This window comes from Paracraurococcus lichenis (assembly GCF_030657435.1).
GTDB lineage: Bacteria > Pseudomonadota > Alphaproteobacteria > Acetobacterales > Acetobacteraceae > Paracraurococcus > Paracraurococcus lichenis.
Genome location: NZ_JAUTWS010000015.1, coordinates 107,117 through 161,459, shown reverse-complemented (window position 1 = coordinate 161,459; position 54,343 = coordinate 107,117). Strand labels below are relative to the sequence as shown.

Annotated in this window: 45 protein-coding genes, 1 pseudogene and 1 riboswitch; of the genes and pseudogenes, 22 read left to right on the top strand and 24 right to left on the bottom strand. The window is 71.7% G+C overall.

What is annotated here, in order from left to right:
• Window positions 1-519 precede the first annotated feature (519 nt).
• Window positions 520-2,400: a sulfatase-like hydrolase/transferase gene (locus Q7A36_RS17410; RefSeq protein WP_305104995.1), complete on the top strand. Its 1,881-nt coding sequence runs from the start codon at window positions 520-522 to the stop codon at window positions 2,398-2,400.
• An 18-nt stretch (window positions 2,401-2,418) separates the two neighbouring features.
• On the opposite strand, the gene Q7A36_RS17405 is transcribed toward Q7A36_RS17410, so the two are convergent.
• A complete protein-coding gene (locus tag Q7A36_RS17405; protein ID WP_305104994.1) occupies window positions 2,419-3,939 on the bottom strand; it encodes a DHA2 family efflux MFS transporter permease subunit in 1,521 nt (506 codons plus the stop codon).
• A gap of 106 nt (window positions 3,940-4,045) precedes the next feature.
• Here Q7A36_RS17405 and Q7A36_RS17400 point away from each other — a divergent pair, with 106 nt between their 5' ends.
• Both Q7A36_RS17400 and Q7A36_RS17395 read left to right on the top strand, forming a co-directional pair.
• Window positions 4,046-4,528: a MarR family winged helix-turn-helix transcriptional regulator gene (locus Q7A36_RS17400; protein WP_305104993.1), complete on the top strand. Its 483-nt coding sequence runs from the start codon at window positions 4,046-4,048 to the stop codon at window positions 4,526-4,528.
• On the top strand, window positions 4,525-5,640 hold the full coding sequence (locus Q7A36_RS17395; protein ID WP_305104992.1) for an HlyD family secretion protein: 1,116 nt from the start codon (window positions 4,525-4,527) through the stop codon (window positions 5,638-5,640). The genes Q7A36_RS17400 and Q7A36_RS17395 overlap by 4 nt, the downstream gene beginning before the upstream one ends.
• 274 nt (window positions 5,641-5,914) lie before the next feature.
• Here the strand turns inward: Q7A36_RS17395 and Q7A36_RS17390 are convergent, their stop codons facing one another.
• Window positions 5,915-6,733 carry a DUF3466 family protein gene (locus Q7A36_RS17390; protein ID WP_305104991.1) on the bottom strand — a complete coding sequence of 273 codons (819 nt, stop codon included), beginning with the start codon at window positions 6,731-6,733 and terminating at the stop codon, window positions 5,915-5,917.
• A gap of 325 nt (window positions 6,734-7,058) precedes the next feature.
• Here Q7A36_RS17390 and Q7A36_RS17385 point away from each other — a divergent pair, with 325 nt between their 5' ends.
• From Q7A36_RS17385 to Q7A36_RS17360, 6 genes are all read left to right on the top strand, one after another.
• Window positions 7,059-8,126 carry a zinc-binding metallopeptidase family protein gene (locus tag Q7A36_RS17385; protein ID WP_305104990.1) on the top strand — a complete coding sequence of 356 codons (1,068 nt, stop codon included), beginning with the start codon at window positions 7,059-7,061 and terminating at the stop codon, window positions 8,124-8,126.
• Window positions 8,127-8,203: 77 nt separating this feature from the next.
• Window positions 8,204-10,321 (top strand): peptidase domain-containing ABC transporter, encoded by a 2,118-nt coding sequence (locus Q7A36_RS17380; protein ID WP_305104989.1) that lies wholly within the window; start codon window positions 8,204-8,206, stop codon window positions 10,319-10,321.
• A gap of 68 nt (window positions 10,322-10,389) precedes the next feature.
• The gene (locus Q7A36_RS17375) at window positions 10,390-11,685 is read left to right on the top strand and encodes an HlyD family type I secretion periplasmic adaptor subunit (protein WP_305104988.1); all 1,296 of its coding nucleotides are present in this window, start codon (window positions 10,390-10,392) and stop codon (window positions 11,683-11,685) included.
• A 140-nt stretch (window positions 11,686-11,825) separates the two neighbouring features.
• The gene (locus tag Q7A36_RS17370) at window positions 11,826-14,285 is read left to right on the top strand and encodes a beta strand repeat-containing protein (RefSeq protein WP_305104987.1); all 2,460 of its coding nucleotides are present in this window, start codon (window positions 11,826-11,828) and stop codon (window positions 14,283-14,285) included.
• 22 nt (window positions 14,286-14,307) lie between these two features.
• Window positions 14,308-16,281, top strand: a complete 1,974-nt coding sequence (locus Q7A36_RS17365) for an O-linked N-acetylglucosamine transferase, SPINDLY family protein (protein ID WP_305104986.1) — start codon at window positions 14,308-14,310, stop codon at window positions 16,279-16,281.
• Entirely contained in the window at window positions 16,281-18,035 is a 1,755-nt protein-coding gene (locus Q7A36_RS17360; protein WP_305104985.1) for an O-linked N-acetylglucosamine transferase, SPINDLY family protein, read from the top strand. The genes Q7A36_RS17365 and Q7A36_RS17360 overlap by 1 nt, the downstream gene beginning before the upstream one ends.
• A gap of 138 nt (window positions 18,036-18,173) precedes the next feature.
• On the opposite strand, the gene Q7A36_RS17355 is transcribed toward Q7A36_RS17360, so the two are convergent.
• The 9 genes from Q7A36_RS17355 to pdxH all read right to left on the bottom strand — a co-directional run bounded on the left by Q7A36_RS17355 (window position 18,174) and on the right by pdxH (window position 26,406).
• A complete protein-coding gene (locus Q7A36_RS17355) occupies window positions 18,174-18,749 on the bottom strand; it encodes a class I SAM-dependent methyltransferase (protein ID WP_305104984.1) in 576 nt (191 codons plus the stop codon).
• The gene (locus Q7A36_RS17350; RefSeq protein ID WP_305104983.1) at window positions 18,749-19,603 is read right to left on the bottom strand and encodes an FkbM family methyltransferase; all 855 of its coding nucleotides are present in this window, start codon (window positions 19,601-19,603) and stop codon (window positions 18,749-18,751) included. Before Q7A36_RS17350 ends, Q7A36_RS17355 begins: the two co-directional genes overlap by 1 nt.
• Entirely contained in the window at window positions 19,600-20,583 is a 984-nt protein-coding gene (locus Q7A36_RS17345; protein ID WP_305104982.1) for a UDP-glucuronic acid decarboxylase family protein, read from the bottom strand. The genes Q7A36_RS17350 and Q7A36_RS17345 overlap by 4 nt, the downstream gene beginning before the upstream one ends.
• Before the next feature lie 222 nt (window positions 20,584-20,805).
• Window positions 20,806-21,858, bottom strand: coding sequence for an Ldh family oxidoreductase (locus tag Q7A36_RS17340; protein WP_305104981.1), 1,053 nt, complete (start codon window positions 21,856-21,858; stop codon window positions 20,806-20,808).
• 93 nt (window positions 21,859-21,951) lie between these two features.
• Window positions 21,952-22,662 (bottom strand): pirin family protein, encoded by a 711-nt coding sequence (locus tag Q7A36_RS17335; RefSeq protein WP_305104980.1) that lies wholly within the window; start codon window positions 22,660-22,662, stop codon window positions 21,952-21,954.
• A 104-nt stretch (window positions 22,663-22,766) separates the two neighbouring features.
• Window positions 22,767-23,351 carry a GNAT family N-acetyltransferase gene (locus tag Q7A36_RS17330; RefSeq protein WP_305104979.1) on the bottom strand — a complete coding sequence of 195 codons (585 nt, stop codon included), beginning with the start codon at window positions 23,349-23,351 and terminating at the stop codon, window positions 22,767-22,769.
• Window positions 23,352-23,415: 64 nt separating this feature from the next.
• Window positions 23,416-24,294 carry a universal stress protein gene (locus Q7A36_RS17325; RefSeq protein WP_305104978.1) on the bottom strand — a complete coding sequence of 293 codons (879 nt, stop codon included), beginning with the start codon at window positions 24,292-24,294 and terminating at the stop codon, window positions 23,416-23,418.
• Window positions 24,295-24,328: 34 nt separating this feature from the next.
• Window positions 24,329-25,810, bottom strand: coding sequence for a bifunctional aminoglycoside phosphotransferase/ATP-binding protein (locus Q7A36_RS17320; RefSeq protein WP_305104977.1), 1,482 nt, complete (start codon window positions 25,808-25,810; stop codon window positions 24,329-24,331).
• Entirely contained in the window at window positions 25,807-26,406 is a 600-nt protein-coding gene (gene pdxH / locus Q7A36_RS17315; RefSeq protein ID WP_305104976.1) for a pyridoxamine 5'-phosphate oxidase, read from the bottom strand. Before pdxH ends, Q7A36_RS17320 begins: the two co-directional genes overlap by 4 nt.
• 105 nt (window positions 26,407-26,511) lie before the next feature.
• On the opposite strand from pdxH, the gene fabI reads away from it, so the two are divergent.
• The 3 genes from fabI to Q7A36_RS17300 all read left to right on the top strand — a co-directional run bounded on the left by fabI (window position 26,512) and on the right by Q7A36_RS17300 (window position 28,954).
• Complete coding sequence (gene fabI / locus Q7A36_RS17310) at window positions 26,512-27,345, top strand: enoyl-ACP reductase FabI (RefSeq protein ID WP_305104975.1); 834 nt, start codon at window positions 26,512-26,514, stop codon at window positions 27,343-27,345.
• A gap of 25 nt (window positions 27,346-27,370) precedes the next feature.
• Window positions 27,371-28,474: a chorismate synthase gene (gene aroC, locus Q7A36_RS17305; RefSeq protein ID WP_305104974.1), complete on the top strand. Its 1,104-nt coding sequence runs from the start codon at window positions 27,371-27,373 to the stop codon at window positions 28,472-28,474.
• A gap of 63 nt (window positions 28,475-28,537) precedes the next feature.
• Entirely contained in the window at window positions 28,538-28,954 is a 417-nt protein-coding gene (locus Q7A36_RS17300) for a VOC family protein (protein WP_305104973.1), read from the top strand.
• 230 nt (window positions 28,955-29,184) lie between these two features.
• Here the strand turns inward: Q7A36_RS17300 and Q7A36_RS17295 are convergent, their stop codons facing one another.
• Window positions 29,185-29,796, bottom strand: a complete 612-nt coding sequence (locus Q7A36_RS17295; protein ID WP_305104972.1) for a hypothetical protein — start codon at window positions 29,794-29,796, stop codon at window positions 29,185-29,187.
• 62 nt (window positions 29,797-29,858) lie between these two features.
• Entirely contained in the window at window positions 29,859-31,127 is a 1,269-nt protein-coding gene (locus Q7A36_RS17290) for a M10 family metallopeptidase C-terminal domain-containing protein (protein WP_305104971.1), read from the bottom strand.
• Window positions 31,128-31,302: 175 nt separating this feature from the next.
• Here Q7A36_RS17290 and Q7A36_RS17285 point away from each other — a divergent pair, with 175 nt between their 5' ends.
• Both Q7A36_RS17285 and Q7A36_RS17280 read left to right on the top strand, forming a co-directional pair.
• The gene (locus Q7A36_RS17285) at window positions 31,303-32,508 is read left to right on the top strand and encodes a hypothetical protein (protein WP_305104970.1); all 1,206 of its coding nucleotides are present in this window, start codon (window positions 31,303-31,305) and stop codon (window positions 32,506-32,508) included.
• 110 nt (window positions 32,509-32,618) lie between these two features.
• Complete coding sequence (locus Q7A36_RS17280) at window positions 32,619-32,762, top strand: peptide chain release factor 1 (protein WP_305104969.1); 144 nt, start codon at window positions 32,619-32,621, stop codon at window positions 32,760-32,762.
• Window positions 32,763-32,828: 66 nt separating this feature from the next.
• Here Q7A36_RS17280 and Q7A36_RS17275 read toward each other — a convergent pair whose 3' ends face one another.
• The 3 genes from Q7A36_RS17275 to Q7A36_RS17265 form a co-directional block, all read right to left on the bottom strand.
• Window positions 32,829-34,031 (bottom strand): acetyl-CoA C-acyltransferase, encoded by a 1,203-nt coding sequence (locus Q7A36_RS17275; RefSeq protein ID WP_305104968.1) that lies wholly within the window; start codon window positions 34,029-34,031, stop codon window positions 32,829-32,831.
• A 140-nt stretch (window positions 34,032-34,171) separates the two neighbouring features.
• Complete coding sequence (locus Q7A36_RS17270; RefSeq protein WP_305104967.1) at window positions 34,172-34,639, bottom strand: PaaI family thioesterase; 468 nt, start codon at window positions 34,637-34,639, stop codon at window positions 34,172-34,174.
• A gap of 31 nt (window positions 34,640-34,670) precedes the next feature.
• Window positions 34,671-35,429, bottom strand: coding sequence for a TlyA family RNA methyltransferase (locus Q7A36_RS17265; RefSeq protein WP_305104999.1), 759 nt, complete (start codon window positions 35,427-35,429; stop codon window positions 34,671-34,673).
• Window positions 35,430-35,503: 74 nt separating this feature from the next.
• Window positions 35,504-35,720, top strand: a riboswitch (cobalamin riboswitch).
• A 57-nt stretch (window positions 35,721-35,777) separates the two neighbouring features.
• Here Q7A36_RS17265 and metE point away from each other — a divergent pair.
• Entirely contained in the window at window positions 35,778-38,069 is a 2,292-nt protein-coding gene (gene metE, locus Q7A36_RS17260; protein WP_305104966.1) for a 5-methyltetrahydropteroyltriglutamate--homocysteine S-methyltransferase, read from the top strand.
• Window positions 38,070-38,179: 110 nt separating this feature from the next.
• Here metE and dxs read toward each other — a convergent pair whose 3' ends face one another.
• The 5 genes from dxs to Q7A36_RS17235 form a co-directional block, all read right to left on the bottom strand.
• Window positions 38,180-40,102: a 1-deoxy-D-xylulose-5-phosphate synthase gene (dxs, locus tag Q7A36_RS17255; RefSeq protein WP_305104965.1), complete on the bottom strand. Its 1,923-nt coding sequence runs from the start codon at window positions 40,100-40,102 to the stop codon at window positions 38,180-38,182.
• Window positions 40,102-41,019, bottom strand: a complete 918-nt coding sequence (locus Q7A36_RS17250; protein ID WP_305104964.1) for a polyprenyl synthetase family protein — start codon at window positions 41,017-41,019, stop codon at window positions 40,102-40,104. Before Q7A36_RS17250 ends, dxs begins: the two co-directional genes overlap by 1 nt.
• Before the next feature lie 13 nt (window positions 41,020-41,032).
• A complete protein-coding gene (locus tag Q7A36_RS17245) occupies window positions 41,033-41,266 on the bottom strand; it encodes an exodeoxyribonuclease VII small subunit (protein ID WP_305104963.1) in 234 nt (77 codons plus the stop codon).
• 463 nt (window positions 41,267-41,729) lie between these two features.
• Window positions 41,730-42,206: a CYTH domain-containing protein gene (locus tag Q7A36_RS17240; protein WP_305104962.1), complete on the bottom strand. Its 477-nt coding sequence runs from the start codon at window positions 42,204-42,206 to the stop codon at window positions 41,730-41,732.
• A 4-nt stretch (window positions 42,207-42,210) separates the two neighbouring features.
• The gene (locus Q7A36_RS17235) at window positions 42,211-43,071 is read right to left on the bottom strand and encodes an alpha/beta fold hydrolase (protein ID WP_305104961.1); all 861 of its coding nucleotides are present in this window, start codon (window positions 43,069-43,071) and stop codon (window positions 42,211-42,213) included.
• Window positions 43,072-43,184: 113 nt separating this feature from the next.
• On the opposite strand from Q7A36_RS17235, the gene Q7A36_RS17230 reads away from it, so the two are divergent.
• From Q7A36_RS17230 to Q7A36_RS17220, 3 genes are read left to right on the top strand one after another with little or no spacing between them, the layout of a single operon-like run.
• Complete coding sequence (locus Q7A36_RS17230; protein WP_305104960.1) at window positions 43,185-44,747, top strand: ABC transporter substrate-binding protein; 1,563 nt, start codon at window positions 43,185-43,187, stop codon at window positions 44,745-44,747.
• Between the two features lie 27 nt (window positions 44,748-44,774).
• On the top strand, window positions 44,775-45,740 hold the full coding sequence (locus Q7A36_RS17225) for an NAD(P)-dependent oxidoreductase (RefSeq protein WP_305104998.1): 966 nt from the start codon (window positions 44,775-44,777) through the stop codon (window positions 45,738-45,740).
• A 4-nt stretch (window positions 45,741-45,744) separates the two neighbouring features.
• Complete coding sequence (locus tag Q7A36_RS17220) at window positions 45,745-46,812, top strand: amidohydrolase family protein (RefSeq protein WP_305104959.1); 1,068 nt, start codon at window positions 45,745-45,747, stop codon at window positions 46,810-46,812.
• Between the two features lie 91 nt (window positions 46,813-46,903).
• On the opposite strand, the gene Q7A36_RS17215 is transcribed toward Q7A36_RS17220, so the two are convergent.
• The gene (locus tag Q7A36_RS17215) at window positions 46,904-48,325 is read right to left on the bottom strand and encodes an MFS transporter (RefSeq protein WP_305104958.1); all 1,422 of its coding nucleotides are present in this window, start codon (window positions 48,323-48,325) and stop codon (window positions 46,904-46,906) included.
• A 268-nt stretch (window positions 48,326-48,593) separates the two neighbouring features.
• Here Q7A36_RS17215 and Q7A36_RS17210 point away from each other — a divergent pair, with 268 nt between their 5' ends.
• From Q7A36_RS17210 to Q7A36_RS17200, 3 genes and pseudogenes are all read left to right on the top strand, one after another.
• A complete protein-coding gene (locus Q7A36_RS17210) occupies window positions 48,594-48,902 on the top strand; it encodes an Orn/Lys/Arg decarboxylase N-terminal domain-containing protein (RefSeq protein ID WP_305104957.1) in 309 nt (102 codons plus the stop codon).
• Window positions 48,899-49,435, top strand: a complete 537-nt coding sequence (locus tag Q7A36_RS17205) for a hypothetical protein (protein WP_305104956.1) — start codon at window positions 48,899-48,901, stop codon at window positions 49,433-49,435. Before Q7A36_RS17210 ends, Q7A36_RS17205 begins: the two co-directional genes overlap by 4 nt.
• A pseudogene (locus Q7A36_RS17200) lies at window positions 49,432-49,880 on the top strand (Orn/Lys/Arg family decarboxylase). The gene Q7A36_RS17205 and the pseudogene Q7A36_RS17200 overlap by 4 nt, the downstream one beginning before the upstream one ends.
• A 133-nt stretch (window positions 49,881-50,013) precedes the next feature.
• Here the strand turns inward: Q7A36_RS17200 and Q7A36_RS17195 are convergent.
• Window positions 50,014-51,261 carry an LLM class flavin-dependent oxidoreductase gene (locus Q7A36_RS17195; RefSeq protein WP_305104954.1) on the bottom strand — a complete coding sequence of 416 codons (1,248 nt, stop codon included), beginning with the start codon at window positions 51,259-51,261 and terminating at the stop codon, window positions 50,014-50,016.
• 156 nt (window positions 51,262-51,417) lie between these two features.
• Window positions 51,418-53,193 carry an ABC transporter transmembrane domain-containing protein gene (locus Q7A36_RS17190; RefSeq protein ID WP_305104953.1) on the bottom strand — a complete coding sequence of 592 codons (1,776 nt, stop codon included), beginning with the start codon at window positions 53,191-53,193 and terminating at the stop codon, window positions 51,418-51,420.
• A 128-nt stretch (window positions 53,194-53,321) separates the two neighbouring features.
• Here Q7A36_RS17190 and Q7A36_RS17185 point away from each other — a divergent pair, with 128 nt between their 5' ends.
• Window positions 53,322-54,320, top strand: a complete 999-nt coding sequence (locus Q7A36_RS17185; RefSeq protein ID WP_305104952.1) for an isopenicillin N synthase family dioxygenase — start codon at window positions 53,322-53,324, stop codon at window positions 54,318-54,320.
• The last annotated feature ends 23 nt before the right edge of the window (window positions 54,321-54,343 follow it).

The window sequence follows — 54,343 nt, the reverse complement described above, 5'->3', positions numbered from 1 at the left end:
CAGCCTCGCCGACCTTCGGGCGCGCGGGTTTCCCCTCGGGCCCGCTCGCTCCGATCCGGGACCGGGCGGCGTCGGACCGAGGGTGATGCCAGGTGCAGGCCAGGACTGACCGGCAGAGGCAGGCTTTCATGCCGTCTCGAACAGCGGTGCCCCGGATCCGTCCGGCTCGTCTCCGGGCTTGCTGTCCTGCCGTCCTCCCGGACAGCTACCGGGGCCGAGGCATCGCTGAATCGTGAGTTATTCGAACAAAGAATATTCTCGGCGAACCGACGCCAAAGCGTAAGGTTCGCCCCGAACCAGCCCTGTTCCATTCCAGCCCCTGCCGCCTTCCATCGGTGCGCTTCGCCGGGCATGGCCATGCCTCGGGCACCCGGGCGTCACCGCGCCCCGGGGCGGATGCGGACCTACCGGGATGGTTCGACGTCAGCCTTCGCCGTGGACGGCGCGGGGTGGGTTCGCGCCGCGCGGCCGCCGATCCCGACGCATGCCCGGCCCATGCCATATTTGGGAGGATCGGATATGGACCGCAGGAAATTCCTGAAATCGGCCGGCGTCGCGGCCGGCGGCGCGCTGGCCGCGGAAGGGCTGGCGCCGCATCCTGCCGCCGCCACCGAAGGCGGGCCGGTGCCGGGGCCGCAGCCCAATATCCTGTTCATCCTGGTGGACGAGCTGCGCTACCCCTGCGTCTTCCCCGAAGGCGTCACCGACGCCGGGCAGTTCCTCGCCCGCTTCATGCCCAATGTCTACAGGCTCTGGCAGAAGGGGGTGAAGTTCGGCAGCCATTACACCGCCGCCTCGGCCTGCTCGCCGGCGCGCGGCGTGCTGATCTCGGGCCTCTACAGCCAGCAGTCCTGGCTGCTGCAGACCATCAAGAACAGCTTCATCGGCAATGCCTCCCCCACCCCGCCGCTGAACCCGGCCTATCCGACCTATGGCAAGCTCCTGCGCCGCGCCGGCTACAGCACGCCCTATATCGGCAAGTGGCATGCCTCGATCCCGACGAAGCGGCCGACGCGATTGGAGATCTACGGCTTCGAGGGGCTGACCTATCCGGACCCCGATGGCTCCAACCTGCAGGGCACGGTGGGCGACCCGCCGAACGGCTACCTCAATGACCAGAACATCACGGATCAGGCGGTGGAGTACCTGTCGGCGCGGCGCCCGGGGGAGCAGCCCTGGTGCCTGACGGTCGGGCTGGTGAACCCGCACGACCAGCAATTCTTCTGGGCCGGCACGGAATTCCAGACCTACAACGCCATGTTCCCGGATGGCACCTCGCCGCAGCCGATCCTGAAATACTCGACGCCGGACGATCCGCCTGATGTGCCCTGGGACGCCAACCCGCTGAAGACGGTGCCGCCGACCGGCATGCCGGTGCTGCCGCGGAACTGGGAATCCGGCGGGCAGCTCCAGGCCAACAAGCCCAGCCTGCAGTATTTCGCCCGCACCTTCTCCGCCGCCGTCTGGGGCGGCGTGGCGGACGAGCCGCGGCAGACCGGCTTCTCCATGCAGAACTATCCCGGGCTGGCCGGCACCGCGATCGGCCTCGCGCCCTTCCGTTACTGGCAGCGCGCCCTCGACAGCTACAACCAGGTCATGTCGATCGTCGACCAGCGGATCGGCGAGATCCTCGCCGCCCTGCCGCATGACGTCGCCGAGAACACGGTGATCATCTTCGGCTCCGACCACGGCGAATATGCCGGCGCGCATGGCTTCGTCGCCGGCAAAGTGGGCAGCGGCTACGAGGAGCCCTTCCACATCCCGCTCATCGTGGTCGACCCGAGCCACCGCTTCACCGGCGAGGTGGAGACGATCCGCACCGGCCTCACCTCCTCCGTCGACATGCTGACCTTCCTGGTCGGCCTCGGCAATCTCGGCAGCCGGGACTGGATGACCGGACAGCTCCAGCAGATCTATGGCGGCCGGCACGACATGCTGGCGATGCTCCGCTCGACCCGGGCGCCGGGGCGGGACCATGTGCTGATCGCCACCGACGAGCTCGTGCCCGGCTTCTACAATTTCAACGACGCACCGCTGCATGTGCTGGGCATCCGCACGCCGGACAGCAAGCTGGTGACCTATGCCAAGTGGAACCCGGTGACCGGCGCCATCAGGCCGGAGACGCTGCAGACCGAGTTCTACGACTACGGCACGCCGGACGGGCTGCTGGAGCTGACCAGCACGCCGGACGACCCGCGCGCCGCGGCCCTGCAGAGCCTGCTGTTCGACCGGCTCTACGAGGAGGAATTCCGCGCGCCGCTGCCGGGGGCGCTCGGCGCGGCGCAGACCGTCTCGAAGGATCTCTACCTGCTGCTGCAGGCGGCGCTGATGAACCTGCCGGCCGATGGCTTCACCGGGGCCGACCTGCGCCGGCTGCTCAGCTTCGGCGGGGCGTTCTGAACCGGGCGCGGGTGGCGGTCAGCCCGCCGCCGCCCGCGGCCTGCCCTTCGCCAGCAGCACGAAGAGGATGGCGACCGCCGAGGCCGCCATGCTGAGCCCGAAGGCATTGAGGTAGCCGATCATCGCGGCCTGCCGGTCGATCTCCCGCGACAGCCGCGCCAGGCCCTGCAGCGTCTCCGTGCTCCAGCCGCCCATGACCTGCGGCAGCGAGAGCGGCTCGGCATAGGGCGTCACCTGCTCCGTCATCCGCGCGTAGTTCCGGGTCTGCGACCGCACGATCTCCGTCACGCTGAGGGAGATGAAGAGGCTCGAGCCGAGGTTGCGCAGGAGGTGGAAGACCGACATCGCCTCCGCCGTCGCGCCCGGGTCGAGCGTGCGGAAGGTCAGCACCGTCAGCGGCACCCAGATGATGCCGACCGCGACGCCCTGCAGCACGGCGTTCAGCAGCAGCGTGTCCACGTCCACGTTGAGGTCGAGGCGCATCAGCCAGAGGCCGGAGACGACCAGCAGGCCGAAGCCGGCCGACATGCCGACCCTGGGGTCGAAGCGGCCGATCAGCAGGGTGCTGCCGAAGCCGAGCACGCCGCCGATGCCGCGATAGCCGACGATCTGGCCGATGATGCTGTCGGGATAGCCGGCATGGGATTGCAGCAGGGTCGGCAGCAGGACGATGGGGGTGAAGTTCACCATGCCGTAGATCGTCACCAGCACCAGGCCGAGGGCGTAGTTGCGGTCGAGCAGCAGGCGGAGGTTCAGGAATGGCCGCGCCGTGGTCAGCGAATGCGCGAGGAAGACCCAGAAGGCGAGCGCCGCGACGAGGCACTCCGCGACGATCTCCGGGCTCTCCAGCCAGTCCAGCCGCTGGCCGCGGGAAAAGACGAGTTGCAGGCAGGCGATGCAGGTGGCGAGCGCGAGGAAGCCGGTCCAGTCCATCGGCACCCGCGCCCCCTTCCGGTCCGGCGGCAGCACCGCCCAGAGCGCGAGGGCGGCCAGCGCCCCGGCCGGGACGATCATGAAGAAGGCCCAGCGCCAGTTGTAGGCCTCGGCCAGCATGCCGCCGAAGACCGGGCCGATCACCGGGCCCAGCACCACCGTCATGCCGAAGATGGAGCTGACCATGCCGCGCTGCCGGACGGGGAAGCTGTCCAGCACCGTGGCATTGGCCAGGGGTATCATCGGCGCACCGATGCCGCCCTGCAGGACGCGCCAGAGGACCAGCGCCTCCAGGCTCTCCGCCTGGCCGCAGAGCCAGGTGGCGAGGGTCGAGCCGATGACGCTGGCCAGCATCACCCGCCGCCGGCCGAAGCGGGCCGCGAGGAAGCCGCTGGTCGGCGTGGCGATGGCGGTCGCCAGGATGTTGAAGGTGGTGGTCCAGGCGATCTCGTCCGGCGTCGCCGCCATGCTGCCCTGCATCTGCGGCAGCAGGGTGGAGGCGACCAGCAGGGTGGTGGCGTAGAGGGTCGAGCCCATGACCACCGCCGCCAGGATCAGGATCCGGCGGAGGACGGGCTGTTCGAAGCTCTCCGGCGGCTCGGCCATCGCGCGCGGGCGGTCCCGTCCTTGTAACCTTGACGAAAGTGTGCCGGATGATGATGACTTGAGCAACAAACGAGGCGAAGCCCCGTGCCGCGTCCAGGAAGCGCCCGTGCCGAGCACCGATGACCGCCGCCATATCGGCTTCCTGATCGCCGATGTGGCGCGGCTGATGCGCGCCTCCTTCGACCGGCGGGTGCGGCGGATCGGGCTGACCCGGTCGCAATGGCTGGTGCTCAGCCGGCTGCACCGGCACCCCGGTATCAGCCAGTCCGAGCTCGCCGAGATGCTGGAGGTGGAGCGGGCGACCGCCGGCCGGATGGTCGACCGGATGGAGCGCCGCGGCTGGCTGGTCCGCCGCCCCGACCCGGCGGACCGGCGCGTCAACCGGCTCCACCTGACGGAGGAGGCCGAGCGGGTCCAGACCGAGATGGGCCTGATCGCCGAGCGGTTCCTCGACGACGCCCTGGCCGAGCTGGAGGAGGCCGAGCGCGCCGCGCTGACCGGGATGCTGGAGCGGGTGAAGGCGACGGTGCTGGCGATGGGCGCGCGTCGGCCGGCGGAGGCGGAGCGGCGTCCGGGGGCGGCGCCATGAGCGGGCCGCGCCCCCTCCCCCGCCGGCTGCTGCGCCTGGTCCTGCTGGCCGGCGTGCCGCTGCTGGCGCTGGCCGCCGCGGCGGTGGTCTGGCAGCGCGGCGGCCGCTACGTCACCGCCGAGAATGCCTATGTGAAGGCCGATATCGTCCAGGTCGCGCCGGAGGTCGCCGGGCGGGTGCTGGAGGTGGCGGTGCGCGACCATGCCCGGGTGCAGGCGGGCGAGGTGCTGATCCGCCTCGACCCCGAACCCTATCGCCTGGTCCTGCAGAAGGCCGAGGCGGAGCTGGCCGCCGCCCGCAGCGCGGTGGAGACTGCCCGCGCCACCTACCGCGAGACCGAGAGCGAGCTGGGCGAGCTGCAGAGCCGCGCAGAATTCCTCGCCCGCCAGGCGCGGCGGCAGCAGGACCTGGCGCAGCGCGGCGTGGCCCCGGCCGCGAAGCTGGAGGAGGCGCTGAGCGATGCCGAGGTGGCGAAGGAGCGGATCAACGTGGTCCGCCAGCGCCTGACCCGGCTGCTGGCGACCCTGCAGGGCGACCCGGGCCTGCCGGTGGAGGAGCACCCGACGGTGCGGCAGCGGATCGCCGAGCGCGACCAAGCGCTGCTCGACCTGCGGCGGACGGTGGTGGCGGCGCCGGTCGGCGGCACCATCGTCAACATGCGGCTGCAGCGCGGCGAGCAGGTGAAGGCGGCGACGCCGGTCTTCGCCCTGGTCTCGGAGCGCCGCCCCTGGGTGGAGGCGAACCTGAAGGAGACGACGCTGACCCATGTCGGCGTCGGGCAGCGGGTGGATGTGGTGCTGGACCTCTACCCGGACGTGACCTGGACCGGCGTGGTGGAGAGCATCAGCCCGGCGACGGGGGCGGAGTTCGCCATCCTCCCGCCGCAGAATGCCTCGGGCAATTGGGTGAAGGTGGTGCAGCGGCTGCCGGTGCGGATCCGGTTGCAGCCCTTCCCGGGGGAGCCGCCGCTGCGGGCGGGGATCACGGCGACGGTGGCGATCGACACGGGGCGGCAGCGGCGCCTCGAGGATGTGGCGGCGGCGGTCGCGGGGTGGCTGCGCGGCAGCGCGAGTGCGGCGGCGGGCCGGGAGACGCTGGAGGCGAACCGGTAGGGCCTGGCCGGCGGCCGGGCATGCGGGGCCGCCGGGGCAAGGCCGGAGAGGAGCTTCGGACCTGGAACGGGCCGGGAAGGCCGCCTCGCCGCGACCTGTTCCGTCATCGCGCCGCCCCGAGGAGACCAGCCCGCTCGAGGGCGGACCGCAGCCGCCGCCGCCCCGGGCGGCGCCGGCACCGTCCGCCCGCATCCGTCCGGTGCCGGGCGATCCGGAACGCAGGCCGGGCCCGATGCGGCGACACCACCGGTCAGCGCGTCACGCCATCCGGCGGTCAGGTCCACAGAAACTCCCCATGTGCGGGGCTCGCGACATAGGGGACGAGGGCACTGAGTTCGGCCGTGCCGACGATCTGGCCCCGGTCATTGATGCCGTTCGCGCCGTTGAGCGTGAGATCCGCCGAGGTCACCTGGCTGAATCGGCCGGGCTCGTAGACATACACATCGAACCCCGCGCCGTCGGATGCATCGATGACGACCTGGCCCCGGTCGTTGATCCCCGTGGCGACGGCATAGGTGGAGCCGGGAGGATCGATCGTGACGAAGTTGCCGTGGTCGTCGATGAAGGCATGGCTCGTGAAGTCGCCCGCGATATAGGTTCCGGCCATCTCGCCCCGGTTGTTGATGCCGAAGACCTGGGTCTGCCGGGCGCCGGGGTAGTCCACGGCGACGAAGTCGCCGTTCCTCTCGACGAAGCCATGCGTCGAGCCGTCGTCGCTCGACACGCTCCATCCGGCAATCTGGTGCCTGTCGTTGATCGATGCCGGGAAGGTCAGGCGGGCCCCCGGCGCATCGAGGGTGCTGAACACGCCCGCATGGTCGATGTAGCCATGCTCCTCGTTGTCGGGGGTCGTGTAGGTTCCGACGATGATGCCACGGTCATTGATCGCATAGGCAGTCGTGGCTTTCGCGCCGTCGACATCGAAGCTGTCGACCTGGCCCGCGCGGTCGACGAAGCCATGCTCGCCGTTCGGATCGAAATAGAAGCCGACCACGGTGCCGAGGTTGTTGATCCCCCGCGCGAGGACGCCGCGTGCACCCTCCACGGCGATGGTTTCGACGGAATAGCTGCAGGAGTCATTGCCCGACGACATAGCGCCATTACTCCCAGGTATCGGCACCGTATTGAGGCGGTGCCGGAGCACGCAGGATGTCCGGGACGGCTGGCGGCATGATGCACCGGTTTCGGGCTGCACGATCATGAAATCCGGGCGCGGATGTCACCGGGGGTCGCTGCCCCCTGGGCGCGGCCTCCGAGGGGCCTGAGGTGCCTGAGGGCCGTGCCGCCCTGCCCGGTGCGAGGACCGCGTTCCGGCCGACAGTCGCCCTCCCACGTCTCGCACCTGCGAAACTTCCCCCTGCCCCGCGCGTCCTGCGCAGGACGGCGCCGCTGGCGCCTGCCGTCCTCCGGGGGCACCGATGCGACTCTTCCGCTGCCAGGCCTGCGACCAGGTCCTCTATTTCGAGAACACCCGCTGCGAGAAGTCCGGCAACGTCCTCGGCTTCCTGCCGGAGATCGGGCTGCTCTCGGCGCTCGAACCCGCGCAGGGCGATCTCTGGCAGCCGCTGGTGCGGCCGGACCGGCAGCAGGCCTTCTGCGCCAATGCCGCTTGGCAGGCCTGCAACTGGATGGTCCCGTCGGAGGAGGAGGGCGGCTTCTGCCTGGCCTGCCGGCACAACCGCACCATCCCGGACCTCAACATCGCCGCCAACCTGCCGCCCTGGCGCAAGTGGCAGGATGCGATCCACCGGCTGATCTACACGCTGCGCCGGCTCCGCCTGCCGCTGAAGACGCGGGCCGAGGACCCGGAGCATGGCCTGACCTTCGACGTCATGGCCGATCCGGTCGATGGCGGGCCGAAGGTCATGACCGGGCATGACAACGGCGTCATCACCTTCGCCCTGGCCGAGGCCGACGATGCCGAGCGCGAGGCCCGCCGCGCCGCCATGGGCGAGCCCTTCCGCACCCTGCTCGGCCATGTCCGGCACGAGACGGGGCATCATTTCTGGGACCTGCTGGTGCGCGACGGCGGCAAGCTGGAGGCCTGCCGCGCCGTCTTCGGCGACGACAGCCAGGACTACGGCGCGGCGCTGCAGCGCCACTACAACGAGGGCCCGCCGCCCGACTGGCAGAACGCCTATGTCAGCACCTATGCCACCGCCCATCCCTGGGAGGATTTCGCCGAGACCTGGGCGCATTACCTCCATATCGTGGACACGCTGGAGATGGCGGCCTCCTTCGGGCTGAAGGTCGCGCCCAAGGTGGCACGCACCGACGACCTCGATGCCGAGATCGACTTCGACCCCTACAAAGTCGAGAGCATCCAGACCCTGGTGGAGGCTTGGCTGCCGCTGACCTTCGCGGTGAACAGCCTGAACCGCTGCATGGGCTCGGCCGACCTCTACCCCTTCGTCCTCTCGCCGCCGGCCATCAGGAAGCTCGGCTTCGTGCACGACCTGATCCGCGGGGTGCGCGCCGCGGCTTAACCGCGCCGCAAGCAGGGCGCGGCTAGCGTCCCGGCGGATCCCGGGGCGGAGAGACTTTGGCGCCTGAACTGACAGCCTTGCGGTGCCTCTTCCTGGTCGCCATGCACCACGGGCTGCAGATGGCGCCGGAGGAGCTGCCGGCCGTGGAAGGCCCGGACATGCTGCCCCCCGTGCTGGGCGCCATGCGCCGGCTCGGGCTGCGGACCCGCGTGCTGCGCGGCTGCGGCTGGGACCAGGCGGCCGGCCTCGGCAGCGCCTATCCGGCGCTGGCGCTGCGGCGGGACGGCGCCTGGGTGATCCTGGTGCATGTCGTCCCCGGCCCGGACGGGTCGCAGATGGCCGCGGTGCTCGACCCGGCGCAGGAGATGGCGGGGGTCCAGCTCCTCCCGCGGGAGCAATTCCTGGCGGGCTGGGACGGCACGCTGGTGCTCTGCCGCCGCCGCGCCCCCTCCTGGGCGGAGGAGGACCAGCCCTTCGGCTTCCGCTGGTTCCTGCCGGAGATCGCGCGGCACCGCCGCTTCCTCGCAGGCGTCGCCGTCGCGGCCGTGCTGTCCAACCTGATCGGCTTCGCCATCCCCCTGCTCTTCCAGGTGCTGATCGACAAGGTGGTGGCGCACCACTCCTACCAGACCCTCGTGGTGGTGGTGCTGGTCTTCGCCCTGCTGGTGCTGTTCGACGGCGTCTTCGCCTATGCCCGGCAGAGGCTGATGCTGCTGGCCTGCAACCGGATGGATGCAAGGCTCGGCTCCCGCACCTTCCGCCACCTGCTGGCCCTGCCGCTCGCCTTCTTCGAAGGCAATGCCGCCGGCGTGCTGGCGCGGCACATGCAGCAGACGGAGAAGCTGCGCCATTTCCTGACGGGCCGGCTGTTCCAGACCCTGCTGGACGCCGCGCTGCTGCCGGTGCTGCTGGTGCTGCTGGCCCTCTACAGCGGCGTGCTGACGCTGGTGGTGCTGGGCTTCTCGGCGGCGATTGCCGCGGTCATCGGCGGGCTGGTGCCGGCCTTCCGGCGGCGGCTGAACCTGCTCTATGCGGCGGAGGGCGCGCGCCAGGCCTATCTGGTCGAGACGCTGCACAACATGCGCGCGGTGAAGTCCCTGGTGCTGGAGCCGGCGCGGCAGCGCGCCTGGGACGGCCAGGTGGCGGCTGCCGTGCGCGGCCATGCCGAGGTCGGGCGGATCGGCGCCGCGGGCACGGTGGCGACGGGGATGCTGGAGCGGCTGATGCAGATCGCCGTGCTCGGCATCGGCGCGGTGGAGGTCTTCGAGGGGCGGCTCTCCATCGGCGCGCTGGTCGCCTTCACCATGCTCTCGGGCCGCGTCACCGGGCCGCTGGTGCAGATCGTGGCCCTGATCAACGAGTACCAGGAGGCCGCGCTGTCCCTGCGCATGCTGGGCACGGTGATGAACGCGCGGCCGGAGCGGAGTGCGAAGCAGCGCCTCGCCCGCCCCGCCATCACCGGCGCCCTCCGCTTCGAAGGCGTGACCTTCGCCTATCCCGGCGCCGCCACCCCGGCCCTCGGCCACGTCAGCTTCGCGGTCGGGGAAGGCCAGGTGATCGGCGTCGTCGGCCGCTCCGGTTCCGGCAAGACCACCGTGACGCGGCTGATCCAGGGCATCCACCTGCCGCAGGAAGGGCTGATCCAGCTCGACGGCGTCGATATCCGCCATATCGACCTGGAACACCTCCGCCGCAACGTCGGCGTGGTGCTGCAGGACAACCTGCTGTTCCGCGGCACGCTGCGCGACAACATCGCGGCCGCCAGGCCTGAGGCGCCGCTGGCCGAGGTGCTGGAGGCCGCGCGGCTGGCCGGCGCCGACGAGTTCATCGACCGCCTGCCGCTCGCCTACGACACCATGGTCGAGGAGAATGCCAGCAACTTCTCCGGCGGCCAGCGCCAGCGCATCGCCATCGCCCGTGCCCTGCTGACCCGTCCGCGCCTGCTGATCTTCGACGAGGCGACCAGCGCGCTCGACCCGGAGAGCGAGGCGATCATCCAGGCCAACCTCGCCGAGATCGCGCGGGGGCGGACCATGGTCATCGTCTCGCACCGCCTCGCCTCGCTCGTGCAGTCGGACGCCATCCTGGTGCTCGAGCAGGGCCGCGCGGTGGATTTCGCCCCGCATGCGCAACTGCTGGAGCGCTGCGACATCTATCGGCACCTATGGCAGCAGCAGACACGGCACCTGCGCTAGCGGCCGCCCGCCGGGCGCCGGCCTGGCGGGCCTGGGCACGCCGCACCCGCGCGCCCTCCCCGGCCCCGGTGCCGGAGGCCGCGGCCTTCCAGGACGAGTTGGAGGCGCTGCTGGCCGAGCCGCCGCCGCCCCTGCTCGGCTGGCTCCATTGGCTGGTCGCCGCGCTCTTCGTCGCGCTGATCGCGGTCGCCGCCTTCGCCCGGGTGGATGTGGTGGTGGCCGGCAGCGGCCGCCTCGCCCCCGATGCCCCGCCCATCGTGCTGCAGCCGATGGAGCGCGCGGTGATCCGCGAGCTGCTGGTCAAGCCGGGCGATGCCGTCCGCCGCGGCCAGGTGCTGGCGGTGCTGGACCCGAGCTTCGCCGAGGCCGACCGCGCCGCGCTCTCTGCCCAGCGCCGGACGCTGGCCGCGCAGCGCGTGCGGCTGGAGGCGGAGCTGGCCGGCACGCCGCTCGCCGCCGCGGAGGATGCCGAGGCGCTGCTGCAGGCCGGGCTGCTGGCGCGGCGCCAGGCGGTGCTCGCGGCACGGCTGCATTCGATCGAGGAGGAGATCCGCGCGCAGGAGACGGCGATCCGCACCTTGGAGGAGGCCGATGCCGCGCTCTCCGGGCAGGTGGCGATCGCCCGCGACGTGGAGGCGCTGCGGGCGAAGCTGCTGGAAGGCCAGATCGGCTCCCGCCTGCAATTCCTCGCCGCGCGCTCGACGCGGCTGCAGGCGGAGCGGGAGCGCGAGCTGGGCCGCGGCCGCCTGGCCGAGCTGCGGCATATCCTGGCCGCCAAGCAGTCGGAGCGCGCCGGCCTGGTCGAGGACTGGCGGCGCCAGGTGCTGGAGGAGGTGGTGCGCATCCGCGCCGAGCTCTCCCGCACCGAGGAAGCGCTCGCCAAGGCGACGCGCCTCGCGGAACTCACGGTCGTGACGGCGCCGGAGGACGGCACGGTGCTGGAGGTGGCGAAGCGCTCCGCCGGCTCCGTCCTGCGGGAGGCGGAGCCGCTGGTCTCCCTGGTGCCGGCCGGCGCGCCGCTGATCGCCGAGGTCGCGCTGCGCTCGGCCGATACCGGCCAGGCCCGGCCGGGCGACGAGGTCATGGTCAAGGTCGATGCCTTCCCCTGGCAGCGCCACGGCATGCTGCGCGGTCGCCTGCGCGCCGTCGCCCAGGATTCCGTCGCGGCGGAGGGCGCCGGCATCGCCCTGCACCGGGCCCAGGTGGCGCTCGGGGAGACGCGGCTCGCCGCGCTGCCGGAAGGCCTACGGCCGATGCCGGGCATGACCGTGACGGCCGAGATCCGCGTCGGGGAGCGGAGGCTGCTCTCCTACCTGCTCTTCCCCCTGCTGCGCGGCCTGCGGGAGAGCCTGCGCGAGCCTTAACCGTTGCGCAAAGCACGGCATGCGATCCTGCGTCCGATCGGTGCCGACAGAATGTCCGGGCCGGACATCGACATCGCGCGCGGGCCCAGGCGCCGGCGGCGGCGTCGCATCTGGGCGATGAAGCCGGCTGGGAGCGTAGGATGGCTGTCCTTTCGAACCTGAACACGACGCAGATCCAGGCGCTGACGACCACGACCATCGCGGGGCTGTCGACGACGGATCTCGCGGCGCTGACGACCACGCAGGTGCAGGCGCTGACGACGACGCAGGTCGGCGCCCTCACCACCTCGCAGCTCCGGGCCCTGACGACGACGCAGGTGCAGGCGCTGACGACCACGCAGGTGCAGGGGCTGACCACCAGCCAGGTCGGGCAGCTCACGACCACCCAGGTCGCGGCACTCAACACCACCGACCTGCAGGCGCTGACCACGACGCAGGTCGGCGCGCTCGGCACCACGCAGCTTGCCGCGCTGACCACCACGCAGGTCCAGGCGATCGGGACCACCGACCTCGCGGTGCTGAACGCGACGCAGGTCAAGGCCCTGACCACGACCCAGGTCGCCGCGCTGACCACGACCCAGGTGCAGGCGCTGAACACGACCGAGGTCCAGGCGCTGACGACCTCGCAGCTCCGTAGCCTGACCACGACCCAGGTGCAGGCGCTGACGACTACGCAGATGGCGGCGCTGACCACCGGCCAGATCGGCGCCCTCGCCACCACGCAGGTCGCCGCCATCAACACCACCGACCTGCAGGCCATCACCACCACCCAGGTGCCGGGCCTGACCTCGACCCAGCTCGCGGCGCTCACCACCACCCAGGTCCAGGCGCTCGAGAGTACCGACCTCGCGGTGCTGAACGCGACGCAGGTCAAGGGCCTGACCACGACGCAGGTGCAGGCGCTGACCACCACCCAGGCGGCGGCGCTGACCACCACCCAGGTCGGTGCCCTGACCACCACCCAGGTCGCGGCGATCAACACCACCGACCTGCAGGCCATGACCACCACCCAGATGGCCGGCCTGACCACGGCGCAGATCGCGGCGCTGACCACCACCCAGACCCAGGCGCTGGAGACCACCGACCTCGCGGTGCTGAACGCGACGCAGGTCAAGGCCCTGACGACGACCCAGGTCGCCGCGCTGACCACGACCCAGGTGCAGGCGCTGAACACGACCGAGGTCCAGGCGCTGACGACCTCGCAGCTTCGCGGCCTGACCACGACGCAGGTGCAGGCGCTGACCACCACGCAGATGGCGGCGCTGACCACCGGCCAGATCGGCGCCCTCGCCACCACGCAGGTCGCCGCCATCAACACCACCGACCTGCAGGCCATCACCACCACCCAGGTGCCGGGCCTGACCTCGACCCAGCTCGCGGCGCTGACCACCACCCAGGTCCAGGCGCTCGAGAGCACCGACCTCGCGGTGCTGAACGCGACCCAGATCAAGGGCCTGACCACGACGCAGGTGCAGGCGCTGACCACCACCCAGGTGGCGGCGCTGACCACCACCCAGGTCGGTGCCCTGACCACCACCCAGGTCGCGGCGATCAACACCACCGACCTGCAGGCCATGACCACCACCCAGATGGCCGGCCTGACCACGGCACAGGTCGCGGCGCTGACCACCACCCAGGCCAGGGCCATGGAGACCACCGACCTCGCGGTGCTGAACGCGACGCAGGTCAAGGCCCTGACCACCGCCCAGGTGCAGGCGCTGAATACGACCGAGGTCCAGGCGCTGACGAGCACCCAGGTCCAGGCGCTGACGACCTCGCAGCTTGCGGCCCTGACCACGACGGACGTGCAGGCTCTCACCACCACGCAGATGGTGGCGCTTGCCACCACCCAGCTCGGCGGGCTGACGACGGCGCAGGCGGCGGCGATCAACACCACCGACCTGCAGGCGCTGACGACCGGGCAGATGGCCGGCTTCACCTCCTCCCAGCTCGCGGCGCTCACCACCACCCAGGTCGCGGCGCTCGAGACCTCGGATCTCGCGGCGCTCAACACCACGCAGTTGCGCGGCCTCACCACGGGCCAGGTGCAGGCGCTGACCACCACCCAGGTCCAGACGCTGACGACGACGCAGGTCGCGGCGCTGACCACCACCCAGGTCGCCGCGATCGAGACGACGGACATCGCCGTCCTCACCACCACCGAGATCGGCGCGCTGGGCACGGCGCAGCTCGCCGGCCTCGGCACGACCCAGATCAATGCCTTCGGCACCACGCAGGCGAGCGGCCTGAGCTCCACCCAGCTCGCCGCCCTGACCTCGACCCAGTTGGTGGCGCTCACCACCACGGGGATCGGCGCGCTGGGCAGCACCCAGATCGTCGGGCTCGGCTCCGCCCAGGTGGGTGCGCTGACCACCACGCAGTTGCAGGCGCTGAACACCACCGCCATCGTCGCGCTCACCACCACCCAGGTCGCCGGGCTGACGACGACGCAGGTGGCGGCCTTCACCACCGCCCAGGTGCAGGCGATGGAGAGCACCGACATCGCGGCGCTGACCAATACCCAATGCGCCGGCTTCACCACCACCCAGCTCGGCGCGATGAGCACGGCGCAGATCAACGCGCTCTTCGTCGGGACCTGAGCCAGCAGGGGGGATGCGCAGGATGGGCATCGCCGAACTCGTCACCCGGGCCCAGGCGCTCGCCGCCGCGGGCCAGATGGAAGCCGCCGCGGCGCTCTACCGGGACTGGGCGGCGCGGCACCCGGACGACCCCGCGCTGCAGGTGGCGCAGTTCAACCATGGCGTCCTGCTGGCGGCGCTGGGCGACCTGGCCGGGGCGGCGGAGGCCTTCGCCACCGCCATCCGGCGGGACCCGGGCTTCCTGCCGCCCTGGATCAACCTCGGCGCCATCCACGCGCAGCTTGGCGCCACGGCGCAGGCGATGGGCCACTGGTCGCATGTGACCGGCAGCCTCGCCGGCCTGACCGGCGACAGCGTCACCTGGAAGGTGACGGCGCTGAAGCAGATGGCGCAGGCGCTGGAAGGCGGCCGCCTGCTGGCCGAAGCCGAGGCGGCGCTGCGGCAGATCGCGGAGCTGACGCCCGGCACCCAGCGCGACGTGGTGCAGCACTGGATCAGCCTGCGGCAACGGCAATGCGCCTGGCCGCTGCTGGAACCGCTGGCCGGGATGGACCGCGCCGCGCTGCTGCGGCGGATCGCGCCGCTGTCGCTGGCCAACTATGCCGACGACCCGATGCTGCAGCTCGCCTGCGCCGCCGCCTATAGCCGGCGGGAGGTGGGCACCCCGGCGGAGTTCCGGACGGAGGCCGATTTCGCCCACCGCATCGCCGAGGTGCCCGGGCGGCGCCTGCGGGTCGGCTATCTCTCCTCCGACCTCCGCGACCACGCCATCGGCCATCTGATGGCCGACATGTTCGGCCTGCACGACCGCGCGGGGTTCGAGGTCTTCGCCTATTACTGCGGCATCGCGGCGGAGGACGACACGAAGCGCCGCATCCGCGGGAGCGTGGAGCACTGGCGCGACATCGGCCCGCTGGACGACGAGGCGGCGCTGCGGCTGATGCTGCAGGACGGCATCGACATCCTGGTGGACGTGAACGGCCATACCCGCGGTGCCCGCACGAAGCTGCTGTCGCGCCGGCCGGCGCCCGTCATCGTCAACTGGCTCGGCTATCCCGGCAGCATGGGCACGCCCTACCACCACTACATCATCGCCGACCCGGTCATCGTACCGGAAGGCGAGGAGCGCTGGTATTCGGAGAAGGTCCTCCGCCTGCCCTGCTACCAGCCGAACGACCGGCAACGACCCTTGGGCACGGAGCGTGCGCCCACCCGCGAGGAGGCCGGGCTGCCGGAGGATGCGACGGTCTTCTGCAGCTTCAACGGCACCCAGAAGATCACGCCCTTCACCTTCGCCCGCTGGATGGCGATCCTGCGGGAGGTGCCGGACAGCGTGCTCTGGCTGCTGAAGAGCTGCGACACGGTGGACGAACGGCTGCGCGCCCGCGCCGCCGAGGCCGGGGTGGCGCCGGCGCGGCTGGTCTTCGCGCCGCTCGCGCCGAACCGCGAGCATCTGGCGCGCTATGCCCTGGCCGACCTCTTCCTCGACACCCTGCCCTATGGCGCGCATACCACGGCCTCCGACGCGCTGTGGATGGGCGTCCCGGTGCTGACCGTGCCGGGCCGCGGCTTCCAGGCGCGGGTCTGCGCCAGCCTGGTCCGCGCCGCCGGCCTGCCAGAGATGGTCTGCGACACGCCGGAGGATTACGTGCGCCGCGCCGTGGACCTCGGGCAGGACCGCACGCGGCTGGCGCCGCTGCGGGCGCGGCTGGTGGCGGGGCGTCGGGGCTCCCTGCTCTTCGACACGCCGCGCCTGGTGCGGTCGCTGGAAGACCTGTTCCGCGGGATGTGGGCGGATTTCGCGGCGGGCCGCCTGCCGCGGCCGGACCTCGCCAATCTCGACGCCTGCCTCGAACTCGGCGCCGCCATAAACCATGACGCGGAGGAGACCTCCTTCGTCGCGGATTACGAGGCGCGCTGGCGCGCGGCCCTGGCGCGGCGGCATGCCTTCTCGCCACTGCCGGCGGATGGCCGGTTCTGGGACGGCGCCGCCTGATGGCGCCGCTCGACCTCGCGGCCGGCACGCCGCTGGAGGCGCTGCTGCCCTCGCTCGAGGGCGCGCCGCCGGCCTTGGCCATCCCCGCCTATCGCGCCTGGCTGGCGGCCAATGCGGCCTCGCCGCTCGCCTTCGCGGCCTGGTTCAACCTCGGCGTCCAGTGCGCGGCCGCCGGCGACCGGGCGGGGGCGATCGAGGCCTATCGGCAGGCCCTCGCCCGCAAGCCGGACCTCCATCAGGCCGCGGTCAATCTCGGCCTGGCGCTGGAAGCGTCGGGCGAGGCCGAGGCGGCGCTGGCCGCCTGGCAGGGCGCGCTGCAGCCGGACGAGGCACGGCTGCTGCTGCTCAACCACAGCGGCCGGCTGCTGGAGGGCCAGAAGCGCTATGCCGAGGCGGAGCAGGCCCTGCGCGCTAGCCTGCTGACCGACCCGCGGCAGCCCGACGTGGTCCAGCACTGGAGCCATATCCGGCAGAAATCCTGCCTCTGGCCGCTGCATGCGCCGGGCATCCCGGGCGTCGCGGCGCGGGACCTGGTGCTGCAGTCCGGCCCGCTCGGCATCCTGGCGCTGACGGACGACGTCGCCCTGCAGCGGGAGGTCACGGCGGCCTGGATCGCCCGCAAGGTGCCGCCGGCACCGGCGCGGCTGGCGCCCGAAGGCGGCTACCGGCATGACCGCATCCGGGTGGGCTATCTCTCCTCCGATTTCTGCCGCCATGCCATGGGGACGCTGATCGTCGAGTTGCTGGAGCGGCACGACCGCGGGCGGTTCGAGGTCTTCGGCTATTGCTCGACCCGCGAGGATGGCAGCGCCCTGCGGCAGCGGATCATTGCGGCGCTCGACCACCACGTCCCGATCGGCACGCTGTCCGAGGAAGCGGCGGCGCGACGCATCCGGGCGGACGAGATCGACATCCTGGTGGATCTCAACGGGCTGACGCAGGGCGCGCGGCTCGGCGCGCTGCGCTGGAAGCCGGCGCCGGTGCAGGCGACCTATCTCGGCTATGTCGGCCCCGTGCCGCTGCCGGAACTGGACTGGCTGATCTGCGACGCGCAGGTCGTGCCGCCGGATCAGGCAATGCACTATGCGCCGAGGCCGCTGCCGCTGGCCGGCCTCTACCAGGCGAATGACAGCCGGGCGCCCGCCCTGCCCGCGCTGACGCGGCGGGAGGAAGGACTGCCGGAGGACGCCTTCGTCCTCTGCTGCTTCAACAACTTCTACAAGATCACCGAGGATGTCTTCGGCGCCTGGCTCGAGATCCTGCACCGCCTGCCGCACGCCGTGCTGTGGCTGGCGGAGGACAATGCGACGGGCGAGGAGACCCTCCGCCGCCATGCCGCGGCCCGCGGCATCGCGCCGGATCGGCTGATCGTCGCGCCGCGGGCGGAGCCGGCGCGCTACCTCGCGCGGCTTGGCCTGGCCGACCTTTTCCTAGACACCTTCCCCTACAATGCGGGCACGGTGGCGAGCGATGCGCTGCGGATGGGGCTGCCGCTGGTCACGCTCTCCGGCCGGTCCTTCGCGTCGCGCATGGCGGGGGCGCTGCTGCAGGCGGTCGGCCTGCCGGACTGCATCGCCACGACGCTGGACGGCTATATGGCGACGGCGGTGGCGCATGGCAGCGACCCCGCGCGGCATGCGCGGGCGCGGGCGGTGCTGGCCGGCGGCGAGGCCTGGCGGCGCAGCATCGGCGACAGCGCGGGCTTCACCGCGCGGATGGAGGCGGCGCTGGAGGCGATCCGGCTCAGGCCTTAGGCGGGACGCTGCTGCCCGGCGCCGGGCCGGCGGCCGCGCCATCCCCGGCGGAACGAAGGGCATCCAGTCCCTGGGGCAGCGCGCCCTCCGGGACACCCGACGCCGTCGAAGGCGCGTCGTGCGCCCCGCCTCCACGCCTCACCCCGTCGCCGTATAGGCCGCGCCCCAGAGCGCGAAGCGCTCGTCCCGCACCACCCGCACCAGCGGGAAGCCCGCCGCGCGCAGCGCCTGCTCCAGCATCCGCGCCGTGAAGCCGGTGCGGTGCGCCATGAAGAGGTTCCCCTGCGCGATTGCGCCGCGATGCCCGAAGATCATGTCGAGCGGCGCGATCGGCCCGGCCGGCGAGACATAGGCCGGCTCGTCCAGCCGGTCCGCCGCGACCAGCCCCGCCACCCGCTGCAGGTCCGGCACCGTCACCAACGCGAAGCCGCCGGGGCGCAGCACGCGGCGGAACTCGGCCAGCGCCAGCGGCACCTCATGCGCGAAGAGGTGCTCGAGGTTGTGGGCGGAGAAGACCCCGTCCACCGAGCCGCTCTCGACCGCCGCCATGTCGGTGATGGAGGCGATGATGTCCGGCCGCGCCGCCGGGTCGATGTCGAGGCGCAGCTCGCGCCAGGCCTCCATCGGGAAGAACTCCGCCGGCAGCCTGCCGATATCGGCGGCGCCGCAGCCGACATGCAGCACGGTGCGCCGGGCAACCCCGATATCCGGCATCAGGCGGCCCTCGGCTGTTGCAGTCCGGCGAGATAGGCGGCGGCCAGGGCCCCGCCACGCCGCCGGTCATGCTCCGCCAGCAGCCGGTAGGCCGCATCGAAGGAGCCGTAGCAGTCGTGCAGGATCGCCGCCGCCACCAGCAATTGCCGGTCGCTGAAGCGGTCGAGCCGCGTGAGGTCCCGCACGAAGACCGCATCGGCCCAAACGAGCTGGCTCAGCCCGGCATAGGGATTGTTGTCCACCAGCACGGGGCTGAAGCTACGGCTGACCTCGGGGAAGAAGCGGTGCAGGCGGTAGCCGCGGCCGCGGAGATACAGTTCCAGCTCGGAGAAGAGCGGCTGGTCGCGGTAGAGCGGGAGGAACTCCACCTCCGCCTGCACCACCACCGCCTCCGCCAGGCGCGCCCGGGCATGCTGCAGCACCATCAGCTCGGCGCCCTGGATGTCGAGCTTCAGCAGGTCCACCCCTGCCGCTTCCGGCACGTCGTCCAGGCGGACGGTCCCGACCTCCTCCACCGCCAGCACGCGGCCCCAGTCGGGGAAGCCGTGGAACAGCGAGAGCACCTGCGGATCGGGCTCGAGCAGCGAGGTCATGCCGGGCGCCTGGCAGAGATGCAGCCGGTGCCGTCGGCCATCGCCCACCGCATGCGGCAGGTAGCGCTCCAGCGGGCCGCGGCGCGCCTCCAGCGCGGCGAGCGCGGCAGGGTTCGGCTCGAAGCCCACCACCTCCGCCTCCCCGGCGCGGAGCATGCCGGCATAGGGCGGCTCGCCATCGATCGGGTTGGCGCCGATATCCACCACGCGGATGCGGCCGGGCGAGGCGCCGGTGAGCGCGCGGAAGCCGGGCAGGCTCATGCCGCCATTCCCGCCTGGCGCGGCAGCGGCGGCAGGTCCAGCACCTCGGCGAAGTGGCGGATGGTGCGCCGCAGCCCCTCCTCCAGCGGCACGGTCGGCTCCCAGCCCAGCAGCCGCCGCGCCTTGCCGATATCCGGGCAGCGCTGCACCGGATCATCCGCCGGCAGCGGCCGCCTGACCAGCGGCGCGCGTGAGCCGGTGAGCCGCAGCACCGTCTCGGCCAGGGCGCGGACCGAGACCTCCGTGGGGTTGCCGAGGTTGACGGGACCCGTCGCCGCGTCCGGCGCCGCCATCAGGCGGATCAGCCCCTCGACGAGGTCGTCCACGTAGCAGAAGGAACGGGTCTGCGATCCTTCCCCGTAGAGGGTGATCGGCTCGCCGGTCAGGGCCTGGACGATGAAGTTCGACACCACGCGCCCGTCATTGGGATGCATGCGCGGCCCATAGGTGTTGAAGATGCGCGCGACGCGGATCGGGATGCCGTGCTGCCGGTGGTAGTCGCAGAACAGCGTCTCGGCGCAGCGCTTGCCCTCGTCATAGCAGGCGCGGGGCCCGATCGGATTGACATGGCCGCGGTAGTCCTCGGGCTGCGGATGCACCGTGGGGTCGCCATAGACCTCGCTGGTCGAGGCCTGCAGGATCCGCGCGCCGGTGCGCTTGGCCAGGCCCAGCATGTTGATGGCGCCGTGGACGGAGGTCTTCACCGTCTGCACCGGGTTGTGCTGGTAGTGCACGGGAGAGGCCGGGCAGGCGAGGTTGTAGATCTCGTCCACCTCGACATAGAGCGGGAAGGTGACGTCGTGGCGCATCACCTCAAACCGCGGATGGGCGAGGAGATGCGCGATGTTCTCCCGCGCGCCGGTGAAGAAGTTGTCGACGCAGAGGACCTCGGCGCCCGATTCGAGCAGCCGCTCGCAGAGGTGGGAGCCGAGGAAGCCGGCCCCGCCGGTGACCAGAACCCGCCTGCGCGCGCGCTTCATGCCGCATCCTTCCTGGAGAGGGGCGGCGCAGCATGCCCGCGGCGGGATTAAAGGGGGGTGAAGGGAAGGTCGGGGAGGGAAAAGTGTTCCCTCCCGTTGGACGCCTTCGGCGTCCAACCCCACCCTTCCTTTCTGTGAGTCGGCACTCGACGCGCGGCGGCTGCCAGACTCACAGAGATAGAGGAGGGGCTCGGGGAGGATACTTCCTCCCCGGCTCGCCCATCACCCCAGGCCAAGCTCCGCCGCCACGCCGCCCTCCGCCGCCAGCGCGCGCAGCTTCGCCCAGGTGGCGTCCTCGATCTCGATGCCCTCGGCGGCGCGCTTCCGCTGCGCCAGGTGCTCGACCTCGCCCGGATAGAGCACGCCGCTGCTGCCTTTCGCGGGCGGCGTGTCCTTCAGGTAATGGGCGAAGTCGGCGACCTCCTTGCGGAAGGCGAGCAGCGGGCGGAAGGCCTCGACCTTGATGGCGATGAGGAAGCAGCCGTCATTGTGCCGCCCCGTCGGCTCCACCCCGAAGCCGAGGCCGGTCAGGATGCCGCAGAAGACCTCGCCCATCGCCGCGAGCGCGGTGCCCTTGTAGCCCTCCCCCGCGCCGCCGAGCGGCAGCAGCGCGCCGCCCTTGATCTTCTTCGGGTCGGTGGTGAGGTCGCCTTCGCTGTCCACCACCCAGCCGCGCGGGATCTCCTGCCCGCGCGCCTCGGCCAGCTTGACCTTGCCCATCGCCACGGCCGAGGTGGCGAAGTCCATGCAGAAGGCGCCATCGAGGTCGGAGGGAACGGCAATGGCCCAGGGGTTGGTCCCCAGCCGTGCCTCCCGCCCGCCGAAGGGCGCGACGCCCTTGGGGGAGCGGCCGGAATCCGCCCAGGCCATGCCGATCATCCCGGCCTCGGCCGCCATCAGGGGATAGCTGGCGAGGCGCCCGACATGGCCCTGCCGGAACACCGTGCAGGCCGCGATGTTCTGCGAGCTCGCCTTCTCGATGGTCAGCGCCATCGCGCGCTCGTTGATGACGTAGCCGAAGCCCCAATTGCCATCGACGACGGTGGTCGTTGGGCTTTCCTGCACGATCGTGAAGGGCGCGCCGGGGACGATGTGGCCGACCCGCACGCGCTCGATGTAGTTCGGCAGCATGATGACGCCGTGGCTGTCATGGCCGGCCAGGTTGGCATTGACCACGTGCCGGGCGACGGTCGCCGCCTCAGCCTCCGGCACGCCGTTCGCCACCAGCAGCGCGCGGCCGATGCGGCGCAGCTCCTCGGCCTGGACCTTCGGCATGGGCTTCCTCCCGTTCCTCGCGGGCGGCAGCTTCGCGCCGAAGGCCCAGGCAAGAAAGGGGGGTTCCGAAGCGGGGCTTCGCCCCCTTCGCCCTTACTCCTTCGCCACCTCGACCAGCACCAGCTCGGCATCCTCGCCGGCGGTGATCTCGATGACGGGCTCATCCACGATGCCGGCGCCGTCGCGGGCGGCCAGCGCCACGCCGTTCACCGTCACCGCACCCTTGGCCGGCACCAGGTAGGCGGCGCGGCCCTCGGCGAGCGGCTGGCGCAGGGTCTGGCCGGCCTTCAGCGTCGCCGCCAGCACCGCGCCATCGACGTTCAGCGGCAGGGCGCCATTGCCCGCATCCTGCGGCCGGCCGCTCGCCAGCACCTCGAACCCCGCATCGCGTTCGGCCTTGGGGAACTGCTTCGCACCCCAGTTCGGCGTCACGCCGCGGCGGTCCGGGATGATCCAGATCTGGAAGATCTTGGTCGTCTCGGGCTCGAGGTTGTACTCGCTGTGCACCACGCCGGTGCCGGCGGACATGATCTGCACGTCGCCGGCCTCGGTCCGGCCCTCGTTGCCCATGCTGTCGCGATGGGTGATGGCGCCTTCCCGGACATAGGTGATGATCTCCATGTCGCGGTGCGGGTGCGGGTCGAAGCCGGTGCCGGCGGCGATCTCGTCATCGTTCCAGACGCGCAGCCGGCCCCAGTTCATCCGGGCGGGGTCGTGGTAATTGGCGAAGGAGAAGTGGTGGCGGGCCTTCAACCAGCCATGGTTGGCGCCGCCGAGGGTCTTGAAGGGTCGGACATCGATCATCGGGAGCCTCTCGCCGGACGGGCTTGTCGTCCGTTGGGCGGCTAATTGGGCCCGGGCGGCGCCGGCCGCCATGCCGCGGGGCTGATCGCGGCCATTGCCGCGGCTTATGGGCGCGGCAGGGCGATGCGGAAACGCAGGCCCGGCCCGCCGCCGTATTCCGGCCCCTTGGCGAAGCGCTCCACCAGCCGCCCGCCATTCGCCTCGATCACCCGGATGGAGGCCAGGTTCTCCGGCTCGGTGGTCAGCTCCACCCAGGGCAGGCCGAGCGGCGCGATCTCGGCCAGCAACAGGCCGAGGGCGCGGGTCGCCTGCCCCTCCCGCCGCCGCCAGGGCACCACGGCATAGCCGATATGGCCCAGCACATGCGGCGGCAGTTCCGGCGTGCCGGGCTGCCAGCGCATGCCGATCGCGCCGCAGAAGCCGCCATCCCGGATCCAGCGGCGGAAGCCCGGCAGGCGCGGTTTCACGCTGCCATCGGGCAAGGTGATCGGCCCGCCGCGCGCCTCCGGGTCGTCGAGGCTGGCGAGGAAGCCGGCAGCGTCGCGCGCGATGAACGCCAGATGCTCGCGTGCCGTCGCCCCCGGCGTCACGTTGTCCGGCGACCAGCCGCGCTCCAGCGCCGCCACGTAGTCCGGCAGGTACTCGGGCGCCGGGCGGACCAGCCGCGTGGCACGGGCGGGATCGTCCATCGCAGCCACTCCACCTCCCAGGCCGGCGCGGAGCGGCCCGGTCAGGCCGCGCCGGGCCGCAGGGTCAGCGGCACATCAGCACGGGCATGTCGCTGTTCTCCAGCACATGCCGGGTCACGCCGCCGAGGATCAACTGCCGCAGCCGCGAATGGCTATAGGCGCCCATGCAGAGCAGGTCGGCGCGGAAGTCGCGCGCCGCGCCCAGCAGCCCGGCGCCGACATCCTTGGTCAGCGGCTTGAAGAGCCGCGGCTCCGCCTCGATCTCGTGCCAGCGGAGATAGCTGCGGATGCCCTCCACGCTCGGCCCCCGCCGCTGGTACTCGTCGGCATAGAGGAGCTGGACGGCATTCGCCCGGTGCAGCCAGGGCAGGCTGGCGGCGATGGCCGCCGCGCTCTCGGCCGAGCCGTTCCAGGCGCAGCAGACGCGGGTGCCGATGGTCGCCGGCGCGTCCCGCGGGGCGATCAGCACGGGGCGCCCGGAATCGAAGAGCACGGCATGCAGCGCGTCGGAGGAGGAGACGTCCTCCTCCGCCTCGGGATGCGGCACTACGGCGAGGTCGTAGAGGCGCGATTGCTGCGCGACGACGTCCTCCTCCCGGCCGGCGATGCTCTCGAAGGAGAGGGTCGGCCCATCCGTCTTCAGCGCGGTCTCGGCGCTGTTGGCGAGCGTCACGCCGCCGGACCTGTCGGTGAAGCGCTCGAAGAGCGAACGGACGCGATTGGCCCGCTCGCCGCTCTCGCGCTCGGTGGCCGCCATCATCTCCTCGATCATGGCGCCCGACAGCCCCTCGCCGGCCAGCGGCGCGACGTCCCGCGCATCCACCCGGACATGCAGGCAGTGGACATGGGCATTCCAGATCCGCGCCACCATCAGCGCGGTGGCGAGCGCGGCCTCCCCGGCGGCGGTGCCGGTCAGCGGCAGAAGCAGGCGTCTGTAGGCCATGGCGCGTCTCCTGATCGGCGCATGGCAGGAATGTCTAGCAGGGAGCGCCCGCATTCAAGCCCAGGGCAGCGAGCGCCCCCGGCAGCGGGTCGCCGGCGGCATCCAGCCGCTGCCAGGCGAGGGGGCCGTGGTCGCGCGCCGCCGCGGCCTCCAGCACCGCTACACCGGCATCCGAGGCATCGCCGCGACGGGCGGCGACGCGGGCGCGCAGCACCTCGACCGGGGCTTCCAGCCACAGCCCGGTGAAGGGCGCCTCGCCGCGCGCGGCCTCGATCGCCGCGCGCTCCTCCGGCCGCAGGAAGGCGGCATCGGCGATCACCGCATGGCCGCCGCGCAGCGCCGCCGCCGCCAGGGCAGCCAATTCCTCGAAGACGGCGCGGCTCGCCTCGGGCGTATAGGCCGCGGGCGGCAGCCGCTCCTCCGGCGCCAGGCCGGCGCGGCGCTTCCTGATCTCGTCGCTGCGCAGCACCAGCGCCCCCGGCGCGGCGCCGAGGGACGGCGCCAGCGCGCGGGCGAGGCGCGACTTGCCGGTGCCCTGCAGGCCGCCCACCGCGACCAGGCGCGGCGGCGGCGGCGCCAGCATGGCCTCGGCCCGGTCGAGATAGGGCAGCCCCGCCGCCGGCCCCTGCGTCCTGGCCAGCACATGCGCGCGGATCATGGCGCGGATCGAGAGCCAGAGGGGCAGGGCCGCCACCATGCCGGCATCGCCCGAGCGCGCGATGCTGCGGTTCAGCACCCGGTTCGCCGCCGCCCGCCCGACCCGGTGGTCGAGGTCCATGAGGAGGAAGGCGAGGTCATAGCCGGTGTCGATGGTCGCCAGATCCTCGTCGAACTCGAGCGCGTCGAAGGGCGTGACGCGGCCCTCGAGCAGGCAGAGATTGCCGAGATGCAGGTCGCCGTGGCAGCGCCGGACATGGCCGGCCGCGGCGCGCGCGGCGAGGTGCGGCGCAAGGCGTTCCAGCCAGCCCCGCGCCGCCGCGTCCAGCGCCTCCACCCGCGCGGCGGGCAGGCCCGCGGCATGCGCCGCCGCGACGTTGCCGGAGAGGACCCGGTCCAGGGCGGCGACCGGGTCGATGCCCGTGACGGGCGGCAAGGCGGCATGCAGCGCGAAGGCCGCATCGGCGATGGCGTCGAGCAGCGCCCCGTCCAGCCCACCGCGCGCCGCCACGGCGTCGAGGAAGTTCCCGGCCGGCACCGGCGCCATGCGGAGCACCCAGTCCACCGCCTCCCCCGCGCCGCCGAGCGCGAGGGTGCCGTCGGCGGCGCGCGTCACCGGCACGACATCACGGTAGAGGGCCGGCGCGGCGGGGTGGTTGATCTCCCATTCCCGCCGCAGGAAATGCTCCCGCGCCGCCGGGGTGGAGAAGTCGAGGAAGCCGAGCGCGACCGCCTTCTTCAGCTTCCAGACCGTGTCCGTGCCGACATAGACGGCGGAGATATGCGTCTCGATCGGGTCGCGTCCGGCCAGGCGCCGGAGCAGCGCCGCGACCTCGGCCTGCTCCCCAGGGATGCTCACGGGTATAGTGCTTCGATCCGCCAACCCGCGCCCTCCCGGTGGAAGACCTGCCGGTCATGCAGGCGGAAGGGCATGTCGCGCCAGAACTCGATGCGCTGCGGCAGGACGCGGAAGCCGGACCAGAAGGGCGGGCGCGGGATCTCGCCGATGCCGAACTTCATCGTATATTCCGCGACCGCCTTCTCCAGCGCCCAGCGCCCCTCGAGCGGGCGGGACTGCCGGCTGGCCCAGGCGCCGATGCGGCTGCCGCGGGCACGGGAGGCGTAGTAGGCATCGGCATCGGCCTCGGAGACCGGCTCTACCGGTCCCTCCACCCGCACGCTCCGCTGCAGGGTCTTCCAGTGGAAGCAGAGCGCGGCGAAGCGATTCGCCAGCAGCTCCCCGCCCTTGCGGCTTTCGAGGTTGGTGTAGAAGACGAAGCCGCCGCCGGGACGGTCGCGGTCGACGCCCTTCAGCAGCACCATGCGGGCGGAGGGACGGCCCTCAGGGGTCGCGGTCGCCAGGCAGACGGCATTGGCATCGTTGGGCTCGGTCTTCGCTGCCTCCGCCATCCAGGCCTCGAAACGGGCGATCGGGTCCTCGGCGGTGCTGTCCATGACGGAAATCCCGGGTCACACGGCGTGCGGTCGGGCCCCCTTGCCCGGCCCGCGGGGGTGTGCCACCACCCCTGCCCGCACGCAACAAGCCGGTCCCTTACACGCATGTCAGACGCGCCCCTCCAGGATGCTCCCACCGGCACGCTCATGGCCGGCAAGCGGGGCCTCGTCATGGGGGTCGCCAACGACCGCTCCATCGCCTGGGGCATCGCCCGGGCGATCGCGGCCCAGGGGGCCGAGGTCGCCTTCACCTACCAGGGGGAGGCGCTGGAGAAGCGCGTCCGGCCGCTGGCCGAGAGCCTCGGCTCCTCGCTCTGCCTGCCCTGCGACGTGACCGACGATGCCAGCGTGGATGCCGCCTTCGCCGCCATCCGGGAGCAATGGGGCGGCATGGACTTCCTGGTCCACGCCATCGGCTTCGCCAACAAGGACTACCTGCGCGGCAAGTACCTGGACACGCCGCGCGACGCCTTCCTGCAGGCGCTCGACATCTCCTGCTATTCCTTCGTCTCGGTCGCGCAGCGCGCCGTGCCGCTGATGAAGGCGGGCGGGTCGCTGCTGACCATGAGCTACCTGGGCGCCGAGCGCGTCACGCCTCACTACAACGTCATGGGCGTGGCCAAGGCGGCGCTGGAGGCGAGCGTGCGGTATCTCGCGGCCGATCTCGGCGGCATGGGGATCCGGGTGAACGCCATCTCGGCCGGGCCGATCCGGACCCTGGCAGCCAGCGGCATCGGCGATTTCCGCTACATCCTGAAATGGAACCAGCTCAACGCGCCGCTGCGGCGGAACGTGACGATCGAGGAGGTGGGCGGCGCCGGCCTCTATCTGCTGAGCGACCTTTCGGGCGGCGTGACCGGCGAGGTCCACCACGTGGACAGCGGCTACCACATCGTGGGCATGAAGAACCCGGACGCGCCGGACATCGCCACGGTCTGAGACGGGCGGAGGCCGCGGCACCCCGATGTCCCACAACAGCTTCGGCCACCTCTTCCGCGTCACCACCTGGGGCGAGTCGCATGGCCCGGCCATCGGCTGCGTCGTGGATGGCTGCCCGCCCCGCCTCGCGCTGACCGAGGCCGATATCCAGCCCTTCCTCGACCGCCGCCGGCCCGGGCAATCGAAATTCGTCACGCAGCGGCAGGAGCCGGACCAGGTCCGCATCCTCTCCGGCACCTTCGAGGGGCTGACCACCGGCACCCCGATCTCCCTGCTGATCGAGAACACCGACCAGCGCAGCAAGGACTACGGGGAGATCAAGGACCGCTACCGCCCCGGCCATGCGGACCTGACCTACGACCTCAAATACGGCATCCGCGACTATCGCGGTGGCGGCCGCTCCTCGGCGCGCGAGACCGCGATGCGCGTCGCCGCGGGCGCCGTCGCGCGCAAGGTGCTGGAAGGCGTGACGATCCGCGGCGCGCTGGTGCAGATGGGGCCCGACCGCGTGGACCGCGCGGCCTGGGACTGGGCGGCCGTCGAGGAGAACGCCTTCTTCTGCCCCGACCGCGCCGCCGCCGCGCGCTGGGAAGCCATGCTGACCGAGGCCCGCAAGTCCGGCTCCTCCCTCGGCGCCGTCATCGAGGTGGTGGCGGAGGGCGTGTCCCCCGGTCTCGGCGCGCCGATCTACGGCAAGCTCGATGCCGATATCGCCGCGGCGCTGATGGGCATCAATGCGGTCAAGGGCGTCGAGATTGGCGAGGGCTTCGCCGCCGCCGCCCTCTCGGGCGAGGGCAATGCCGACGAGATGCGCATGGCGCCCGACGGCCGCGTCCTGTTCGGGGACAACCATGCCGGCGGGGTGCTGGGCGGCATCTCCACCGGCCAGCCCATCGTGGCCCGCTTCGCGGTGAAGCCGACCTCCTCCATCCTGACGCCGCGGAAGTCGGTGGACCGCTTCGGGCAGGAGGTGGAGGTGCTGACCAAGGGCCGCCACGACCCCTGCGTCGGCATCCGCGCCGTGCCGGTGGGGGAGGCGATGCTCGCCCTGGTGCTGGCCGACCACCTGCTGCGGCACCGCGCGCAGAACCCGGACGCCCCGACGGAGGCGCGGCTGCCGCGGAACTGACCGGCGCTGGTGCCATCCGGCAGGAGGCGGCTAGGCTGCCTCCGTCCAAGGAAGGCAGGTGCCATGAAGCTCTGGCTGCACCATGTGAACCTCTGCTCCACCGATGTCCCGGGCATGGCGGAGTTCTACCGCTCCGTCCTCGACCTCGGCCCGGTGCCGGCGCTGACGGCCACGCGGCGTACCACCGACGGCTATGCCGGCGACGTCGCCTTCATGAGCGACGGCGCCACCCAGTTCCACCTCGCGCAGCGCGACCTCGGCGTCGCCTTCCGCACGGGACAGCCGATCAACCCGCTCGAGCGCGGGCACATCGCCTTCCGCACCGACGACATAGAGGCCTTCAAGGACAGGCTACGGGAGAGGGGCATCCCCTTCGCCGATATGGGCGGCTGGGCGATGAACGGCTGGCACCAGATCTTCTTTCACGACCCGGAAGGCACCGTGATCGAGGTCCACCAGGCGCCCGAGGGCAGCCCCTGATACCGGCTTGCAGAAGTCTTGATGTCTGCGAGCCGGTATCGCGCGCAGGGTTGCCGGGTCCCCATCGCAGCCAAGCTGCGATGGGGACCCGGTGTTGCAGCTGTGCGCCAAGCGTAAAGTCATACTGGTCAGCATTTACGGCGTTATGTAGCCATCACACCTCACGCAGGCGTGCGATGAGCGGCGCCCAAGAGGGGCTGATGTGCGCCAGGGGTCGCGTCCTGAGCGCGCTAATCGTACTCGTCGTAATGATCGGGACAGGCGACCACGCGGTTCCAGCCGGCATACCAGTTTCGGCAAATTATCACGGATCGAGTAATGCCGAAGGTGTCACGGTAGCAGGCTTGGGCGATCACTTGTACAGTGTAGGCTCCGGTATCCACAATCGCCTGCTCCTCCTTCGTGTAACCGGAAAAACTAAACACATTAAATTGGGAAACCAGACCCTTTCCCAGCGCACTTCCAATAAGGTTATTAGATAAAATATACTTGCAATTATTCTCAGATTTATTATTAATCGGTCCTTTTGCGGCAAATTCTTTAATGTAAAGACTGGCGCCGAAATCAAGCCGATAAGCGGGCGTCTGACCGAGGTTCTCTGCGGTGATTTTTACACGCGGCACCCCACGCTCATTACTGAGCGTATCTGGTTCGACGGTGAGAGTGACATAAGCACGCAGCGACCTGACTTCTTGGTCGCGCGCTACGCTGGCTTGCTCCCAGGTGAACCACGTGGCCGCAGATGCAGCTATGAGAGCCAGCACGGCCACGAAGAATACCATCCAATCGTAGATGTCGCGGCCTCGATGGTTGTTGGGCGTTGCGGATTTGGTGTCTAGCATACAATCATCTTGTATCAGTACGGCCGCGTCGCCTACCACTTGGCGTTTGGGAGTGGTCGATGTCAGGCCATCCAGCCGGGCGGGGCGATGGCGACCGGGCCGTCGTCGAACAGCACCGCTTCGATGTTGCGGAACAGGTCGTGGCCGCCGGGCCCGACCGCCTCCCAGCTTCCATCGGCCTGCGGCAGCAATTGCGTCGCGGCGCGCGGGCCGGGCAGGACGGCGGTGTCCCAGCCCGCGCCCCCGTCCAGCGTGTCGTCCCCTGCCCCGCCGGTGAGCCCATTGCCGGCCTCGTTGCCGATCAGCAGGTCGTTGCCGCTGCCACCGATCGCGCTCTCGATGGTCGCGCCCTCGGCGATCCAGAGGTTGTCCCGCCCGTCATAGCTGGGCGTCGGCGCCGCCGTCGCCCAGGGCGGGATCTCGGCCCTGAGCGCGGCCTCCGTCGCGCGGATGCCGATGCTGCTGGCATGGCCGGCATTCAGGTCGATCACGCAGGGCAGCGCCTGGTTGCCGGCATCGATCACGTCGGTGCCGCCGCCGTCCCAGATGGTCTGCAGGAAGCGGGCCCCCGGCGCCCAGGCATAGTGCGTGTCGCCGGCATTGGTCGCCAGGTTGGGCCCGTAGAGCACCTGGGCGGCGGCGATGTCGTCCACCATGGGCCCGGAGGGATAGAGGCTGCCGGCGGTCCAGCGATAGGATTCGGGCGTGCCCTCCACCGTGACCACGCCCGCATTGGCCGGCAGCGCATAGGCCATGAGGCTGTGGGCGACGTCGTCCTCTCCGGCGGGCAGGGTGGCGGTCCCCTCGAAGGGGTGCTTCAGCCCGATGGCATGCCCGATCTCGTGCAGCAGGGCATAGCGGCCGTAGTCGCCGGGGGCCTGCGCCTCGACATAAGGCGCGGTGGTGAGCCAGACATCGCCGCCCCGCCCGACCGGCTGCGCCGTGGCGATCAGGCCATCCGGCCCGATCGTGCCCGCGAAACTCGGGAACCAGGTGAAGCCGCCGGCCGCCAGGTCGTTGCGGCCGAAACGGATGGCGCCGCCCTCCCCGGCATCGGGCACCTCGGTGAAGCCGATGTTGCAGACCGCCGCCCAGGCCGCGAGGGCCTCCCGCGCCGCCGCCTGCAGCGCGGCGCCGAAGGGCGCGAAGCCGGGATGCTCGGCGGCGGTCTCGTAGGCCGGCAGGGCCTGCATGAAGCTGTAGGTGACGGAGGCCGGCGTGCCGAGGCCACCCGGCGCCGTGAGCGGCGTGCCGATGGCGGCGGGAAAATTCCACCGGTCCGTGAGCCCGGACGGCTCGACGATCTGCAACAGCGCCGCCACATCAACCATGCCGCGGCACCAGCCCGATCACCCACCCCATGAACCATCCTCAACGCCCGGCGCGGCCTCGGGATGCCCGCCCCGGATCGTATACCTTGGTCGGATGTTGCCGGCCAAGCTGCACCCTTGACGGCACATACGGCGGCACGGGAAAGGTGATTCCAATCAGGAGCGTGAGACGAGCATGTCGGCTGCCGATCCGCACCCGGAACCACCATCCCTGGACGCCTTCGTCGCGCTCTGCGGCGAGGATCAATGGCAGTCCCGCCTCGCGGATCTCGGCCTGCGCGCCCGTCCCGGGTCCCTCAGCGGCCGGGCCGCGCAGCAGCGCCATGCGCTGGAACTCGCCCTGTCCCGCCTCAGCGAGGGCAAGGCGCTGGCCAGGGCCAACCCGGCCGAGCGGCGGCTCTGCGCCCTGGCCCGCGATGCCGTGGCGCTGGCCGAGAGCCTGCCGCAGGCCGCCCGGACCCGGCTGCAGGACCGGCTGATCGCCGGCCTGACCGGCGAGGCCACGCTGATCCCGCTCTTCCACCTCTTCCGCACCGCCAGCCTGTTGCGCGGCCGCGGCTTCGCGGTCCGCTTCGACGGGCTGGCGGAGGAAGCGCCCTATGACCTGCTGGTCGAGCGCGGCGGCGCGACGGCCGAGGTGGTCTGCGAGACCGTCTCCGCCGAGGAAGGCCGGCCCGTCCCGCGCGGCGACTGGTGGGCGCTGGTGGATGCCATCAACCCGGACCTGCAGACCTGGCTGGCCGCGCATCCCGGCCGCTACCTGCTGAAGATGACCCTGCCGGAGGGCATCGCCGGCCCCGACCAGCTCGCCGAGCTGCAGCGGCGCATCACCGCCCTCCTTGCCGAGCAGAAGCGGCAGGATGCCGGCGCCCAGGCCGTGCTGAAGCTTGACCCGCTGATGCTGGCCGGTGCCCAGGCGGCGGACCGCGCGGGCGCGCTGCCGGCGCGGCTGCGCGCCCAGTTCGGGCCGGAGGCGCATCTGGCCGTCACCGCCGATCCGGGCAGCGGCAGCGTCTTCGCCATGGCCGCCCGGGCAGGGCGGGAGAACGGCATCGCGGCGGCGGTCTGCCGGCGCGCCACCCTGGCGGCCGAGAACCGCCTGACCGGCGAGCGCCCGGGCATCCTGGCCATGTTCCTGGAGGACCTCGACCGGCTGGACTGGCAGGCGCTGCGCGGCGAGCAGCTCGAGCTCGAGGGGGCGGTCCGCCGCTTCCTGACGACGCCGCCGGCGCGGCGGGTGGTGGCGGTCTCCTGCACCTCCCGCTTCGAGATGTTCGGCGCGCCGGATGCCGCCCCGGAAGGGGAGCTGCGGTTCCGCAACCCCGGCCATGCCGCCGCGCGGCTGCCGGGCCTGGCGCCTGCCATCAGCTCCTCGGTCTAGCGCAAGCGGCCTTTCGCGGCAGCGAAACCCGCCGATTACAGCCACGTTTCAGGCCAGCTTCATACATGGCTGCCACCCTGGGTGCGGCCCAAGCGGGAGACGAGGTTCGCATGACCGAGCGGGAGTTCGAGGCCAAGCTCGCCGAGCTTGACCGGCTGCTCAACGACCCGGAGATCCGCATGGACCCGGAGCACGTCTGGGCGCTGCTGGCCGAGATCAGCACGCAGGAGCCGCGGGTGCTGGCCGAGGCCTGACGACCTCGGCCGGGCGGCATGGAGGGTCATCCAAGCCGCCCGTGAACCACCCCTCCCGGGGCCGGCCTATGCCACCTCGAACAGCCCGGCGGCGCCCTGGCCGCCGCCGATGCACATCGTCACCACGACATATTTCGCGCCGCGGCGCTTTCCCTCGATCAGCGCATGCCCGGTCATGCGCGCACCGCTCATCCCATAGGGATGCCCGACGGCGATGGCGCCGCCATCCACGTTCAGCCGCTCCTGCGGGATGCCGAGCTTGTCGCGGCAATAGAGCACCTGGCAGGCGAAGGCCTCGTTCAGCTCCCAGAGGCCGATATCGTCCACTGTGAGGCCGTGCTGCTTCAGCAGCTTCGGGATGGCGAAGACCGGGCCGATGCCCATCTCGTCCGGGTCGGTCCCCGCCACCGCCATGCCGCGATAGATGCCCAAGGGGTGCAGGCCGCGGCGCGACGCCTCGCCCTCCTCCATGATGACGCAGGCGCTGGCGCCGTCCGAGAGCTGGGAGGCATTGCCGGCGGTGATGAAGCGCCCCTCCTTCACCCGCTGACCCTCCTTGAAGACCGGCTTGAGGGAGGCGAGGCCCTCCAACGTCGTGTCGGCGCGGTTGCCCTCGTCCCGGGTCAGCGTCACCTCCTTACGGGTGATCTCGCCGGTCGTCTTGTCCTGGATCGCCATCACGCTCGTCAGCGGGACGATCTCCTGCTCGAAGCGCCCGGCCGCCTGCGCCGCCGCGGTGCGCTGCTGCGACTGCAGGGCGTACTCGTCCTGCGCCTCCCGGCTGATGCCGTAGCGCTCGGCGACGATCTCGGCCGTCTCCAGCATGGTCATGTAGAGCTGCGGCACGTGCTGCTCGAGCCAGGGGTCGCGCGTGCGGTGGCGGTTCATCTTGTCGTTCTGCACGAGCGAGATGGATTCGAGCCCGCCGCCGACCGCGACCTGCAGCCCGTCGACGATCACCTGCTTGGCCGCGGTCGCGATGGCCATGAGGCCGGAGGAGCACTGCCGGTCCAGCGACATGCCGGGCACGCTGTGCGGCAGGCCGGCGCGCAGCGCGCATTGCCGGGCGAAATTGCTGCCCTGGCTGCCCTGCTGCAGCGCGGCGCCCATGACGACGTCCTCGACCTCGGCCGGGTCGAGCTTCGCCCGCTGCACCGCGGCCGCGATGACATGGCCGCCCAGCGCCTGGGCCTGGGTGTCGTTGAAGGCGCCGCGATAGGCCCGCCCGATCGGCGTGCGCGCGGTGGAGACGATGACGGCTGTGCGCATGGCCTGTGTCCTCCCTTGTCGACAACATCTGGTAGGAAAGAAGGCAAGGCCAGGGAGGAGGTATCCTCCCTGGACCCACCTCTATTTCTCTGAGTCTGCCAGCCGCCGCGCGGCAGCGCCCGACTCGCGAAACCAACGCCTCAGGCGCTGCCGAGGATCTTCCAGATCCCGTCGGCCTGCACCAGGCTGCGATCGCCCGAGGTCAGCATGCCTCGGATGAAGACGACGCTCTTCGTCGCCCGCATGACCTCGCCGCGGCCGATGACCAGTTCCCCGAGCTTGCCGGGCGCCATGAAGTGGTGGTTGAGCTGCACCGTGGTGACGGGCTTGCGGCCGACCGCCTCCCACACCGTCATGCCCAGCACGTCGTCCATGAAGCTCATCAGCATGCCGCCATGCACGACGCCGCCGATGTTGAGGTGCCGCTGCTCCGGCAGGAAGGCGTATTCCCAGGCCTCGCCCACGCGGCGGGCGAGGAAGGGGCCGATCATGGCGGGGTAGTCCCTGGCCGGCACGGGCTTCCAGCCCTCGGCCTTGAGCGCCGGCGGCACGGCATGGGCGGGCTTCAGGTCCGGGTAGCGGACCTCCTGGGGGGCGATGTCGTCCATGCGCGGGATATAGCGGCAGCGGCCGCCCGCGTCAGGCGGGCCGTTCGGCGGCGATCAGGAACTCCCGGTTGCCCTCCGGCCCCAGGATCGGGCTCGGCTCCACGCCGATCACCCGCCAGCCCGGCAGCCCGCCCCACCAGGCGGCGATGCGGTCGCAGACGGCGCGATGCACCGCCGCATCCCGCACCACGCCGCCCTTGGCGACCGCCGGCCCCACCTCGAATTGCGGCTTGATGAGCGCGACCGCCCAGGCGCCCGGCGCGCAGAGCGAGAGCGGCGCGGGCAGGACCGTCTGCAGCCCGATGAAGCTGGCATCGCAGACCAGCACGCCGGGCGGCTCCGGCACCTGCGCAGCCTCGAGGTAGCGGGCATTCACCCGTTCCAGCACCACGACCCGCGGGTCGTTCCGCAGCGTCCAGGCAAGCTGCCCGTGGCCGACATCCACGGCATAGACCTTCGCCGCGCCGTGCTGCAGCAGAACGTCGGTGAAGCCTCCCGTGGAGGCACCGACATCGAGGCAGACCCGCCCGGCCGGCGAGAGGCCGAAATGCGCCAGCGCATGCGCCAGCTTCACGCCGCCGCGGGAGACCCAGGGATGGTCCTGGCCGCGGACCTCGAGCGGCCGGTCCCCGGCGATGACCTGCCCCGCCTTCTCGATCCGCTGCTCGCCGGAATAGACCTTCCCGGCCAGGATCAGGGCCTGGGCGCGGGTGCGGCTCTCGACCAGGCCGCGATCGACCAGCGCCTGGTCGGCGCGGCTCCGCGCCTTCGCGCCGTCCTTGTCTGCCATGGCCAGGGCATAGCAGGCCCGGCGCGGCCACCAAACCGTCATCTGCGGCGCATTGACCGCATAATCGCATAAAGATATCCTTATTTCATGTCGGTCCCGCGCGAGCGGGTGAAAAGGGAACGCCGTGCGGTGCCTCGCACCCAGTCGGCGGCTGCCCCAGCAACTGTCGGCGGAGAGCCGGTGCCTTTCGCCCCCTCTGCGGGGCGGCCACTGCGCGGGCGACCGCGTGGGAAGGCGGGGCGCCGGCGCGGATCCGCAAGCCAGGAGACCTGCCGGCATCGGCGACCCCGCGCGGGCGCCGCAACCGCTTCCGCCGGGCTGGGCGCACCGGCGGCGGAGACCATGGGCATGACCATCGCCGCCAATCTCGGCTATCCCCGCATCGGCCCGCGCCGCGAACTCAAGCAGGCGCTCGAGGCGCATTGGGCCGGCCGCCTGCCCGAGGACGGGCTGCGGCAGGCCGCCGCGGCCCTGCGCGCCCAGGCCCGCGCGCTGCAGCGCGGCAGCGGCATCGCGCATGTGCCCTCGGGCGACTTCGCCTTCTACGACCATGTGCTGGAGACCGCCTGCGCCTTCGGCTGCGTCCCGCCCGGCTATGGCTGGTCCGGCGAGGGGCCCGTCCCGCTCGCCACCCTCTTCGCCCTCGCCCGCGGCACGCCCGAGGCGCCGGCGCTCGAGATGACCAAGTGGTTCGACACCAACTACCACTACCTCGTCCCGACCCCCTCGGCCGCGCAGGGCTTCCGCCTGGTCGAGAACCGCTGGGCGGCGGCGGTGGCGGAGGGCCTCGCGCTGGGCTGCCGCACCCGGCCCGTGCTGCTCGGCCCCGTCTCCTTCCTGCTACTCTCGAAGCCCCTCGACACCGACCGGCCGCTCGACCTGCTGCCGCGCCTGCTGCCGGCCTATGAGGCGGCGCTGCGCGGCATCGCCGAGGCCGGCGCGGCCTGGGTGCAGATCGACGAGCCCTGCTTGGCGACCGACCTGCCGGCCGGCGCCGAGGCCGCCTATCGCCTGGCCTATGACCGGCTTGCCCAGGCGGCGCCCGGCCTCGGCCTGCTGCTCGCCAGCTATTTCGGCGGGCTCGGGGAGAACCTGCCGCTGGTCGCTTCGCTGCCGGTCGATGGCGTGCATCTGGACCTGGTGCGCGACCCCGGCCAGCTCGCGCCGGCGCTGGAGGCGCTGCGGCCGGACCTCTGGCTCTCGCTCGGCGTCGTCGACGGCCGGAATGTCTGGCGCGGCGACCTGCGGCGCGCCTTCGGCCTGCTGCGGCAGGCTGCGGCGCGGTCGGGCGGCGCCCGGCGGCTGATGGTGGCGCCCTCCTGCTCCCTGCTGCATGTGCCGCAGAGCCTGGCGCACGAGACCGCGCTCGATCCGGCGCTGCGCCGCCGCCTCGCCTTCGCCGAGGAGAAGCTGGCGGAGGTCGCGCTGCTGGCCCGCGCGCTCGACGAGGGCGAGTCGGTGGCGGCCGCCGCCTTCCGGGAGAGCGATGCGGTGCTGGCTGAAGCCCGCGCCGATGCCGCCGCGCACCGCGCCGATATCGCGGCGCGCCTGGCCGCCGTGACGCCGGCGATGGAACGCCGCGCCAGCCCCTTCGCGGCGCGCGCCGCCCGGCAGCAGGCGCGGCTGGGGCTGCCGCCGCTGCCCGTCACCACCATCGGCTCCCTGCCGCAGACCGCCGAGGTGCGGCAGGCCCGCGCCCGCCTCGCCCGCGGCGAGACGACGCCGGCGGACTACGAGGCGGCGATGGCGCGGCTGACCGAGGAGGCGGTGCGCTGGCAGGAAGCGGCCGGCATCGACGTGCTGGTCCACGGCGAGTTCGAGCGCAACGACATGGTGAAGTATTTCGCCGAGCAGCTCGACGGCTATGCCGTGACGAAGCATGGCTGGGTGCAGTCCTATGGCAGCCGCTGCGTCGCCCCGCCGATCATCTGGCGGGACGTGGCGCGGCCGGCGCCGATGACGGTGCGCTGGGCGGCGCATGCGCAGTCGCTGACCGCCCGCCCGGTGAAGGGCATGCTCACCGGCCCGGTGACCATGCTGCAATGGGCCTTCGCGCGGGAGGACATCCCGCGCGAGACGGTCTGCCGGCAGATCGCGCTCGCCATCCGCGATGAGGCCGAGGACCTGGAGGCCGCCGGCATCGCCATCGTCCAGATCGACGAGCCCGCCTTCCGGGAGGGCCTGCCGCTGCGCGCCGCGGCGCGCGCCGACTACCTGCGCTGGGCGGTCGCCGCCTTCCGCCTCGCCGCCTCCGGCCTCGGCGACGCGACCCAGGTCCATACCCATATGTGCTACAGCGAGTTCGAGGACATCATCGGCGCCATCGCGGCGCTGGATGCCGATGTCATCTCGATCGAGACGGCGCGCAGCCGGATGGCGCTGCTCGACGCCTTCGCCGGCTTCGACTACCCGAACGCGGTCGGCCCGGGGGTCTGGGACATCCACAGCCCGCGGGTACCGGAGGCCTCGGAGATGGCGGCGCTGGCACGGCAGGCGCTGCGGCGGCTGCCGGCGGGGCGGCTCTGGCTCAACCCCGATTGCGGCTGCAAGACGCGCGGCTGGGCGGAGGTGCGGCCGGCGGTCGGCAACCTGGTCGCCGCCGCGCGGCAGTTGCGGGCGGAACTGACCGCCGCGGAGTGAGGGGGCGTTCCCCGGGAGTCGAACCACCAGGGGCCGCAGGGCCCCTGGCCTTCCCGCACCGGCTCAGGCCCGGTGCGGGCCGGGATGACCGGCCGGGGTCGTCGCGGCGATCAGGCCCGCGCCGGGGCCACCGCGACGCCGCTGCCGAGTGCCGAGACCGCCATGGCCACGATCTGCGCCGCGTTCAGCCCGGCCTCGTCATACTGCTTCTTCGGGCTGTCGTGGTCGATGAAGCGGTCCGGCAGGCACATCGGCCGCACCTTCAGCCCGGCATCGAGCATGCCGCGCAGCGCCAGGTGCTGCAGCACGAAGCTGCCGAAGCCGCCCACCGAGCCTTCCTCGATGGTGATCAGCACCTCGTGCTCGCGCGCGAGCCGTTCCACCAGCGCGGTATCGAGCGGCTTGGCGAAGCGCGCATCGGCGACGGTCGTGGACAACCCCTTGGCGCCGAGCTCCTCCGCCGCCTTCAGGCATTCCTGCAGCCGCGCGCCATAGGAGAGGATGGCGACCTTGGTGCCCTCCCGCAGCACGCGCCCCTTGCCGATCTCGAGCGGCGTGCCGCGCTTCGGCAGCTCGAGGCCGATGCCCTCCCCGCGGGGATAGCGGAAGGCGCTGGGGCGGTCGTCGATCGCCGCCGCCGTCGCCACCATGTGCATCAGCTCGGCCTCGTCGCTCGCGGCCATCAGCACGATGCCGGGCAGGCAGCCGAGATAGGCGATGTCGAAGCTGCCGGCATGCGTCGCGCCGTCGGCGCCGACCAGGCCGGCGCGGTCCATGGCGAAGCGCACCGGCAGGTTCTGCAGCACCACGTCATGCACCACCTGGTCATAGGCGCGCTGCAGGAAGGTGGAGTAGATGGCGCAGAAGGGCTTCATCCCCTCCGTCGCCATGCCGGCGGCGAAGGTGACGGCGTGCTGCTCGGCGATGCCGACATCGAAGGTGCGCTTCGGGAAGCGCTTGCCGAAGGCATCGAGCCCGGTGCCGGAGGGCATGGCGGCGTTGATCGCGACGATCCGCGCATCCGCCTCGGCCTCCGCGATCAGGGCATTGGCGAAGACCTTGGTATAGGAGGGCGGGCCGGGCGGGGCCTTCTGCTGCTCGCCGGTGATGACGTTGAATTTCTGCACGCCGTGGTACTTGTCGGCGCTGGCCTCGGCCGGGGCATAGCCCTTGCCCTTCTTGGTCACCACGTGCAGCAGGATGGGGTCGTGCAGCTCCGTGTCGCGGAGGTTTCGCAGCACCGGCAGCAGATGGTCGAGGTCGTGCCCGTCGATCGGGCCGACATAGTAGAAGCCCAGCTCCTCGAAGAGCGTGCCGCCGGTCAGCAGGCCGCGGGCATATTCGTCGGCCCGCTTCGCCGCCCGCTCGATCGGCGCCGGGAAGCGCCGCGCCAGCTTCGCCATCATGTCGCGGATGGAGAGGAAGGGGCGGGAGGAGACGACCTTCGACAGGTAGGCGCTCATCGCCCCGACCGGCGGCGCGATGGACATGTCGTTGTCGTTCAGCACGACGATCAGCCGCGACTTCTCGGCGCCGGCATTGTTCATGGCCTCGTAGGCCATGCCCGCGCTCATCGCGCCGTCGCCGATCACGGCGATGACGTTGCGCGTGTCGCCCTTCAGGTCGCGCGCGACCGCCATGCCGAGGCCGGCGGAGATCGAGGTGCTGGAATGCGCCGCGCCGAAGGGGTCGTACTCGCTCTCGCTGCGGCGGGTGAAGCCGGAAAGGCCGCCGCCGGTGCGGAGCGTCCGGATGCGGTCGCGCCGGCCGGTCAGGAGCTTGTGCGGATAGGCCTGGTGGCCGACATCCCAGATCAGCCGGTCGCGCGGCGTCTCGAAGACCGCATGCAGCGCGACCGTCAGCTCGACCACGCCGAGCGAGGCGCCGAGATGGCCGCCGGTGACGCTGACGGCCGAGATGGTCTCGGCGCGCACCTCGTCGGCGAGCTGCTTGAGCTGGTCGGCCGAGAAGTTGCGCATGTCGGCCGGCACGCGGACGCGGTCGAGGAGCGGAGTGGCAGGCGGGGGCGACATCAGCTTCTCCGCTCGATGGTGAAGTCTGCGAGCATCCGCAAGAGGTCGCCCCTCTCGCCGAAGCCGTCAAGGTGAGCCTTGGCCTGGGCGACCAGCCGCTCGGCCTGCAGCCGCGCGCGCTCGAGCCCGAGCAGTCCGACCAGCGTGGCCTTGCCGGCGGCGGCATCCTTGCCGGTCGCCTTGCCGGTCTCCGCCGCGCTCGCGGTCGCGTCCAGCAGGTCGTCGGCGATCTGGAAGGCGGCGCCGAGGTCGCGGCCATAGCCGAGCAGCGCGTGCCGCTGCGCGAGCGGCGCCTTGCCGAGGATGGCGCCCGCCTCGGCCGCGAACTCGATCAGCTTGCCGGTCTTGAGCGTCTGCAGCCGGCCGATCGCGACCTCGTCGAGCTGTTCCTCGGACCGCTCGGCCAGCATGTCGAGCATCTGGCCGCCGCACATGCCGCGCGGGCCGGCGGCCCTCGACAGGCAGCGCACCAGCTCGGCGCGGACCGCCGGGTCGGCATGGGTCGCGTCCTCGGCCAGCACGGTGAAGGCATGGCTCTGCAGCGCGTCGCCGGCCAGGATCGCCGTCGCCTCGTCGAAGGCCTTGTGCACGGTCGGCTTGCCGCGGCGGAGGTCGTCGTCGTCCATCGCCGGCAGGTCGTCATGCACCAGGCTATAGGCATGCACCATCTCGAGCGCCGCGGCGACCCGCAGCGCCGCCTGGCGGGAGACGCTGAACTGCCGCGCGCCCTCCAGCACCAGGAAGCCGCGCAGCCGCTTGCCGCCGCCGATGGCGGCATAGCGCATGGCGGCATAGAGCGGCGCCTCCGGCCCCTCCTCGGGCGGCAGCAGGATATCGAGGGCCTGGTCGATCTCGGCGGCGGCCTCCGCCATGGCGCGCGCCAGGGAGAAGGCCGGCGCGTCGGTGGTCGTGCTCATCCGGGTCGGGACCTCATTCGACATCGCGCAGCGTCGGGCCGCCGGGGCCTTCGACGATGGCCTGGACCTTGGCCTCGGCCTCGGCCAGCTTCCGCTCGCAATGCTGGCGCAGCGCGGCGCCCCGTTCGTAATCCGCGATCGCCTGGGCGAGGGATCCCTTCCCCCCTTCCAGCGACCGAACGATCTCCTCCAGCTCCTGCAGCGCGTCCTCGAAGGACATGGCCGCGAGCGCGCGCCGCGCGGGCATGTCCTCCGCTCCGCCGGGCTGGCCCCGCCCCTCTCCCATACGGGTCTCCTGGCTCGAAATCACATCATACATCCGGCGGGCCGCCGGCAAAACCTTGCAGCTTCGTTGACAGCCCAGCGGACGCGCAACGACCTGTCACGTGACATGGACGCGACAGTGTCAGGATCGTTGGAATCCTGCAATCGCCATGGGTTGCGGGCGAATGGGCCGAACCGTTGCATCTTCTCCACCTGCCGCCCGCCCGAGCCTGGGCCATCCGGCAGGGGCGCGGCATACTCCCGCCGCGGCATCCGGGCCAGCCTCGGTCCAGGACTCGCCCGGAGGAAGAGGGGCCCTGCCCCGCCCCCCCTGCCGTGCGGCGCCTTCCTGCCGCCCGCCCCGCCTCCCCCTGGCCGACCGAGCCGGGGCGGCGCTGCCGATGGCGGTGCCCTTCGCCGCCGGCGGCTCGGCCGATCCGTGACGGTCAGACGGCAGGCGGGGCCGCGGCGCGGGCCAGCACCGCGTTCTGGTAGCGGGCATCCGCCGTCACCTCCGCCCCGACCCAGTCGGGCAGCGTCACGGCCTGATCGGCGGCGGCCAGTTCGACCTCCGCCAGCACCAGCCCGGCCAGATGGCCGCCGAAGGCGTCCACCTCCCAGACCAGGCCGCCATGGGCGACGCGGGTGCGGGTCTTCTCGATCACCGGGGGGGCGCAGAGCGTCTCCAGCATCGCCAGCGCATCCGCCGCCGGGATCGGGTACTCGTATTCGGCGCGCGCCAGCAGGCCGGGGCCCTTGATGGTGAGGACGCCGTCATCGTCGACCAGCCGCACCCGCACCACCGGCGCGCCGCCGCCGCCATGCGCCAGGTAGCCCTGCCGCAGGCGCTGCCCCGGCCCGAGCGCCGCGGCGCGCCAGCCATCGCCGGCGACGAGGAATTTCCGCTCGATCTCCGTGCCCATGGCGTCAGGCCCCGACGAAGCGGAGGATCTCGCCGAAGAGCCGCTCCGGCGCATCCGCCCGCATGGTATGGCTCGACTCCTCGACGATGACGAGGCGCGAGCCCGGGATCAGCCGGTGGATCTCCTCGGAGAATTCCGGCGGGCAGATCCAGTCGAGCCGCCCGGCGAGGATCAGCGTGGGCGCGGCGATGCGCGGCAGTTCCGGCCGCAGGTCGAAGGTCCGGAGGAAACCGCCCGGGCGGAAGGCACGGTTCAGCGCCTCCGGGCTGTGGATGGCGCGCGCCGTGCCGTCCTCGGCCTTCGCCGGATCGTGCTTCGCCGAGTAGAGCGGGCCCATCACGCGGTAGTAGCGCTTCAGCTCCGCCTCGTCCTCGAAGCCGCCCTCCCAGACCTTGGCGCAGAGCGCCTGCTGCTCCGGCGTGCCGCGCTCGGCCAGGATCTGCTGCGCGCGCGGGATGAAGCCGCCATGCGAGGCCGTGACGACGAGCACGAGATGCGAGACGGCATCGGGGTAGCGCGCCGCATGCGCCTGCGCGACCATGCCGCCGTAGCTCGTGCCGATGGAGACGATCGGGCTGCAGCCGAGATGGCGGCGCAGCGCCTCCATGTCCTCCACCGCCTCGTCCAGCGTCCAGCGCGCGGGATCGCCGCGGCCGGAGCGGCCCTGGCCGCGATGGTCGAAATAGACGACCTGCATGGCCTCGGTCAGCGCGGCATAGGCCGGCTTGAAGCCGCTGTGGTCGCTGCCCGGCCCGCCATGGATCGCGAACGCGACGGGGCGTTCCCGCATCCGCGGCCCGTCCGGCACCAGGCCCGGACCCTCGATGTCGAACCAGATCTCCGTGTCGCGAACCCTCGCGCGCATCGCCTGCCCCCTGCTGTCCCGCACAGAGTAGCGGCCGCCGCCCGGGCGCGCGACGGGTTGCCCGCCGGCACGCGGCTTGCTCAGCTTGCCGCGGGAACGGCAAGGAGGGTGCGATGGCAGGCGGCATCGGCAGGCGACCACTTCTCGGCGCGGCGGCCTCGGCGCTTGCCGGCCCCGCCATCGGCCAGGGCGCGGCGGCGGCCACGCTGCGCTTCGTGCCGCATGCGAACCTCTCCTCGCTCGACCCGCTCTGGTCCAGCGCGCTGATCTCCACGAACTATGCGCTGATGGTGCACGACTTCCTCTACGGCCTCGGCGCGGACCTGCTGCCCCGGCCGCAGATGGTGGAGGGGCACGAGCTTTCCGCCGACGGCCTGAGCTGGACCTTCCGGCTGCGCGACGGGCTCTGGTTCCATGATGGCGAGCCGGTGCGGGCGCAGGACTGCGTCGCCTCCATCCGCCGCTGGCAGCAGCGCGACATCTTCGGCAAGCGCATGGCATCGCAGATGGCGGAGATCCGCGCGCTGGACGACCGGCGCTTCGAGATCCGGCTGACGAAGCCCTTCGCGCTGATGCCCTTCGCCCTGACCCAGCCGGTCATCCTGCCGGAGCGCGTGGCGCGGACCGATGCCTTCACCCAGGTGACGGAGAGCATCGGCAGCGGCCCCTTCCGCTTCGTCCGCGACGAATGGGTCGCGGGCTCCCGCGCCGTCTTCCGCAAGTTCGACCGCTACGTCCCGCGCAACGAGCCGCCGGAGGCCTGGGCCGGCGGCAAGGTCGTCCATCTCGAGCGGGTGGAGTGGCAGGTCATGCCCGACCCCGCCACCGCCGCGGCGGCGCTGCAGCAGGGCGAGGTGGACTGGATGGAGCGGCCGCTGCTCGACCTCGTCCCCCGCCTGCGGCGGATGCGCGACGTGACGGTGGAGGTGGTGGAGCGCCTCGGCTTCTACGGCTTCGTCACCTTCAACACCCGCGTGCCGCCCTTCGACAACCCGGCGCTGCGCCACGCCCTGGTCCCGGCGGTGGACCAGCCGGAGTTCATGCAGGCGCTGGCTGGCAGCGACCCGGAGCTGACCAGGACCGGCTTCGGCTGGTTCCATCCCGACAGCCCCTATGCCAATGACGAGGGGCTCGCCGCCCTGATCGGCCCGCGCAACCTCGACCTCGCGCGCCGGCTGGTGAAGGAGAGCGGCTATGACGGCCGCCCGGTGGTGCAGATGCTGCCCACCGACCTGCCGGCGCCGAACGCCATCGGCCTGGTGGCGAATGCGCTGCTGCGCGGCATCGGGCTGAACGTAGACCTGCAGGCGATGGACTGGGGCACCATGATCGGCCGCTGGCGGGCGAGCGGCGAGGGCGCGGACCGCAACCCCTGGCACTGCTTCGCCCTCTCCTGGTCCGGCCTCTGGACCACCAATCCGGGCATGCACACGCCGCTCTACGGCAACGACCACCCGAACCCGCGCATGGAGGCGCTGCGCGACGCCTGGTTCGACGCGCCGGACATGGCGGCGCAGCAGCAGGTGGCGCGGCGGATGCAGGCGCAGGCGCTGCAGGAGCCGCCCTTCATCCCGGTCGGCCTCTGGATCATCCCGCATGCCTGGCGCGCCTCGCGCGTCAGCGGGATCCTGAAGGCGCCGAGCACGGTGTTCTGGAACGTGCGGAAGACGGCCTAGCCTCCGGGCCGTCCTCGCGGGACCGCGCTGTCGCCGCGCCCCGCGCCGGGTTGCGCGCGTCGCCGGGCCGGTGGTCAATGGCGCCAAGACGCGGGAGGGACGGGCATGGAGCAGGTGGCGGGCGTCATCGGCCTCGGCATCATGGGGGGCGCCATGGCGCGCAACCTGCAGGCGGCCGGCTGGCGCGTGATCGGCTACGACACCGACCCGGCACGGCGCGCGGCGCTGGCCGAGGCGGGGATCGAGGTCGCGGCGGATGCCGTAGCCGCGGCGCGGGCGGCGCCGGTGTTGCTGACCAGCCTGCCCAAGCCCGCCGCGCTGCACGCGACGGTGAAGGCCCTGGCCGAGGCGGGCCTGCCGCCGCGCCTGCTGGTCGAGACCAGCACCTTCACGCTGGAGGACAAGCTGGCCGCCGAGGCCGCGCTGCGGGCCGCGGGCCATGCCGCGCTCGACTGCCCGCTCTCGGGCACCGGGGCGCAGGCGGAGCGCAAGGATCTGGTGGTCTATGCCAGCGGCGATGCGCAGGCGATCGCCCGCCTCGCACCCTTCTTCGCCGGCTTCGCGCGCGCCACCCACGACCTCGGCGCCTATGGCAACGGCACGCGGATGAAATTCGTGGCCAACCTGCTGGTCGCCATCCACAACCTCGCCTCGGCCGAGGCCATGGTGCTGGCGGAGAAGGCGGGCCTCGACCCCGCCAAGGTGGTGGAGCTGGTGGCGAGCGGCGCCGCCACCTCCCGCGTCTTCGAGCTGCGCGCACCGATGATGGCGGCCAAGCGCTACGGGCCGCCGACCATGCGCAATGCCATGTGGTCGAAGGACATGGAGGTGATCGGCGCCTTCGCCGCCTCGCTGAACTGCCCGGTGCCGCTGTTCAGCGCGGTGCTGCCGCTGCACGCGGCGACGCTGGCCGCGGGCTTCGGCGGGGAGGACACGGCGGCGATCCATGCGGTGCTGTCGCGCATGGCCGGATTGGACGGTGGGGAGGGCTGAGCGGATGACCGAGGAAACCAATCACTACGGCGCGACCGCCGCGCGGGTGCATGGCCGGCCGGGGCGGGAGACGCGGCCTTCAAGCACGACCATCGACATCCACGCGCATGTCTTCGTGCCGGAGGCCGGCGCCTATGCCGCGCCGCATCTCGACCCCGCGACCATACCGCTGGCGCGCTTCGCCACGCCCGCGACCCAGGCGCTGAACCGCAAGCAGGATGCCGACCGCCGGGTGGTCGGCACGCAGCACGGCCCGCGGCTGGCCGAGCTGGACGCCATGGGCATCGACCTCCAGCTCTGCGCCCCGGCGCCGCCGCAGAGCTACTACACCCTGCCGCTCGAGCCTGCGGTGGTGGCGAACCGCATGGTGAACGACGGCATCGCGGCCTTCTGCGCGGTGCGGCCGGACCGCTTCCTCGGCCTCGGCACCGTGCCGCTGCAGGATGCCGGGGAGGCGGTGACGGAGCTCGAGCGCTGCATGGGCCCGCTCGGCTTCAAGGGCGTGCAGGTGCTGACCAATGTCGCGGGGCGGGAGCTGTCCGACCCCGCCTTCGCGCCCTTCTGGGCGGCCGCGGAGCGGCTGGGCGCGCTGGTGATGATCCATCCCAACGGCTTCACCGGCGGCGAGCGCCTCGCCCGCTTCTACTTCAACAACGTCATCGGCAACCCGCTGGATACCACCGTCGCGCTGCATTATCTGATCTTCGACGGCGTGCTGGAGCGGCATCCCGGCCTGAAGGTCCTGGCGGTGCATGGCGGCGGCTACCTGCCGGCCTATTCCGGCCGCATCGACCATGCCTGGGGCGCCCGCAGCGATGCCCGCGGCGACCTGCCGAAGCCGCCGACCGAATACCTGCGGCGCGTCTATTTCGACACCATCGTCTTCACGCCGCACCAGTTGGAATACCTGGTGAAGGTCTTCGGCGCCGACCGCATCCTGATGGGGACCGACTTCCCCTTCGACATGGCCGACAGCGACCCGATCGGCCATATCTGCTCAGTGGAGAGCTTCGACGACGCGACCCGCGCGGCGCTCGCCGGCGGCAATGCGAAGCGGCTGCTCGGGCTGTAGGGAGAAAAGGCCGGGGAGAAGGTATTCTCCCCGGACCCCTCATCTATTTCTGTGGGTTCGCACTCGCTGCGCGGCGGCAGCCGACCCGCCGTCAGACGTGGATGCCGTCCAGGTCCTTGCCGGCATTCTCGGGGCTCCAGACCCAGACCACCACCGCCTGGAACAGCATCACCACCGGGATCAGCAGGAAGGCCAGGTGGAAGCTGCCGGTGGCCTCGCGGATCCAGACCGAGACGAAGGGCCAGAGCACATAGCCGATGAAGAAGCCGAGCGCCCAGGAGAAGCCGTTGCCGACGCCGCGGATGCGCGTCGGGTACATCTCCGCCGTATAGGTCGTGGCCGGCCCCCAGACGCCGAGGAAGCCGATGCTCCAGAGCAGGCCGAAGATCCAGAGCGCGGTGGGGCTCTCCGCATAGATCCAGAGGGTGAGGAAGACCGCGCCCTCGACCAGCATGACCACGAAGCCGAGCCGCCGCCCGACGAGGTCGGCGATCCAGCCCGCGCCGGCGATGCCGACCACGCCGATCAGCCCCCAGGCGACGTAGAAGCTGCCGTATTCGGCCGCGGACCAGCCATGCGCCTCCTTCAGGAACAGCGGCATCCAGAGACCGACGGTCGAGAAGGCGATCAGGTTGGTGACCGCGACGAAGGTGGCCAGCGTGGTGTTCCGGCGCATGTCCGGCAGGAAGAGCTGCCGCAGCCCGACCTTCTCGGCCTTGCTGAACCAGGCCTGGTCCTCCCCGCTCAGCGCCCCGCCGGCGGCGAGGTCGGCCCGGATGCGGCGCCTGCGGTCGGTGGTGCGCACCCAATAGGGCGATTCCGGGCAGAGGAAGCGGACATAGACCGCGAGCAGCGCGACCACCGCCGGCAGCACGAAGGCGGCGCGCCAGCCCCAGGTCTCGACGACCACCGCGGTGATGGTGCCGGCCAGCGCCGCGCCGACGCCCCAGGCCGCGCGGTCCGAACAGACGATGCGGGCGCGCAGCCGCGCCGGCCAGGTCTCGGCCACCAGCATCGATCCGATCGCCCATTCGCCGTTGAGCGCGAAGCGGACGATGGCATAGGCGGCGACGAAGAAGCCCCAGCCCGGGGCCAGCGCCACCAGCGGCATCATCAGGGAGAACATGGCGATGTTGAGCGCCAGCAGCGTCCGCCGGCCATACCTGTCGGCCAGCCAGGGCCAGAGATAGAGGCCGAGGATGCCGACCAGCATCGCGATCTGCACGCCGCTGCGGTATTCCGGCAGGGAGACGGCGAATTCCCGCATCACCATCGGCGCGACGAGGGCGAAGATGGCGCCGTCCATGCCATCGAAGCCCCAGCCGAGGCCGTTCGCCCAGGCGATGTGCCAGTGGGTCGAGGTCAGCCGCTCGCCCTGCGCCACGTTGCGGTAGGCGGCGGAGCGGAGGTGCCGCGCCTCCAGCGGCCCGCCCGCGGCGAGAGGTGGTGAGCCTGCTATCGATTCGCCTGCTATCGTTTTCCCGGCGCCTCGGCCGAAGGTCGTCGAGCTCATGGGACTGTCCTCCTTGATCCGGCCCGCGTGTTCGCACGCGTCGCCGCGCGGCCTGGTCCGCGCTGGGCGGGCGGTGTGGCCCCGCCCTGCCGCCATGCTGCCCCGGTGGCGCCGGCCGCCGCAACAGCGGCGTGGAGGAGACACCGGTGACCCACCCCGCCGCTTCCGGCGGGCGATCGTCGTCTATCAGCCATGGACGCCGCGGCCATCCGCGCCGCAAGACCTCCTCCCGCCCGTGGCTGCGCCGCCGCCCCTTGCCGGAGTTCCGGTGGAATGCGCCCGCCGATTCAAGCTGCTGGTCTGCGCCCCGAATTTCGACGAGACCGACCTCGAGGGTGCCCGGCTGCGGGAGATCCTGCAGCGCGTCGAGGGCGCGGGCTACGCCGTCACCCGCGCCCGCCGCGACGACGATGCGGAACTGGTCATCCTTACCGATGCCGCGATCGGCTGCATCATCGTGGACTGGGGCAAGAAGGGGCTGCAGGGCAAGTCCGCGGCGCTGATCAGCCTGGTGAGGCGCGGCCTCGACGCCCCTTCTACCCGCTGTTTGCCTCGCTCGATGTCGGCGCGCAGATGATGAAGGGGCGTTCGGGCGAGGTATTGTGGGACGACACCATCCGCCTCGGCATCGAGACGCGGAAGAAGCTGCGCCTGACGCGCCGCGAGTTCGAGGAGGAGGCCGACCCGGCGCGGCGTTGGTTCTTCGAGCCCTTCGTACCGAAGGAGGTGCGCCTGCCAGGCGGCGCGACGGTGGCCTGGGAGACGGTGCCGACAGACCTCCTCGCCGCCGATCCCGCGCATTGGGAGCTTCGGCCGGAGGAGGACTGGCATGGCTTCGGCGAAGCCCCGCCGGGCTGGGCGATGACCGACCCCAACAAGCTCACCGTGCTGACGCCGGGTTTCCGCGACGGCGCCTATGACGCGCACGGGGTGCCGGCGCCGGTGGCCGCGGAATATCTTCGGCCGAACCGCATCCTGCCGGAGAAGAACGACCTCAACAGCCTGCTCTTCCTGCTGACGCCCGGCGTCGAGAGCAGCAAGGCACCCTCCTCTCTCACTTCGTCACATTCGAGAAGCTGCACGACGAGAATGCGCCGCTGGAGGGCGTGATCCCCGATTTCGTGGCGCGGCGGCGGAAGCGTTACGGCAAGCTTCGACTGCGCGATCTCTGCGCCGCCATGCATGCCTTCTACCGTCGGAGGGTGTCAGCAGGTTGCAGGCGGCGCAGTTCCGCGAGGAGCACCTGCCCGACATGGTCATGCCGCCGCAGGAGGCGGTGCGGGCACTGGTGCGCAACACCGTCGATTACGTGCCGTTGGAGGAGGCGGCGGGCCGGATCGCCGCGACGCCCTGGCTGGTCTATCCGCCGGGCATCGCCACGGTGGTCCCGGGCGAGCGGGTCGGCCAGCGCTCGCGGCCGATGATCGCCTACTTCAAGGCCTTCGAGCGCGCGGCCAATGCCTTCCCCGGCTTCGAGAACGAGATCCGGGGCCTCTATCGGGAGAAGGCGGCGGATGGCAGCATCCGCTTCCACACCTATGTGGTGCAGGAGTAGCGGCGCCGCCCTCCCCCCTCCGCGGCACTCGGAGCAGATCGCCGCGGAGGAGAAGCGCTCGGCGGCCTGAATCTGCCCCACACATGAAAAGGCCGGAGCATTCTCGCGCTGCAGGGGGCAGCGCGAGAATGCTCTAGCGGAATTCCGGGATGATGTGCCGCGCGAAGAGCTCGAGCTGGCGCATCGCCTGGTCCAGCGGCATGAAGCCCTGGTCGAAGAACCAGCCGAACCATTCGAGTTCGCCGCTGCCGCCCACCTTGTGCAGCGCCTCGATCTCCCGCTTCACCTGGTCCACGGTGCCGGCCAGCGCGTATTTGCAGCGGCGCATGCGATCGACCGTCCACTCGCTCTCGGGCAGCATGGTGCCCTTGGCGAGCGGCCAGCGCGCCTCGTCCTCGGCCGTGCGCATCGCCTCCCAGAAGCCGAAGCCGCCGAAATAGTGCTTGAAGCCGGCGTAGTTGGTGTCGCGCAGCAGCGCCACCGCCTCGTCCTCGGTCGCGCCGAAATGCACCGCGCGGAAGGCGCCGACGCTCTCGCCGAGCCGCAGGCTCCGCCCGGCCCCTGCCGCGACGTCCTGGTAGATGCGGCAGAGCCGCTCGAACTGCGGCGGGTCGGCCACCAGGATCCAGGGCGTGATGTCGGACTGCGCGGTGTAGCGGATGGTGTTCTCGCTGACCGAGAAGGGCTGGAACAGCCGGGGATGCGGCTGCTGGTAGGGCTTCGGGATGACGCAGATGCGCTTCACCACGCCCTTCTCGTCCACCTCCCCGGGCGCGCCGTATTCGCGGGTCCATGGCCCGACCGGCCAGCGCGTGATCCCCTCCGGCGGGAAGGGAATCTTGTAGTACTCGCCGTCATGCGTGATGGAGTCCTGCGTCCAGGCCTTCTTCATGATCGACAGCACTTCCTCGTAGACCTTGCGGTTGTGCTGATCGATCGCGCCGCCATCCATCGGCGCGGCGGTGACGTGGTAGTGCTGGCCGAGCACGTTCACCCAGCGGTCCTGGTAGCCGCGGGCGAAGCCGGCATAAATGCGGCCCTGCGTAAGATGGTCGAGATAGGCGATCTCCTCCGCGCAGCGCAGCGGATCCCAGGAGGGCAGGACGAGGCCGAGCGGGGAGAACCTGATCCGCTTCGTCCGCGCGGCGAGGTCGGTGTAGAGCATCAGCGGCGCGACCGAGGCTTCGTAGCCTTCCGAGTGGAAATGGTGCTCGGTGGTCGCCATGACGTCGAAGCCGGCATCGTCGGCGAAGACCGCCAGCTTCCGCACCTCGTCCAGCATGGCCTGGAAGCGCTCGTTGTTTCGGCCGATCGGCCTGAGGCGCTGGCGGTCTTCCAGCGTGCCGGGAATGGTGGGCAGGACGAACAGCATGAATTTCATGTCCGATTCCTCCTTGGCCTGCGCCGCGAGCAACACGCGGCGGTTGTGCTTGGCGGGCTTCCGCCCGCAGGAGGGACTCTCGTCGGTTGCAGCGGCGCCGCGCAACGCTCCCGTCGCTCCCGGGCATGGCCGTCGCGGGTGTGTGAAGCCAGGCCTCTACGCCGCCTCGCCGAATTGCAGCGCCGCCAACCGGCCGTAGAGCCCGCCCGCGCGCACCAGCGCCTCATGCGTGCCCGTCGCCACGATCCGCCCGGCCTCCATCACCACGATCCGGTCCGCCCGCCGCACCGTCGCCAGCCGATGCGCCACCACCAGCGTCGTCCGCCCGGCAGAGGCGACGGCCAGCGCCTGCTGCACCGCCTGCTCGCTCTCGGCATCCAGCGCGCTCGTCGCCTCGTCCAGCAGCAGCACCGCCGGATCCCGCAGGATGGCCCGCGCGATCGCCAGCCGCTGCCGCTGCCCGCCCGAGAGCATGACGCCCTTGGCTCCGAGGAAGGTGGCGAAGCCGCGCGGCAGCGCCTCGAGGAAGCCGGCGGCCTGCGCCGCCGCCGCCGCCGCGCGGACCTCGGCATCGCTCGCGCCGGGCCGGCCGAAGCGGATATTCTCCCAGGCATCGGCGCTGAAGACGATGGGGTCCTGCGGCACCAGGCCGAGCCGCGCCCGCAGCGCCGCAGGATCCACGCCGCGGATATCGACCCCGTCCAGCGTCACCCGCCCGGCCTGCGGGTCGTAGAAGCGCAACAGCAATTGCAGCATCGTCGTCTTGCCGGCGCCGGAGGGCCCGACCAGCGCCACCGTCTCGCCCGGCTCCACCACCAGCGAGACATCGTGCAGCGCCGATTGCCCCGGCCGCGTCGGGTATTCGAAGGTGACGCCCTCGAAGGCGATCCGTCCCCGCGCCGGGCTCGGCAGCAGCGCCGGCGCGGCGGGCGCCGCGATGCCCGGCTGCACCGCCAGCAGCTCGAAGATCCGCTCGGCGGCGCCGGCCGCCCGCTGGATCTCGCCCCAGACCTCGGAGAGCGAGGCGCCCGCGCTGGCGAGCATGACGGCATAGAGCACGAAGGCGGCCAGTTCCCCGCCCGTCATCCGCCCGGCGACGACGTCCCGCCCGCCGACCCAGAGGCTGAAGGTGATGGCGCCGAAGCCGAGCAGGATGACCAGCAGGATCAGCAGCGACCGGCTGGTGATCCGCCGCACCGCCGCCGCGACCGACTCCTCCACCCGGGCCGCGAAGCGGGCGCGGTCCACCGGCTCATGCGTGAAGGCCTGCACGGTGCGCAGCCCGGCCAGCGCCTCCTCCGCCGTGTCGCCGAGATCGGCCACGCGCTCCTGCGCCGCGCGGGACAGCCGCTTCTCCCGCCGGCCGAACAGCACCATCGGCGCGACCACCAGCGGCACCACCAGCGCGACGATGCCGGCGAGCTTCGGGCTGGTCACCAGCAGCATCCCGAAGGCGCCGAGCCCGGTCAGCACGTTGCGCAGCCCCATCGAGATCGCCGAGCCGATCAGCGACTGCAGCAGCGTCACGTCGGCCGTCAGGCGCGACAGGATGTCGCCGGTCCGCGCCGTCTCGAACCAGGCGGGGGAGAGCGAGAGCACGCGGTCGAAGAGGTCGCGCCTGAGGTCGCCGGCGACGCGCTCGCCGAGCCAGCTCACCAGCCAGAAGCGCGCGCCGCTGGCCAAGCCCAGCACCGCCACCACGGCGAAGAGCGCGAGCGCCGTGCGGTCGAGCGCGGCGGCGCTGCCGGCCGCGAAGCCCTCATCCACCAGGTGCCGCACGCCCTGGCCGAGGCCGAGCACCAGCCCCGCCGCCAGCAGCAGCGCCAGCGCGGCCATCGCCGCCCGCGCGCGATAGGGCCGCAGCCAGGGCAGCAGGCGCCGCAGCGCGGCCAGGCGTGCCGCCGGCCTGGGACTCGGGTCGCGCAGGCTCATGCCCGGTGGTGCCGTCTCCTGGGATGCGGCGAGACTGCGCCGCGCGCGCCGGCGCCGCAACATCGCGGGTTGGCGTGGCGCTTGCTTGGCCATAGGCTCCCGATCCGCGCTGCAAGAGAGCCCTGTCCATGGCCGATGAGATCCCCATCCTCGACCTCGCCCCGCTGCTGCGCGGCGAGCCCGGCGCCCTCGACGAACTCGGCCGGCAGCTCCATCGCGCCTTCACCGAGGTGGGCTTCTACTTCGTGCGCAACACCGGCGTGCCGGAGGCATTGGTGCAGGCCGCCTTCGCCGCCGCCGCCCGCTTCCATGCGCAGCCGCTGGAAGCGAAGCTCGCCATGCCCTTCAACGCGCACAACCAGGGCTACCTGCCCTTCCGCGGCAATACCACGCGCATGAACGCGGTCGACGGGGTGAAGAAGCCGAACGCGAACGAGGCGGTCTTCTTCAAGCGCGACCTGCCGCCCGGCCATCCCGACGTTCTGGCCGGCAAGCGTTTCCGCGGCCTGAACCAGTGGCCGGCGGACCTGCCCGGCTTCCGCGAGGTCGCGCTGGACTATGCCGCCGCGATGGAAGGGCTCGGCAAGCGGCTCGTGCCGATCTATGCCGCCGCCCTCGGCCTGCCGCATGACTGGTTCGACGACAAGTTCCGCGAGCCGATGTTCACCCTGCGGATGACCCACTACCCGCAGCAGGAGCCGACCGCGGCGGAGGACGAATGGGGCCTCGCGCCGCATGCCGATACCTCCTTCATGACGATCCTGGCACAGAACAAGGTGCCGGGCCTCTCGATCCGCCTGCCGGACGGCCGCTGGATCGATGCGCCGGCGCTGGAGGGGCATTTCCTGGTCAATGGCGGCATGATGCTGCGGCGCTGGACCAACCACGTCTTCCTGGCGACGCCGCACCGGGTGACCAACCGCAGCGGGCAGGAACGCTATGCCATCCCCTTCTTCATGGACTGTTCCTACGACGCGGTCATGGCGCCCGTGCCCAGTTGCGTCACCGCGGACAACCCGGCGCGCTACACTCCGTTCACCTATCTCGAGTTCATGAGCGAGTATTCCGGCGCCAATTACGGGGAGCGCGGGCGCTCGGCGGCCGGGGTGGCGCTGCAGGGCGCCTGAGCCCCGGCCGGGCGCGCGGGACG

Coding starts and splice junctions, on each gene's coding strand:
- Q7A36_RS17385 (WP_305104990.1), top strand. CDS start 7,059: ATGCGACTCTTCCGCTGCCAGGCCTGCGACCAGGTCCTCTATTTCGAG.
- pdxH (WP_305104976.1), bottom strand. CDS start 26,406: ATGGACAGCACCGCCGAGGACCCGATCGCCCGTTTCGAGGCCTGGATG.
- Q7A36_RS17395 (WP_305104992.1), top strand. CDS start 4,525: ATGAGCGGGCCGCGCCCCCTCCCCCGCCGGCTGCTGCGCCTGGTCCTG.
- Q7A36_RS17295 (WP_305104972.1), bottom strand. CDS start 29,796: ATGCTAGACACCAAATCCGCAACGCCCAACAACCATCGAGGCCGCGAC.
- Q7A36_RS17285 (WP_305104970.1), top strand. CDS start 31,303: ATGTCGGCTGCCGATCCGCACCCGGAACCACCATCCCTGGACGCCTTC.
- Q7A36_RS17245 (WP_305104963.1), bottom strand. CDS start 41,266: ATGCCCGCGCGGCGCGCGCTCGCGGCCATGTCCTTCGAGGACGCGCTG.
- fabI (WP_305104975.1), top strand. CDS start 26,512: ATGTCAGACGCGCCCCTCCAGGATGCTCCCACCGGCACGCTCATGGCC.
- Q7A36_RS17355 (WP_305104984.1), bottom strand. CDS start 18,749: ATGCCGGATATCGGGGTTGCCCGGCGCACCGTGCTGCATGTCGGCTGC.
- Q7A36_RS17250 (WP_305104964.1), bottom strand. CDS start 41,019: ATGAGCACGACCACCGACGCGCCGGCCTTCTCCCTGGCGCGCGCCATG.
- Q7A36_RS17340 (WP_305104981.1), bottom strand. CDS start 21,858: ATGCCGAAGGTCCAGGCCGAGGAGCTGCGCCGCATCGGCCGCGCGCTG.
- Q7A36_RS17185 (WP_305104952.1), top strand. CDS start 53,322: ATGGCCGATGAGATCCCCATCCTCGACCTCGCCCCGCTGCTGCGCGGC.
- Q7A36_RS17230 (WP_305104960.1), top strand. CDS start 43,185: ATGGCAGGCGGCATCGGCAGGCGACCACTTCTCGGCGCGGCGGCCTCG.
- Q7A36_RS17220 (WP_305104959.1), top strand. CDS start 45,745: ATGACCGAGGAAACCAATCACTACGGCGCGACCGCCGCGCGGGTGCAT.
- Q7A36_RS17265 (WP_305104999.1), bottom strand. CDS start 35,429: ATGGCAGACAAGGACGGCGCGAAGGCGCGGAGCCGCGCCGACCAGGCG.
- metE (WP_305104966.1), top strand. CDS start 35,778: ATGACCATCGCCGCCAATCTCGGCTATCCCCGCATCGGCCCGCGCCGC.
- Q7A36_RS17370 (WP_305104987.1), top strand. CDS start 11,826: ATGGCTGTCCTTTCGAACCTGAACACGACGCAGATCCAGGCGCTGACG.
- Q7A36_RS17235 (WP_305104961.1), bottom strand. CDS start 43,071: ATGCGCGCGAGGGTTCGCGACACGGAGATCTGGTTCGACATCGAGGGT.
- Q7A36_RS17410 (WP_305104995.1), top strand. CDS start 520: ATGGACCGCAGGAAATTCCTGAAATCGGCCGGCGTCGCGGCCGGCGGC.
- Q7A36_RS17405 (WP_305104994.1), bottom strand. CDS start 3,939: ATGGCCGAGCCGCCGGAGAGCTTCGAACAGCCCGTCCTCCGCCGGATC.
- Q7A36_RS17215 (WP_305104958.1), bottom strand. CDS start 48,325: ATGAGCTCGACGACCTTCGGCCGAGGCGCCGGGAAAACGATAGCAGGC.
- Q7A36_RS17335 (WP_305104980.1), bottom strand. CDS start 22,662: ATGATCGATGTCCGACCCTTCAAGACCCTCGGCGGCGCCAACCATGGC.
- Q7A36_RS17280 (WP_305104969.1), top strand. CDS start 32,619: ATGACCGAGCGGGAGTTCGAGGCCAAGCTCGCCGAGCTTGACCGGCTG.
- Q7A36_RS17330 (WP_305104979.1), bottom strand. CDS start 23,351: ATGGACGATCCCGCCCGTGCCACGCGGCTGGTCCGCCCGGCGCCCGAG.
- Q7A36_RS17360 (WP_305104985.1), top strand. CDS start 16,281: ATGGCGCCGCTCGACCTCGCGGCCGGCACGCCGCTGGAGGCGCTGCTG.
- Q7A36_RS17290 (WP_305104971.1), bottom strand. CDS start 31,127: ATGGTTGATGTGGCGGCGCTGTTGCAGATCGTCGAGCCGTCCGGGCTC.
- Q7A36_RS17325 (WP_305104978.1), bottom strand. CDS start 24,294: ATGGCCTACAGACGCCTGCTTCTGCCGCTGACCGGCACCGCCGCCGGG.
- Q7A36_RS17195 (WP_305104954.1), bottom strand. CDS start 51,261: ATGAAATTCATGCTGTTCGTCCTGCCCACCATTCCCGGCACGCTGGAA.
- Q7A36_RS17365 (WP_305104986.1), top strand. CDS start 14,308: ATGGGCATCGCCGAACTCGTCACCCGGGCCCAGGCGCTCGCCGCCGCG.
- Q7A36_RS17350 (WP_305104983.1), bottom strand. CDS start 19,603: ATGAGCCTGCCCGGCTTCCGCGCGCTCACCGGCGCCTCGCCCGGCCGC.
- Q7A36_RS17390 (WP_305104991.1), bottom strand. CDS start 6,733: ATGTCGTCGGGCAATGACTCCTGCAGCTATTCCGTCGAAACCATCGCC.
- Q7A36_RS17205 (WP_305104956.1), top strand. CDS start 48,899: ATGATGAAGGGGCGTTCGGGCGAGGTATTGTGGGACGACACCATCCGC.
- Q7A36_RS17300 (WP_305104973.1), top strand. CDS start 28,538: ATGAAGCTCTGGCTGCACCATGTGAACCTCTGCTCCACCGATGTCCCG.
- Q7A36_RS17190 (WP_305104953.1), bottom strand. CDS start 53,193: ATGAGCCTGCGCGACCCGAGTCCCAGGCCGGCGGCACGCCTGGCCGCG.
- Q7A36_RS17270 (WP_305104967.1), bottom strand. CDS start 34,639: ATGGACGACATCGCCCCCCAGGAGGTCCGCTACCCGGACCTGAAGCCC.
- dxs (WP_305104965.1), bottom strand. CDS start 40,102: ATGTCGCCCCCGCCTGCCACTCCGCTCCTCGACCGCGTCCGCGTGCCG.
- Q7A36_RS17240 (WP_305104962.1), bottom strand. CDS start 42,206: ATGGGCACGGAGATCGAGCGGAAATTCCTCGTCGCCGGCGATGGCTGG.
- Q7A36_RS17275 (WP_305104968.1), bottom strand. CDS start 34,031: ATGCGCACAGCCGTCATCGTCTCCACCGCGCGCACGCCGATCGGGCGG.
- aroC (WP_305104974.1), top strand. CDS start 27,371: ATGTCCCACAACAGCTTCGGCCACCTCTTCCGCGTCACCACCTGGGGC.
- Q7A36_RS17345 (WP_305104982.1), bottom strand. CDS start 20,583: ATGAAGCGCGCGCGCAGGCGGGTTCTGGTCACCGGCGGGGCCGGCTTC.